Annotated in this window: 32 protein-coding genes; 10 read left to right on the forward strand and 22 right to left on the reverse strand. The window is 39.8% G+C overall.

Annotation, left to right across the window (positions count from 1 at the left end; translation table 11 throughout):
* Nucleotides 1-421 precede the first annotated feature (421 nt).
* Complete coding sequence (locus ACFILO_RS03790; protein ID WP_375653784.1) at nt 422-2,410, forward strand: M23 family metallopeptidase; 1,989 nt, start codon at nt 422-424, stop codon at nt 2,408-2,410.
* A gap of 898 nt (nt 2,411-3,308) precedes the next feature.
* Here ACFILO_RS03790 and ACFILO_RS03795 read toward each other — a convergent pair.
* The 3 genes from ACFILO_RS03795 to ACFILO_RS03805 form a co-directional block, all read right to left on the reverse strand.
* On the reverse strand, nt 3,309-4,739 hold the full coding sequence (locus ACFILO_RS03795) for a sensor histidine kinase (protein ID WP_375613648.1): 1,431 nt from the start codon (nt 4,737-4,739) through the stop codon (nt 3,309-3,311).
* Nucleotides 4,740-4,963: 224 nt separating this feature from the next.
* Nucleotides 4,964-5,518: an RNA polymerase sigma factor gene (locus tag ACFILO_RS03800; protein ID WP_375611691.1), complete on the reverse strand. Its 555-nt coding sequence runs from the start codon at nt 5,516-5,518 to the stop codon at nt 4,964-4,966.
* A 7-nt stretch (nt 5,519-5,525) separates the two neighbouring features.
* Nucleotides 5,526-5,729, reverse strand: coding sequence for a NepR family anti-sigma factor (locus ACFILO_RS03805; RefSeq protein WP_375610684.1), 204 nt, complete (start codon nt 5,727-5,729; stop codon nt 5,526-5,528).
* Between the two features lie 168 nt (nt 5,730-5,897).
* Between ACFILO_RS03805 and ACFILO_RS03810 the strand changes: the two genes are divergently transcribed.
* From ACFILO_RS03810 to ACFILO_RS03825, 4 genes are all read left to right on the forward strand, one after another.
* A complete protein-coding gene (locus ACFILO_RS03810; protein WP_375607013.1) occupies nt 5,898-6,692 on the forward strand; it encodes a response regulator in 795 nt (264 codons plus the stop codon).
* A 22-nt stretch (nt 6,693-6,714) separates the two neighbouring features.
* The gene (locus tag ACFILO_RS03815; RefSeq protein WP_375618002.1) at nt 6,715-7,728 is read left to right on the forward strand and encodes a sensor histidine kinase; all 1,014 of its coding nucleotides are present in this window, start codon (nt 6,715-6,717) and stop codon (nt 7,726-7,728) included.
* Nucleotides 7,729-8,744: 1,016 nt separating this feature from the next.
* On the forward strand, nt 8,745-9,110 hold the full coding sequence (locus ACFILO_RS03820; RefSeq protein WP_375621452.1) for a hypothetical protein: 366 nt from the start codon (nt 8,745-8,747) through the stop codon (nt 9,108-9,110).
* A 45-nt stretch (nt 9,111-9,155) separates the two neighbouring features.
* Nucleotides 9,156-9,605, forward strand: a complete 450-nt coding sequence (locus tag ACFILO_RS03825) for a hypothetical protein (protein WP_375611689.1) — start codon at nt 9,156-9,158, stop codon at nt 9,603-9,605.
* A gap of 1,307 nt (nt 9,606-10,912) precedes the next feature.
* On the opposite strand, the gene ACFILO_RS03830 is transcribed toward ACFILO_RS03825, so the two are convergent.
* Together ACFILO_RS03830 and ACFILO_RS03835 are read right to left on the reverse strand one after the other, a co-directional pair.
* A complete protein-coding gene (locus ACFILO_RS03830) occupies nt 10,913-11,686 on the reverse strand; it encodes a DUF4167 domain-containing protein (RefSeq protein WP_375677859.1) in 774 nt (257 codons plus the stop codon).
* 1,677 nt (nt 11,687-13,363) lie between these two features.
* Nucleotides 13,364-13,807 carry a hypothetical protein gene (locus tag ACFILO_RS03835; protein WP_375610680.1) on the reverse strand — a complete coding sequence of 148 codons (444 nt, stop codon included), beginning with the start codon at nt 13,805-13,807 and terminating at the stop codon, nt 13,364-13,366.
* Between the two features lie 772 nt (nt 13,808-14,579).
* Between ACFILO_RS03835 and ACFILO_RS03840 the strand changes: the two genes are divergently transcribed.
* Nucleotides 14,580-14,891, forward strand: coding sequence for a hypothetical protein (locus tag ACFILO_RS03840; protein ID WP_375677860.1), 312 nt, complete (start codon nt 14,580-14,582; stop codon nt 14,889-14,891).
* 1,142 nt (nt 14,892-16,033) lie between these two features.
* Here ACFILO_RS03840 and ACFILO_RS03845 read toward each other — a convergent pair.
* From ACFILO_RS03845 to ACFILO_RS03905, 13 genes are all read right to left on the reverse strand, one after another.
* Nucleotides 16,034-16,519, reverse strand: coding sequence for a hypothetical protein (locus ACFILO_RS03845; RefSeq protein ID WP_375631825.1), 486 nt, complete (start codon nt 16,517-16,519; stop codon nt 16,034-16,036).
* A 1,364-nt stretch (nt 16,520-17,883) separates the two neighbouring features.
* Nucleotides 17,884-18,888 carry a phage tail protein gene (locus tag ACFILO_RS03850; RefSeq protein ID WP_375677861.1) on the reverse strand — a complete coding sequence of 335 codons (1,005 nt, stop codon included), beginning with the start codon at nt 18,886-18,888 and terminating at the stop codon, nt 17,884-17,886.
* A complete protein-coding gene (locus ACFILO_RS03855; RefSeq protein ID WP_375613652.1) occupies nt 18,885-20,024 on the reverse strand; it encodes a tail fiber domain-containing protein in 1,140 nt (379 codons plus the stop codon). Before ACFILO_RS03855 ends, ACFILO_RS03850 begins: the two co-directional genes overlap by 4 nt.
* A complete protein-coding gene (locus ACFILO_RS03860; RefSeq protein WP_375677862.1) occupies nt 20,021-20,473 on the reverse strand; it encodes a hypothetical protein in 453 nt (150 codons plus the stop codon). The genes ACFILO_RS03855 and ACFILO_RS03860 overlap by 4 nt, the downstream gene beginning before the upstream one ends.
* Before the next feature lie 348 nt (nt 20,474-20,821).
* Nucleotides 20,822-22,285: a hypothetical protein gene (locus ACFILO_RS03865; RefSeq protein ID WP_375621458.1), complete on the reverse strand. Its 1,464-nt coding sequence runs from the start codon at nt 22,283-22,285 to the stop codon at nt 20,822-20,824.
* 301 nt (nt 22,286-22,586) lie between these two features.
* Nucleotides 22,587-22,808 (reverse strand): hypothetical protein, encoded by a 222-nt coding sequence (locus ACFILO_RS03870; RefSeq protein WP_375677863.1) that lies wholly within the window; start codon nt 22,806-22,808, stop codon nt 22,587-22,589.
* A gap of 22 nt (nt 22,809-22,830) precedes the next feature.
* Entirely contained in the window at nt 22,831-23,526 is a 696-nt protein-coding gene (locus ACFILO_RS03875) for a hypothetical protein (RefSeq protein ID WP_375613655.1), read from the reverse strand.
* An 83-nt stretch (nt 23,527-23,609) separates the two neighbouring features.
* Complete coding sequence (locus ACFILO_RS03880) at nt 23,610-24,728, reverse strand: N4-gp56 family major capsid protein (RefSeq protein ID WP_273791303.1); 1,119 nt, start codon at nt 24,726-24,728, stop codon at nt 23,610-23,612.
* Between the two features lie 287 nt (nt 24,729-25,015).
* Entirely contained in the window at nt 25,016-25,789 is a 774-nt protein-coding gene (locus ACFILO_RS03885; protein WP_375677864.1) for a hypothetical protein, read from the reverse strand.
* 350 nt (nt 25,790-26,139) lie between these two features.
* A complete protein-coding gene (locus tag ACFILO_RS03890; protein ID WP_375631844.1) occupies nt 26,140-27,990 on the reverse strand; it encodes a portal protein in 1,851 nt (616 codons plus the stop codon).
* A complete protein-coding gene (locus ACFILO_RS03895) occupies nt 27,975-29,336 on the reverse strand; it encodes a PBSX family phage terminase large subunit (RefSeq protein WP_375613658.1) in 1,362 nt (453 codons plus the stop codon). The genes ACFILO_RS03890 and ACFILO_RS03895 overlap by 16 nt, the downstream gene beginning before the upstream one ends.
* Nucleotides 29,337-29,998: 662 nt before the next feature.
* On the reverse strand, nt 29,999-30,280 hold the full coding sequence (locus ACFILO_RS03900; RefSeq protein ID WP_375677865.1) for a hypothetical protein: 282 nt from the start codon (nt 30,278-30,280) through the stop codon (nt 29,999-30,001).
* Nucleotides 30,281-30,486: 206 nt separating this feature from the next.
* Nucleotides 30,487-30,810, reverse strand: coding sequence for a hypothetical protein (locus tag ACFILO_RS03905; protein ID WP_375632089.1), 324 nt, complete (start codon nt 30,808-30,810; stop codon nt 30,487-30,489).
* Between the two features lie 793 nt (nt 30,811-31,603).
* On the opposite strand from ACFILO_RS03905, the gene ACFILO_RS03910 reads away from it, so the two are divergent.
* Nucleotides 31,604-31,972: a helix-turn-helix domain-containing protein gene (locus ACFILO_RS03910; RefSeq protein ID WP_375677866.1), complete on the forward strand. Its 369-nt coding sequence runs from the start codon at nt 31,604-31,606 to the stop codon at nt 31,970-31,972.
* A gap of 1,723 nt (nt 31,973-33,695) precedes the next feature.
* A complete protein-coding gene (locus tag ACFILO_RS03915) occupies nt 33,696-34,064 on the forward strand; it encodes a helix-turn-helix domain-containing protein (protein ID WP_375677867.1) in 369 nt (122 codons plus the stop codon).
* A 1,721-nt stretch (nt 34,065-35,785) separates the two neighbouring features.
* On the opposite strand, the gene ACFILO_RS03920 is transcribed toward ACFILO_RS03915, so the two are convergent.
* The 3 genes from ACFILO_RS03920 to ACFILO_RS03930 all read right to left on the reverse strand — a co-directional run bounded on the left by ACFILO_RS03920 (nt 35,786) and on the right by ACFILO_RS03930 (nt 38,719).
* On the reverse strand, nt 35,786-36,181 hold the full coding sequence (locus ACFILO_RS03920) for a hypothetical protein (RefSeq protein WP_375613814.1): 396 nt from the start codon (nt 36,179-36,181) through the stop codon (nt 35,786-35,788).
* Nucleotides 36,182-36,822: 641 nt separating this feature from the next.
* The gene (locus ACFILO_RS03925; RefSeq protein ID WP_375677905.1) at nt 36,823-38,058 is read right to left on the reverse strand and encodes an MFS transporter; all 1,236 of its coding nucleotides are present in this window, start codon (nt 38,056-38,058) and stop codon (nt 36,823-36,825) included.
* Nucleotides 38,059-38,593: 535 nt separating this feature from the next.
* On the reverse strand, nt 38,594-38,719 hold the full coding sequence (locus tag ACFILO_RS03930; RefSeq protein ID WP_375631859.1) for a hypothetical protein: 126 nt from the start codon (nt 38,717-38,719) through the stop codon (nt 38,594-38,596).
* Between the two features lie 918 nt (nt 38,720-39,637).
* Here ACFILO_RS03930 and ACFILO_RS03935 point away from each other — a divergent pair.
* The gene (locus ACFILO_RS03935) at nt 39,638-40,009 is read left to right on the forward strand and encodes a helix-turn-helix domain-containing protein (protein ID WP_375677868.1); all 372 of its coding nucleotides are present in this window, start codon (nt 39,638-39,640) and stop codon (nt 40,007-40,009) included.
* Nucleotides 40,010-40,413: 404 nt separating this feature from the next.
* Here ACFILO_RS03935 and clpB read toward each other — a convergent pair whose 3' ends face one another.
* Complete coding sequence (gene clpB / locus ACFILO_RS03940) at nt 40,414-42,993, reverse strand: ATP-dependent chaperone ClpB (protein ID WP_375621470.1); 2,580 nt, start codon at nt 42,991-42,993, stop codon at nt 40,414-40,416.
* 457 nt (nt 42,994-43,450) lie between these two features.
* Between clpB and ACFILO_RS03945 the strand changes: the two genes are divergently transcribed.
* Complete coding sequence (locus ACFILO_RS03945) at nt 43,451-44,482, forward strand: DUF3472 domain-containing protein (protein WP_375677869.1); 1,032 nt, start codon at nt 43,451-43,453, stop codon at nt 44,480-44,482.
* Nucleotides 44,483-44,840 lie beyond the last annotated feature (358 nt).

The following is a 44,840-nucleotide window of genomic DNA, read 5'->3' on the forward strand; positions in this document are numbered from 1 at the left end:
TATTTTTTTTTAAATAAAATAACCCAAACTTTACCAATAAAATATTGAACAAAAAATCCTATTTCAAGACATTATTGCCAACAAGCAATTATAGGCAAAATCTGCCTTCATAAAAATAAAACATGAAAACAGCAAGGAGTTCAAAGAGAGCATGGCGCCTTTAAAGTAAAATATAGCACCCCATTGCAATGCATAAAAATAGGAAGTTGCCTAGGAATGAGTTAATCACAATAACGCTTGTTTTATGCTACTTTAATAGAGAAAATTTTCCGCGCAGATACGATTTATAAAGACATTGCTGTATAAAGAGAATCGCATGATCTGTAATTTGTAAAAAGAATCAAATTCCTGTAGAAGCATTCTAAGCTATCTATCTATCTAGCTTTCTTTATTTAATATTGAAAAGTACTCTTATAAATCTATGTGGGATAACGAACAACAAAAAAACGATCCTGGACAAGACCCTGCTCTTGTCGTCAAGCGCTTGCGGCCTGCGCGCCGACAGGTCTCTGCTCGTTGGCTTACGGGAACCATTCTGACAGGAATCACTTCCTGCATTCTTATGGGGATTGCACTTTTTACGGCTCTTGATGAACAACAGCGATTGGTAACACCGCCACAATGGTTTACGCAAGAAAACCTATCAGAATCACAAGACCCTGAGGCCAATGGCTATAAAGGTGATCGTATTTCTCCCACCCATGCAAGGCAAAGCTTTGACAGAAAACGTCAATTTGAACTATCGATTCTACAAAAAAAAGGCGATGAAAAAGTCATTCAAACACAACATTTTGAATGGATTCGTATGGCTTTAGCCGAAAATCGCCCCCAGAAATATAGCTATCCAAAATTTGATTCTTTAAGCATTCTTGCTAGTGATACGAAAAATCAAAATATCGCACCACAAGAAGATTCTGGGCAGATTTATGGAGCAAAGGTTGAAACAAAACTCACCTTACGCAGCTATGATTTTAAGGTAAATCAATTCGATTTTGATGACAGCGACACATTGACAGATGAAGAGGCACAACAAGAAGTACAAAAAGCTGGATTTACTTTAGAAAAGAGCTCCGAACTTCTTTCAGTTCTCACATTGATTGATCCTTTAAAATTAGAAGATGTATCCTCCCCTTCCCAAGGCACAGAATCCCCTGAAGTTCGAATCGTTCAAGAAAATGTAACCGTTTCTCCTCAAAGTCACCGTATCGATCTGACGAAAAACTATGTTGAAGATATTATTCCTATTCGTAAAAAACAAACGATAGCCGATGCTTTCAAAAAAACCAGTTATACAAAAAAGCAAATTGACCAGGTTGTAAAAACGCTAGAAAAAATAAGCCTTTCCGATTCCCTTAAAGAGGGAAGCCTTTTACGCATTGGTATTGTGACACAAGCTGGTGAAGAAGACCATCTCGTACGCGCAAGTATCTATCAAGGGATGCATCATGTTCTCACCATTGCCCTGAATGATAAAGGCCAATTCATTGAAAGCACAGAGCCTAAAATGTCTAAAGCACTTAAAACGGCTTTTCAAAATGGTATTCCACATTCTTATATCAATAGCGCGCAATTACCAACGGCTTATGATGCACTCTATAGTGCTTTGCTAAGCCATAATATATCACAATCTCTCTCTCATCGTCTTATTCGTCTGCTGGCCACCAATGTTGATATGAAAAGTCCGATAACACCCAATGATCAGATCGAAATATTTTATGCTGTACCACAAAGCGATAAAGAAAACAAAAACGGCAAAAAGAATTTGAAAGCAAAGGAATCATCCAAGAACGCTGATCCAGAAATTCGTTATATTAGTGCAACTTTTGGGAATACAACTTATAAATATTACCGTTATCAATTAAAAGATGGAAGCGTTGATTATTATGATTCTGAAGGGAAAAGTTCAAAGCCTTTCTTGCTGCGCAAACCCACACCAAATGGCATTTTTGGCTCTCCCTTTGGTCCACGCAAACATCCTATTTTAGGCTATGTCCGCATGCATACGGGTGTTGATTGGATTGCTCCTAAAGGATCACCCATTATTGCTGTAGGAGATGGTATTGTCACAAGAGTAGGCGTAACAGGCGGCTATGGAAACCATACGGAAATTCAACATGCCAATGGATATGTCAGCAGTTATTCACACCAAAGTCGTTATGCACCAGACATCAAACCAGGCGTGAAAGTACGACAAGGACAAATTATTGGGTATGTTGGATCAACAGGAATGGCAACCGGACCCCATTGTCATTTTGAAATCATTGTCAATGGCGTCAAAGTTGATCCCATGCGCATTCGTATACCGGATAGCAAAGCCTTAACCAATCAAGACCTACAAACATTCCTACAAGAAAAAAACAACATTGATGCCTTGATCAACAGCCCAATAGCACCCTCCGAAGAGACTTAAAGCATGAAAGCATCTGCATTTTTACGACTCAAAACATCTAAAAAATATGCTTGAGCGCTTACTTTTCTCAAAGAGATTTCCGCATTTTAAATATCTATTAAAGAATACGCCGAAAGATGCCACCACCCAAGGTCGCATCACAATGATTAAAAATAAAACGCCCTCCCCTTTTCAGGTTTACGCACAATAGAAAAGTGAAAAATATGAAACCCCAAAAGGCTAACTCTTCTTGTTTATTTTATCAAAACGATAGCCCGTCCTTATTTGCCATGCAATAAAATCTCAAATCAAAGAGGTGCCCGCTAAAGGATGAAGATTCTAAAATCCATATCATTCTATAAACAACCCGACTTTTTGTTGAATAGATTCCACTTGTTGAATGTATGCTGTTCATAGCCCTAAAGGACAGTGTTTCATGAACTTTCTAAGCAAGTTATCCTTGAGAATATTTGTTACACACTTTTACAAAAACACCCCATATTTAAAGTTTCACATGCCTTACAAAAAATAACAAAACTTGAAAAAACAATCTTTTTGCAAAGCAATAGAGCTTACGAATATAAGTATTATTGGCTTAAAGGAGCACTTATTCAAAATAAATTTAAAGGCTAACTTAAGCACTTCAAAGCTCTCAGACAAGGAGAACTTTGAAAGCCTATCATCGGAGTCAACAAAGCAAAAAAACAACAAGAGAGAAAATCAAACATTACACCAAAAGATAAAGAAGCAAAGTTGTTTCTCTTGAAGGCAATTGACAATCTGATATGAATGGTGCTGTGTTCGCGCTACTGAAGCCGTATTTTTCCTTCTTCTTGTGAAAAGATGCCCTCCCCATACATTCACGATGAATGAAAGGCAGCTTACCACGAGAAAAGAAAAAATTTACCCTTTTAAAAAATCAGTCAGAGCTTTTTTTTGAACTATTCATGCTAAGTTTTGGCAAAGGAATGACAATCTTTGTGCCTCCTAAAGCAGAAGTTTCAAACAGAGGTTTTTCACCAAATTGCATACAGAGCTGTTCCACGACCACACGACCAAGTCCTGTTTTTTGTTTTAAAGTTTGGCTTTTCATTCCCACGCCATCATCTTCTACAATGAGCATCAATTGTCCATCTTTCTGGGGACCAAAGGAGATATAAATATGACCAGACCGTTGATCAGGAAAGGCATGTTTTAAGGAATTTGTCAGCAGTTCACCAAGGATAATTCCAAGTGTTGTCGCATCTCTTGAAGACAGGCGACAATCTTTAAAGTTGGTGTGAATGGTGATGTTTTCACGCAATTCAAAAGGGACTGCCAATTCGACATCATGCACAACAGAGCTGAGAAACTCTGCCAATAAAGTCGTTTCCATATCATCACTTAAGCGCAAACGACGATGTGCTGTAGAAATTGTCTGAATACGATCACGTGCAGCCCCTAGAACAGCACGTACCTCTTCATTTTTGCTCCGGTTTAACTGGAGCCCCAACAAAGAAGACACCGTCCCAAGAGAATTGCCAATGCGATGGCTTGCATCCTGCAACAATATTTCAACCCGTTGGCGTTCTTTTTCAGCGTGATTACGTGCTCTTTCTAATTCTTGTGTTCGTTCTTTCACGCGGGCTTCCAGAGCGATATTTTCACTATGAAGCAGCAATTGATACAATTTTAAAGAGCGCATATCACGATGAAAACGATTAATAACAAAATAGGCAGAAATAAAGGTACTCACAACGGAAACAATAGCCGCCAATGTCAAAGCCGCCCGCATCAATGCGATACCCTCACGCTGTTTTTGTCGCACCACATCATCCCCATTAATAAAGCTTGTCATCAATTGAGCTAAACGTGCTACAGGAATCTTTGATACTTCCAAAGAGTCCGCATGAGAAGGTTGAGAAGGTTGTTCAGGAATCGCATCAAGAGCACGCATATGGGCATTCATAAAGGCTTTTCGTGCTTCAACCTCTTCTTTAAAAGCCGTAAACCATTTATACCACTGCGGATGCGCATAAATAATAAGTGCGATATAGTCGAGAATATTCCCCAACTCCCGCTCTGCATTTTCAAAACGTATTTTATCTTCCGCCTTGCGCGTTTTTGCATAGCTGCGATCAGCAACAGCCATATCAATCAGGCTAATAAGGACCAAATCAGCCTGTTCGCGCAATTCTGAACTTGTATTCAACTGTGCGACTTCTCGATCAACGGCATTTGAAAGCAACATAATAAAAACCGATGCCAAAAGAGCCATAACAAGAGAAACAACAATCGCACCCCACCGCCAGCGTGATATCGTTGCATCAGAAGAAGGCATTTGAGGCATCAAATTTGTTTTTGTTGTCATAGAATGTCCATTGGCGAACTTGAAAGTCGTCATTTTTCAGCACAAAGGAAGGCAACCTTATGGAACATAAAACCTAAAGCCCGTGAGAAAGTTTTATACAGGCTTTTCTTGTGTTCCTAAGGATACACGCCAAACTTCTGAATTCCCTCAGATACTGACTTTACTGTAATAGCTATAACGGGAATAAAAAAAACAAGGCTATCAATCATAATTATTATGCTTTTTTAGCCGTTAAATGAACACAATGTACTTCCAGCTGAGTAAGAATCAGGACCATAATCAGACTCACCATTGACTTTAAGAAGTTCTTGTAATCGATTACGCGCCCTGCTCACACGGCTTTTAATGGTTCCAACAGCACAACCACAAATAGCCGCAGCATCTTCATAAGAAAATCCCGATGCGCCAATGAGAATAATGGCTTCTCTTTGATCGGCAGAAAGCAAATTTAAGGCTTTTTTGAAATCTTGCAAATCAAGCGATCCATATTGAGCAGGATGAACAGCGACATTTTGAGTAAACACGCCATCGGTATCTTGAACTTCTCTTCCCTTTTTACGCATTTGACTATAAAATTCATTGCGCAAAATGGTAAAAAGCCAAGCTTTAAGATTAGTTCCCATCTCAAAACTATCTTGCTTAGCCCATGCCTTCATAACAGTATCTTGGACCAAATCTTCGGCTTTATCGTGCTTGCCACTTAAAGAAACAGCAAAAGCTCGTAAAGCCGGCAACACAGAAAGGAGTTCTTGTTTAAAGTTTTTCGCGCACTTTGACATAAAGGATTCAAACCTTTTCCACATTGTTTAAGCCAAATTGCTCTGCGCGCTCCAACTTCTCTAAAAGCTCAAGCAAACACCGTGGCAGTGCTTCTTCTTGAATTTCCATGTAAAATTGACGTAACTTCCGTGCTATTTCGCTATTGACCCCGAGAAGATCATCTCCAACTCTAAATTGTGTGGTGAGATTTTTTTCATCACGGTCGTTCATTTTTCATCCCCCTAATCCATATATTACTGGTAGCACCGCGAAGAATTTTTCGCCTTATGGTTGTAAATATAGCTGCCGGTAAAAAGTTCCATACAAATCAAGGAACTTTTTTATCGGTTGAGAATTTCAACCAACAAAATGCTTGAAAGGTCAAAGGAGTTATAAATTATGTCATTATCAACGCGCATTGCCCCGCATCTTCCCTATCTTCGGCGTTTTGCCCGCTCTGTCACCGGTAGCCAATCCTCTGGCGATGCCTATGTTTCAGCGATGTTGGAAGCACTCATTGCCGACATCTCCATTTTTCCCAAAGCCTCCACTGACCGAATTGGTACCTATTGGCTTTTTTGCCATCTTTTTGACCAAACCACACCAAACATCCCTGAACCCCTGCCCCAATTTGGTCTTGAACAAAAAACCAGTGCCAAATTATCCTATCTCACGCCCCGTGCACGCCAAGCATTTTTGCTCATTGCCGTTGAAGGGTTTCATGAACAAGACGCCAGCGAAATCATGAATCTGGATACGAAAGAATTTCGCAAGCTTCTCAACCAAGCATCCATTGATATTTCTCAACAAATTGCCACTGAAGTAATGATTATTGAAGATGAACCTCTTATTGCACTTGATATTGAGCAAATGGTAGAAAGCCTAGGTCATCATGTTGTAGGAATAGCGCGCACGCGTGATGAAGCTGTCATCATGTATCATAAGAAAAAACCACGGTTGATTTTGGCTGATATTCAATTAGCCGATAACAGTTCAGGGATTGATGCGGTCAACGAGATTTTGAAAAATGACCGTATACCGGTGATTTTCATCACAGCTTTTCCCGAAAGGCTTCTCACTGGCGAGCGTCCAGAACCAACTTTTTTAGTGACCAAACCTTTTAACCCTGATATGGTGAAAGCGCTTATTTCGCAAGCTTTATTTTTTCAAGAGAATGCTTCTAAAGCGGCTTAGAACAGGGTAACATCTTAAAATTATGATCGTTACGCCTCTTTCAAAGCCTCCCATGGATAGATCTCATATGAGTGCGCTCATGCAAGCGATTCGTGGTGCTGATATTTGCGTTCTCTATCAGGCAACAAATCTGGTTTATTTATGGGCTGAAAACTTGCCACACCATTTGCACAATAAATGGCGGGTTGGGTGTCGTGACAGCGACTTTTTTTCGCTTGACCTTGCAGACAATATGGAAACCATCAAACTGCAAGTTTTAGCCAGTGGCAAAATGCAAACTGTTGAAGCACGTTTTGAAGATACAAATAAACAAGAGATTTGGTACAAATTTTCTATTGATTGCCACCGCAATGATAACGAAGACATTATTGGTATTATCACCACCGGTGTCAATATTTCCGGCTTACGCCGCCGTGAACAAGTGCTTAAAATCCTTCTTCGCGAAGTCAGTCACCGTTCTAAAAACCTTCTAGCGATCATTCAAAGTATTGCCAGCCAAACCGCCCGCTACACTGAATCTCTTCAAGTTTTTTTACGAAAATTTCAAGGTCGTCTTCATTCTCTTTCTCATTCTCAAGATCTGATCACTGATTCCGATTGGCGCGGTGCTCAATTTCGCGAATTGGTCCAAACGCAGGCTTTAGGTTATTTTATGAAAGAAACAGAACGTTTTTCACTTGAAGGCGTCGATCCTTATCTTTTTCCCAATGCCGCTTTGCATATCGGTTTGGCTTTTCATGAACTGATTGTCAATTCTCTTTCTTTTGGAGCCCTTTCCCAAGAAAAGGGGAGCATCTGTGTACGCTGTGAAATTGAAACAAAACTGAATGGCAAAACGCAACTTATCATCACTTGGCATGAAAATTTTGAATCCGGCATCCCTCCCACAAACAATAAAAAAGCCTGTTTTGGTAGTGCCGTTCTCGAAAAAATCGTTCCCATTTCCGTGAATGGTTCAGCTTCCCTCAAATTGACACAAGAAGGAATTGTCTATTGCCTCTCTGTTCCTGATACTTATTTTGATATTTTTTCTTAAAAGAGCATTTTAAACAATGAACAAGAGAAGTTTCCCCTTTTTTAGCAAAATGTCTCATCTGTTTATTAAGCACAAAGATATTTTCCAACCTCTTTAAACCAACCTCTATAGTCCCCCAATAGTTCCGCAAAACCTTAACGATGAGAACTGAAAGCCACATAAAATCCATTCCCGCTGTCAATCAACTTCCATCCCTCATATAACCGGCATATTTTAAAACAGAAACCAAAACGATAAAGAGCAAACCGTTTCAGCTTTTATATGCAAAATAAAAGCGAGCCTGTTACCCATCTCTTTTTGTGTAATTTTCGCAATGCGTATATAATTTTATTTTGGCAGAATATGAAATTTCAAGGAGTAAAGCTAATATCCATCATCACTCTTCAGCTTTACGGGCTTAAAGCATCCACGACAACGACAATTAATTGATGTAAATTACACATTTTATGCTTTTATTTATCGCATTCTTTAATGGAGATATCCTCTTCAGTTACAATAGGGCATCCTAAAACAGAATACACTTATGTCTTTCATTCACGCACTTTTTTAATATTTCCCAGCGCATCCACGCTCATTTCAAAACAGTATGTGTAAATAAGATATAATAGCCCCCGTAAAGTGAACCATCAAAACCGCCCCTTGTTACGCCACGTCCTTCTTTACCTTCATGCCCCTTTTCACTTCATAAAAGTAGTAGCTGAGTATCATCATACCATTTGTCTCTCATGTTACAACAGCCATTGACCTTTGAGAGCGTCCATAAGAGGCATTTCAGTCTTTTTTCAAATATTACTCACCGACATAGAGCCCCCACACACACCCTTTTATGACGTGCAAGCCAATGACTTTGATTAATTCACTATAGAACCCGCATCTCAAAGGGGAAAACCCATCTCAAAGGGGAAAACCCATCTCAAAGGGGAACTAAAAAACTTTGAAAGCGTTTAACAGTGAAGAAGCCCCTAGGCTGACAAATTGGAGTCCGCTCTGTCAACCTGTCATTTGGAAAATAATTGATGAATCCCCTTGTTTTTATCCTCTTATTAGTTTCATGTACAGATGATTTTAATAGTTGCTATTCGAACAATACAATGGTTAAAATCTATCCCACGGCTCAAGCTTGTGAACAGGCCATGGTCCCGTCCACAAAAAAGTTTGCACTTTATGGACAACAAATTTTTGCCCAATGTATAAACGTACATGCAAATTTACATCAACAAGAAGTAAACTTGATCTGGTCTGTAACAAACCATGGAAATTTCCTGCTTAAAAGCCAAAACGTAAAGGACAAGCTGTCTACAGTACACAAAGAAGATATTTTACCAACATCGCTTCCTCTTTTACATTCTTCTTCCACAAACCTCTTGCACAAAAAACTTTAAAAGCATAAACCCATCAGATCTCAAAAAAAATAATCAATGAAAGACATGATGGATAATAAGCGAATGCACCCTTCAAAAGACCATCACACAGAGCAAAATTCTCTGCCTCAAGATCTCCCTTTAGACCCTGCCGTAGAACGAGTGAGAAAAAAACTTATGGGTTTAATGATTATTTCCGTTTTAATAACGCTTTTCCTTATTCTAACCGTACTGTTTTTAATTGTTTATAAAGTGATAAAAACCGGATCAGCGCCAAAACAAACAGAGCTATCTTCCTCTCTCAGCAAAAACCCACACGTTATCCATCATACGCTCTCTCTACCGGAAAAAACACAGATTTTGTCGCAAAGCCTCTCAGAACACAATATTGTACTGAAAGTTTTAACCCCTGATGGACAAACAAAATTTATGATTTACAATTATCATACCGGTGCACTTGTCTCCATTCTTTCTGTTGAAACAACAAAAGAGAGAGCGAAGATAATGCCTCATTAAGAAAACTAACATCAATAAGCGCTGACATAGCATTCTGAAGGTTTAAACATTTTCTGCAAGCTGGCATTATCACACGCTTTACCAGCGCGTGGGTGTTGCCGACAATCCTTGGCGCTAGAGAGAGTTCATAAGAGCCATTTTATTCCTTTATTATAAAATTTATCCACACGGGCTCTCCCCGTTTGCAACGTGCAAGCGAATGGTTTTTGTTGATCCAACATGGAACAAATTTGGAAATGAGAGAATTCTAGGGGTTTAGGAGCTCTCACCTAACATTCAAAACAATGAATTATTATTATAAATTAATGTGATAAGTCTTAAATATCCACCACACGGGCGACGGCGCGTTTTTTACTGTATCCCCTCACTTAAATCTTGGAAAAGAAGAAACCTTTCTGTCAACGCATTCCCATTTTAAGAAAATGACATCACTTGGGAAAAGCTAATAAACGTGCAAGAAATACCTCTTCTTGAGTGCAAAAATTCAACATATTAATTTATAGTGATGATTTATTTTGCATGTCAAACGAGAATCTCAAATACTGTAAGATTCTCCCTTTCAAATCTGTTCGTAAGAAACTGAATCAAAATCATTTCTTTACATATCCCAGCAAGGAAATGGATGAATAAAAATACCTCTTATGAATGATCCGGTATCAAAAGAAGAACTGTTGCAACATTGAAAATTAAAGCAATAACGCCCAGTTTACCTCTTTTATTAAGCAAAGATAACCGATGGATTTCACATGATAGAATTCATGAACACCAGTGCGAAATGGGCATGAATACATTGAATAATATTAAATATAAGTGTGAATTAAATAAAACAACGACATTGCGTTCTTCATAAAAGAACTGCCTCTTAAAATACACGGATGCGGTTTTCTCTGTATTTCCTCACTTAAATCCCAGCAAAGAGGCAATCTTTTCTGTCAACACCCTTTGTTAAGTCTCAATACTGCCCGTGAAAATCCAAAGAAAGCGCAAGAGGCTTCTTGAGTATATACAATTTACTATCATGATACCAATAACATCACCACAAGCGCTTATACAGCACCTTTCAGGTTTAAACATTTCCCTCTGCTTCAAGATTGACCACTTGAGCGACGGCGTGGTTTTCTCTGTATCCGCTTACTTAAATCTCAGCAAAGAGGCAATCTTTTCTGTCAACAGCCTTCGTTAAGTCTCAATACAGCCCCGTGAAAACTCAAAGAAAGCGCAAGAATCTTCTCGAGCATATTATAATTTATTATCATGATACCAATAACATCACCACACAAGCGCGCTTACACAGCACCCTTCAAGGTTTAAATATTTTCCTCTGCCTCAAGATTGACCACTCGGCGACGGCGTGGTTTTCTCTGTATCCCCTCACCTAATCCAGGCAAAGAAGAATCCTCTTTTGTTGCTGTTTTTGTTGCTGTTGATGCATCTCCATTGCTAGAGCTTTCTGCTGTTGTAAGTGAAAGCTCAAGAGATGATTCATCTTGAGTCCGTACAGTACGTCGACGGGGAGAACGACGTATTTTTTTGACAGGTTCAACATTTTTCTCAGAGAGGCAGTGCTCTTGATCTGTTTTTTCATCCGATAGAGCCTCTAAAGCGTTTTCACGCGCATCCCCATTTTGCGCTTTATCATATTGGCCATTGCCATTTTTTTGCGACGACATTTGTAATACATCTGTATCACCCTCGACAGCATCCTTTTTTTCACCGTCAAGATTTATTTCACCGCATTCTTGCCCATTGTTTTCATCACGATTTTCGTTTTCATCACCACGATTTTCATCACGCCGAACCGATTGAGACATTTGCCCAGCTGCTGCTAAAATAATACGCAAATAGTGCTCGGCATGTTGTAAATAATTTTCCGACATAACACGATCACCTGCACCTTGTGCATCACGCGCAAGGCTTATGTATTTATCGGCAATTTGCTGAGCATTCCCGCGAATTTTAACATCCGGACCGCTACTTTCATAATTGCGAGACAACGGATTAGGACCGCGACGATTATTATTGTTATTACCATTATTGTTATTATTGCGACCGCGTACCCGTCTATTTTGTTGTGGCCTCATCTTTATCCCTTTTTGGAGTGTTTGTCTTATGTGTGTCTTAATTGACGCTTCCTCATTACATTATCTTTTGATAATGCTGATCATGTTTAACATACGATTATCAAGCTATCCGCGTTTATTTCACTCAAACGAACCCTACTGATATTGATAAAAGCATATATTTTCTTGAAAATCACAAAACAGCAGGGAAATCGTAAATCAAAAATTCCCTTTTTCTCTGTCAAACAGCAGAAACCTAATGATGTTCACGTAAAATGCCAAGTGTTTTTTTTAAAATAAACCATATTTCACTAAAAAAAATAATTATCTTGTGGAAAACAAAAAGGAAAACACACATATAACACACCTGACAAAGAAAAAATTCCTGCCAGAGAATAGTAGAAGCTTCCTTTTTTGCTCTAAAACCACCGCTCCTAAAAACGCCGATATTCTCTACCCCCTCGTGCATTTAACTCACAAGCACTTCCATCCCAACGAGTCACTGCGCGAACCTCTTTATTTTATAAATATAGCCTCTCTTCATCGCTAAAGCAACCCCTTGCGAGCGATAATCCACGATCGCCTCACAAAACCTCTTAACTTTTATAGATAGATTAACACGAAGTATTATTCAAGCCCTATAATCACCAAGAGATCAATCTTCTTTCCCAAACAAGTCAATGATACTATCAATTTTTATTTTAACCCATAGAGTTTTTAAGTTAATCACAGTTTTTATTTATAACAAATTGAGCTTAAAAACAAAATATTTAAATACAAAAAAATATCAAATTATGAAAAAAACGACCAATATGTCACACTTTTTTAAAAATCAGCTTCTTCTCAAAAAAATACCCTCCTCAAAGCCTATCAATAAGAATGGCCTAACGTATTTCCTTACTTATCTTTTCTGATAAAGAAAACTAGAATTATAAAACAAGCACATTTTTAAACCCAGCACAGCGCTTTACGCATGAAGAAGCCGTAAATGTTTATAAAAGGAATGTTTTTTACTCATTTTTGTCATGTCTATTGACTTACACCCTCAAAGAATGAAGATTCTCAAATCACACTGGTCTGTCAACAATGAAAATACTTATAAAATTCATACACTGAATTGATTTGTAATGGTAATTCATATTTTTTGTGTTGAGTAAGAAAATTAATATCGTAGGATTTTTCATCCTCAATCTGTTTGCTGTTGAATCAATCTCTTTTTCTTGCATGTTACATGTGGGAAAACCTGCGTGGAGTAAAAACGATAAAAAGACTAAAAGTGCCTCTTATGAACCGTCTCTAAGGCTAAAGGGCTGTCGACAGGCACCATTGGGAGCGAGCAAAATGTGAGATAGTACTGGCTTACTCTTTTTCAAACCATAAAGATGAACATGCTCTATAAATTTTATACATTCATGAGGGTTTTACCATTATACCATTCACCAAAACCATTACGAAATGGATTTCCCACACTCGTTATTTCCCTTAAAAAAGCGCAACAAACCCTCCTGAAACTCCACCACGCCCCCTTAAACATTTCAAGGAGGCCATCCATACCTTATGTCGCCATACCTTAAATAAGAAGTGCGATATAACAAGATAAATAAATCAAGCTGCTATTGGTCATGAGGCAGATAGTCATTTAAGAGGCTTTTATCTTTTTGTCAAAATTCGCATCCTTTTAACTTTCCATATAAAAACTTAAAAGTAATTGCGCCTTTTGCCTGTTTTATTTTCTCTTTCATTCAGAAAACAGTCTCGTAAGAGAAAATAATTTCCATCCCCAGGACGGACCCTCGTCAAACATTGTTTTTTAGCACTATCAGAAAGCTTATCCCACATTTCACGAATAGCAAAATAGGCCTCACTTTCCAAATTAAGACAATGCTGATAAACCTCTCTTTTCATATCGGGCATAACGGAGGCAGAAATTTCCTTGCAATATACGCGTAGATCAAAAACAGGAATAACCAATTCAACGGGTGCTTGTTGTGTTACTTTTTTATGAGAAGAAAAATAACTAACCACCTTTGCAACAACAAAACACAAAAACACTATACAAAAAAGTATTATGCAAACAAAAGCAATCTTGCGATATAATCTTTTGAAATAAGCCTTTTGTCTTGCTCGGATTCTTTTTTCCATAAAGATTGTACCCTTTAATATCCCAAGAGAAGCTTTTACAGCAAAAAATGATAGAAGTATCTGTGTACACAATACAGGTTATAGCCGCAAACGATCAAGACTCTTATGTCAAAAGACTCTCTTTTTTACCGTATAATTCTTATCGTATAAAATTCTTATGAAACACTTTTCTCATGCCCTTTATGAAAAAATAGGGCTGATGATTTTCTCTCACCACTTTTAAAGACGAAGATTCTTCATCCATGCGGATCTATAAACAATTCGTCTTTGTTAAGACATGTCATATTGATTTATAAAGAATATTTATTGTTTTACATGTTGAATGAGAAACCCGAACACCATAGGATTCTCTCATCCGAAGTTTGTTTTCTATTGAAACAATCAAAACCATGTTGCTTACAAGTTACAAGCGGAGCTAGCATGTGGATTAAAAACTGTATAAGAAAGGCATATGCCTCTTATGAATCGTCTTAAGTGTCAAAGACCGTAGCAAAATTGGGAGCTAGAAAATACAATGATGGTGCGGACTTGCCTCTACATAAGCGTGAAGATGGGAGTGCTCAATGGATTTACCGTTATTCACCACACAAACACTTCATATATAAAATCTTATACGCCTTCTATTACCGCCCCCTCAAAAAGCAGTCGCTAAAACAAGATAAGAGATTATAGATGTAAAACTCCTAACAAAAAAGAATGGACTTTCTAATCGAGATCAACAAACACTGTTAAAGACACATTTGCATTTTTGACCATGCTGGCATGTATGATAATGGCCCTTCAAATGCGCCACCATTTTATGCTTCACCTCATATCATTCTCCGTCAAACAATCACAAAGATTCTTTAACTATTCAACGCCCCCCAACCAAAGCAAAGAAACCAAACCCAGACGCCTGCATTTTTATTTGAATCTTCCCTATTGGGATAAAACACACAAGAATTTAAAGATTTCACTGCAAAATGAAATCACAAAATACAATAATGAGAAAAATATCCAAAGCCATCTCAATAACAAATATATAGCGCCCCTGTTATTAGAAAGTAAAAAAGCCGCACCATTTAAAGGCGCGGCTTATGAATAGAGATATAACTAAATAAAATACAAAAGAAATCAATAATAAATACTTATACACAAAACGTATAGTATTGCAAGCTTTTTAATTATATTTATAAAAATATCCAAAAAGAGTATAAATAATGATACATTCGTATTGAGGAGAACTGTTTATAACAATACACTTTCTAAAATAAAAACGTATCCAATAAATCAAAATACTTTGTAGCTTTATCTCAATATAATCCATGAAAAAACACACATGATTTAAGTCCATAATTATAATAAGACCCGTTCTTTTACGCTTGTAAAAGCTGGTTTTTCTTAACTTACATTCACCACTTCAAAAGATGAAGATTCTTCACCCAATCTGATTTATCAACAGCCCAGATTGCAGTGGGGTCCATTTGGCTTTTTCGTATGTGATTGATTTAAACTTAAAGCTCAACAAATAAGCCTGCCTTAAATATTTGCCACGCCCTTTAAAAAACACTTTTTGTATCATGGAAGCTCTTACAAAGAGACTTGCCTTATATCATCACACCTGAAAGGACAGTCTTTACAGCATAAACAGGATAAGACAAATCAACAACCGCTTGTACAATCTTGTCTGATAAGAAAACAAGTGAAACGTTAGCCTTCAAGCCTGCTCCAACAGTACAGCATTTCTCTTCTTTATAAGAAAAGACACAACGATACGCATGATTTTTTTATAGGCATTTTTCTGCTTTTGTCCTTTTGGCAATTAACATTTTCTTTTTATGGGATTTTTAACAAATTAAAATTGCGAGGATCTGCACTTTTTCTCTTTTAAAAAAGCGTAAAAATGGCAATTTTTTATAGAGTTAAAATCATCAAACGCTCTATCCAAAAGCTTTTTAAAATGATTGCACGATTTTTTATCTTTTTAAAGCTTCTTTTGCCATGCGTTTCTATTTGGGCATGGCTCCTTGCTCTGTAGGCTTTAAAAACTTACCCTTAGATTTCAATATGCGCCCTACTCTCCCCAACAACGCATGATCAACTTATCCAGCAACAACGCTTCTCTATCAATTTTTACCCTTTTTTAACATCTCAAACAGAGTGCAATTCCAATCCCCACCGAAGATATAAATTAGGTTTATCTCATCTATAGCTTCACCCCATACATATTGTTATGATCACTCTTTTCTATTTTTCCTTATCTAACAAAGAAGAAATCTCTCTAGAATGCTCAACACTGATGTTTTGAGTAACACTACTGTGTATTTCTAGCGGTTTATGTGCTGTAAATTTTGAAATAAAAGAGCTGTAGTCTATTTTTGGCGCCTCGTATATTGGAGAAAAAAATATGTCTCCAGCGGACGATGATTCTGTTTTAATTTCTGGTGCGCTCACAAAACTGTTTGGTGTCGTTATTCCACCACTCACAACACTATTAATACTGTCTTGCTTCTCTTCTTTCTCATTTTTTTTCTGTTCGACATTGGTAAGATCTAGAGCATTTAATTTTTTTTCTAAAGCATCCATGCGCTTTGCAATTTTTGTAATATCTTCATATGCTTTCTTCAACAATGCGTTTAAAGGAGCATGTCCCATTCTTCCGCTAGCATAAAGAACCACACGAATACATTCCGGATCATCAATATCAGCAATAGAAAATGGAAAAAGTGCCATTATATCCCCCTTTTTGATAAGCTAAACGCGCATTAAGCATTTGCATATCTTTTTTCGTTGTACGGCTCTTGTATTTCTCAGAAAACCTCAGAAAACCATATGAAAAGCTTTTGAAAAAAAATTCCTCATCGAAAATTTTTACAAGGTATTTTTTTAGATTATACTCTGTTTTCCACCTAAAATGATGATTTTACCACCTAAAACCAAAGAGAAATGCATGTCACCTTGCATGCTGTATCAACCTTTCCCAAAAGGACAAAGCCCACACCGGTCTTTAAATAATGGCAATCAATAAACAATGGTTTGTAAACAATCTGGCTTCTTATCTAACAGATTTGACTTGGCTTCCCCCTTCAAACGCATCCTTGTAATGTATCCCCTGTCCAGAGTTACTCTACAAAAAAATGCTGCGTTAGGAATACGCACAGACGAAAAACACCCCATGCATAAAATTTTAACCGCATCTCAAACAATGGTATTTTACAACACAACGGGATAAACTATTGTCTTATAGATTTTCTCGTATCACTCTCATCCTGTTTCAAGAAGTTGCCTGATAAGCACAAAATGCCATCTCAGAGGGTTCAATGCCTCACCATGTACTACAACGCATCGCCAACCTGCTGCTCTTGCCAACAGTGCACCCATTTTGAAAACAAAGAGGGGCTTTTTTCCTACACGCTTTGCCAAAAAAGGGAGCGCTCCATTTTGCTTTTTCTCGCTTTAAATAAACATATCCGTTAACCTCTTTCCACCACCCTCAAAGGACAAAGGTTTTAGCCCCACATCGGTTTGTAAACAATCCAACTCCTCTGAAGGGGCTCCATATCTGCTCATTATTTATATGATTCACTTGCATAATACTTAACCAAGAAAATCCTCACCATAACATTTGCTAATGTATTAAATACTTTAAGCTATCTTACTGATATCACCACCTTCAATAATAGTGTTTTAATGACGGTATTTTACGCTATAATAGGATAAAATTATCTAGGGGCTTTTTGTCATCGCACAGCAGCGCTTTAACCCCAGCACTTGAAATAATGGATCACGATATCACAAAAGAGAGGCATTTGAGCTAAAATATTGATTCCTCAGCAAAAAACGCCATGAATAAAGAAAGTTTTTTTGTTCTCCCCCTACCTTCAATAATCACCGTCTTGATCCTCTAAAGAACAATAGGCAAACTTACCTTTAGACATCCAACAAAGGCAGCACAAAAAATAAAGAGAGTTGAGTTTTTTCTAAAGCGCCTCAAAACTTTCTACACAATATATTCTATAAGACTTTATATTCAATAAGACTTTTTTTCATAACAAACATTTTAGCATTTTTATCTTTCTCTCACACAGCTTTCATTCTCAGGCTTTGACAGCATAAACCACCGCCATATTGACGGGGCGTGTTTCATCCCCCCCTGTTTTTTGCAACAAGACCTTATGTTCATGCTCTCCCGCAGCCTTCGTTAACCGATCTTTATTGTAGACTTGAGCCAGATGTCTATAATATTCACCGTGATTCATATCCCAAACTACTTCGTCAATCATTGGATAACTATGCTGGTGGTTACCTGTTGAATCTGTTTTTCCCTCATGGGTATGGGATTGAAAAGACTCTTCTTGTCGGCTTCCCAAGCGACGTCCTTTATCAATTTCTTTTCCACTATCGAGCCCCCGTAAAAACATTCCACGCAAATCGGGAACATTGAATGTTGTTCTCCCGTCTCCTTTTCCCCATGTTTCTCCCAGAACAGCAAAGAGATTAGCATAGTTCCTTCGCGAATATTCTTTACCATTACACAGTAACCATCCAGAGGGTATTTTTTCTGTAGCAAAAGTCCCGATAAATCCAGAAGAAAAAGTTTCAGGCAAAGGAGGAAAGGGCGGAATTTCAGGAAGTTTTATAGTAGGATTGGTTAAAAACCAGCCATCAGCATTTTTTCCGGCAATATCACGCGTATAGACGATCTCATAAAGCCCCCCTTTTTGAATTTCCCCGCCCTTTAAAGGCACAATACCCTCTGGCGTTGCCATATAAGTTGGTCGTGGTAGCAATTGATTTAAAGAAATATTTGTTATTCCTCTGTTGACGCCTTGTGCTTTAAAGCGCACAACAATGCCATCCATATAAGTCTCAAAAAAAGACTTTGTTGCCAAACGAAGTGACGTTCTCTCATTTTTCACATCGACAGTAAACTGTGTTTCAATCCCGCCCCCATTATCCAACAAATATTCTTTGATGCGTTGCATCATAGCGCGAGCACTATCATTGACTGTGCTTGGCGGTTGCCCTTCTGCCCAGTTTATATTCTCGTCGACATAAGCATTTTCTGATGCAACAATTGACCAATCATAAATCGAGCTCATAGAAGATACTCTTTTTTCAAAAAGGGAAAACGAGCAAAAAATGAAGAAAAGAAAGCCGCAATTTTATTTTTAGATGCCGGCATTTTCTCCATTTTCATTTTTTCCATTTTCAGGCCTATTTTGTCATAATCAACATGCAATAACTTTGTTTTCGCATTGACATAAACAGCTTCAGGGTTCACACGCAACACGTCTTGCGCCATAACGCCCTGATAACGTTGTGGATTTCCCTTATAATTAAAGGTATAAAGTGGATATCCCTTTTTCTGCCCCACAGGGATAATATTTTCTTTTGCTCTCACATCACAAAGCCCTAAAATTCCTCCGACCAATCCAAGCACTTGCTGCGCATCACGCAATGGATCTTTTGTCACAGAAGGCATTGTCGTGGATTTTCCTGAAGTCGTTCCGTAATTTCCAGCAGCCTGTGTTCCTACCTGTAACAAACTTTGCAATCGGTTCCAATCTTGATTATCTTTTTCTGACCATTTTTGGCGTTCAGCATCTAAGACATTTTGGCGGTTTATATCTTGAATCATGCCCCCTTTCAAAGCATTGCTTTGCACGTTACTCTGTCCTTGATAATAGCTATTTGCCGCATTAACTTGATCATTCTGAGAGCGATCAATCATCTGGTTTGCATTCATCATATTGTTAATATCTTGATTATATTGCTGTGCTGCAGCATTTGTTGCCAAGGCGCCTAACTCATCGGCCAGCACACCAGTATGAGCCCCAGAGCCATAACGTCCTGCTCCCGACATCGATTGATTAATTGCATCGGACGTTTTATTCAGAGCATTTTGCAATGCAGTATTAAATTTACTATTGCTTCCAATCCAGCTTCCCTTAGCCATACCGGAAAGATTTGTAGCGCTGTTGGTTGGTGCACTCAACCATTGCGTTACCGTTGGATTGTTATAGAGCCCTGCTGCTTGTTGTAAACCGGTCAGCGCATTTTTTGTCATATTGCTAAGACCAGCGACTCTGTCTCCCTGATAAACGTTTCCGCCAATTCCTTTATTATAAAGTCCAAGTGCATCAGCACTGGCTTGTTTAAGAATATCAGCCGCCCAAGCAGGTGGAGCATTTGTTTGTGTTGTTGTCTGCACTTGAGGTGTGGTTTTTCTACTCATGGGTTCAGAACCTTTCTATATTGAATAAGATTACGAGAATATCCGTGATGAGCGAGCTTTTTCGCCCATCCAGTTCTTCCAAACATGTGCATTTCTTCAGCATTAATTGTTCGCGCCCATTTTTCGACTTCATCAATCAACTTGACCAATTTCAGCCCTCCCTCTCCAGCAAGATCAGAGAGAACGACGCATTTTTTTCCCGTATGGGTTATTTCAACTTTGGTAATTGCAAAAGCACTAAATTGGATTTTATTTTTTAAGACCAGCCACAATTGTGCTTGTCCTGTAGCGATTTCTTCAGCAATTTTTTCCAGACAAACATCATCCGGAAAGCGCTGAACATATTTTTTCAATGCAGCATTGAGAGCCTCTTGATAGGGAGCTATTTTTTCCCATAGCCACTGCTCTGTCAGATGAGCAGAATATAAATCTTGACTCTCTTGCATCATAATTTTAGCTCTTTTAGCTTTGTCATTTCCCTCATTTGAGCAATACGCATCCCCATGCATACTTCACGCATTCCATGCCCCCCGCACAATAAAAGAAAAAAAGCCCCATCATCCCTTTGTCACAACAAAGAGGGAACTTTTTTCTTTATAAAAATAAACCATGGTGCAGCCTATTTTCCTTTATCGCAGAAAAGCATGAAACATAACGCACCACCTTGTTCTTCATATTATAAAGACACAGCTTATCGCATTGTGCCTTTGTTTATAAAGGCTTGGGAAGTCTATGGGGCATTTGTTCTTTAATAATAGAGGTTTGAGCCTATCGCATGGTATTACAAAAGGGCATGCCTATCGCATGCCGGCCCGCGTCAATTCCACATCAAATCCAGTGACATGAGTCCAATTCACCCCTTCAGGAATACGCAATTTAAAGCGATAAAACCGTGCCCTTGCACGACAATGAATTTGTCCAGTATTATAAGAGGGCTGTTTTTCTGGCAACCAAACAGTTTCCTCTTCAAGAGATTGTCGAAAGCGCATTCCCACAGACAAATAAAACTTTCCACTATTGACTTGAGGCATAATATTTTTCACCCGTGTTATCCTGCCATTTGTCTGCCCCATTTCTTGTGATGTCACGACACAAGCCATAGGACACCCAGAAAACGAACCCAGTCTCCCCTGTTGATCAAATGCCCCCAGAATAGGCGATTCATTTTTCCAAGCCTTACTATCAAGAGAAAAGGACAAGTCATCAATATTCTTAGTCACAAAATCAAGACCTTCTAGGGTTGTTCCGGCTAAGAAAATAGGCAATATCATTTTGATATCGACGAGAGCTTTTGTCCATTTTTGCAATCCCCAATCATAAATGAGCAAGATACGTTTATGAAGATTCTCATCAGAATCAACCATCCAATAAACACGATTATACACCCCATCGATAGCAGCAGATAGAGTGTACAGATTATCCTTCCTTGATTTTGCGGTCATCGTTCGATCGACTTTTTCGAACCCAATGGGTATAATCTGTCCCTCATTTGTTATTTGATAAAACCCGCCCTCATCGGCAAAGAATGCTAAATCGCCTCTACAAACAATTGATTCAGCATTTTTTGCGCCTCGTTTATCGTGGATTTTTTGGAAACTAAAAATAATCTTAGAGCCAGGGATAAAAGAACCGGCATAGATTGCAGAACGCATAAAGATAATTGGATTTGTTGTCTCCGTTGCCCCTTGGACGAATCCGCCATCAGGAAAATCTTGATAATCACAACTTTTTTTCCCCACGGTCCAAAATTCAGCATCATTTAATCCAGACCAATGAACCCTTCTTGGATACTCGGTTAATTTCATCAAACAAACGAAATCTCCCCAGACACGAACAATCCCTGCCTGTGGTGGATTTCCTCCTAAATTTCTAAATGTTTTATCATGGTTAATATCAATCACTTGTGGTTTATCATTGGCATTCACCGCAATGATCAAATCACCAAACAAAGCAAAAGACCACGGAGCATCAACATTAGCCAGATAAGGTTTTCCTTTTTGGCTAATATCTTTCCAGTTCATTGTTGTATTATCAAGCAAGAAGATTTTTTCTCTTGTCCCGACAATAATAGAAACCCCATTTTTTGTTTTAACCGCAAGAGTGCCTAAAATTGGCTCCGGACAAGGCTCTGATAAAGGCTCAAAACTTGGCATAGGGATATAGGAGCCATCAGCCGGGAGCACATTAACAAGTTCATCGGTAAAAATTCCATTGATATCCGCCACATCGGGTCGATAATCAGCGATTGGGAAAAAAGCCATCAAGACCCCCATAAAATCTTTGAAGAGCCCAGTGCCATTCAAAACACCAAGGCTTATTGATAAAAAACCACAAAAGCCCTTAAAACTCTAAAGGCATAAAATTCAACAAAATAAACAACCTTAAGTTGTCTAACGCACCAAAAAAACGATACCATCAATAATAGCCACCCCAACGCCATCCACCAGCGCCAAACCAAAATCAACTGCCCGCAAATCAACCCCCACAATGACGGGGGAAAGAGCCATCAAAAGCCCCCCATAAAACCTTTGAAAAGCTCAGTGCCATTCAAAACACCAAGGCTTATGGATAAAAAACCACAAAAGCCCTTAAAACTCTAAAGGCATAAAATTCAACAAAATAAACAACCTTAGGTTGTTTAACGCACCAAAAAAAAACGATACCATAAATAATGGCCACCCCAACGCCATCCACCAGCCCTTCACCATCAACACCCAACGCGTGTAGCCAGCCATAAGTGACAAACCAGCCACCAGTGCCAAACCAACCTTCAACGCCAGCCATAAACGATTTGGAAAAAAGTCTTTTAAAAACGCATTGGGCGAATCTTTGAAGAACCTTTTCGGCGCGATGTTTCAATGCGCAAAGCTTGAAGCTGTTCTTGAAAATCTCTGAAAGAAACGGCGGCATATTCAGGATCTTTAAGAATATTTTTATAAAGTTCATATTTTGCTCGTGCTTTAATAAGATCAAAAGCATAAATCAACCAAGGGTTATCATCCTCTTTCAGCTGTTCATCGGCAAAATGAACAGGAGCATAAGAAAGCTGTACAGCTTCCACATGTTCTGGTGTTGGAAAGAGTCCTATTTTTTGATCAAGGTAGGTATAAAAGAATGGCGTTCCTAGCGCAGGATGCATACCATATTGTTGATGCAACACTTCCAAGGGCTTAAAGAACAACTTTGTTGGTGTTGCACTCTTTGTTACTAAAAAGACGCCCTCCAAACTCTTTTCTGCTTCAATAAAAACCCCTTCTTCTTGCCCATACCATGTTTTACCACTTTGTGTTTTAAACGTCCTTTCTCTTTTTTCATTAAAGAAAAAGGGTTCGCGTTCACACAAACGCAAAGCCGTAAAAATTGAATCTTGAATTTGCAGGGAATATTCCGCTGTTGTATCGTCAATTTCATCTTGAATAAGCGCGACCATATAAGCAAAAGTTTTAGAATGGTCTGAATGTGTAAGGTTTAGATTTTGGGGATCAGAGGATAAAGTGGTCATAAGCCTGTCCTTGTTTCTGGAAGCATTTTAAATTTTTCCCCCAACAGATCCCTCTTGTTGGGGGAAGAGAGCAAAAATTTGCTTTAAGCGGGTGCTCCATAAGTTGGAATGACAATAGTGCCAAAATCCTGAGCCCCTTGCGTACTGCCTGGCAAGGTAAAGCAAGTTTTTTTCATCCCAATAATGGTTTTTGCCGCAACCCCGAATTCTCTTTCATAGTCGAAGAGTTCTTCCACCAATTTATAGCGTGTCGCCCCTCGATCTTTACCAAAAGCAATCACAGCACTCTGTGCACCAAGCAGAACAGCCCGCCGCACATTTGGTACAGCTTTGTTAGCGGTTCCAGCTTCGACCCCTTCGGTAATATGTTCAGCTTCGCGCAAAACCACACCATTATACATGCCCAAAGACCCATCATAGAGCGGATTTTTGATACGACTTCCACTATAGATTGCCTTAGTAATGTCGAGCCATTGCCCCGCATCAGTATTGGTTCGCAATTGTGTCACTTGGGTTGGATGTAGATAAAGCACATAGACATTTTCGCCATCAATCCGCACAGGTCTAATTTTAGGATTTGCCAATTTAGCCCGTTCAACTGCTTTATCAATCAAGCTGAGATCAAAAACATCGTCTTCTTTTAAGTCCTCATCTTTTGCTTTATCATTAGGACGTACCACACGTTTATTGGTTGGTGCCGTTGGCGCATTAAACCCATAATGAACTGGTTTAAGGGTAATCGTGCGTCCTTCAAAGTTAATTGTTTTTGCGGTATACCCGCAAACTTGAATGAAGAACATCATACTCAGACGATCTGCATACCAATCAACCAAACCATTTTTTGCCTCGGTGCGCAAATCATGGAGAATTCGTTGTTGATCAATCGTTCCCTCATTTTTGACACGCACAGCATGAACGAGTTCATTAATTGCCAAGCGATCATTGAGAAACTGTAAAGCTTCTTCATTGCCTTCCAATGTCTGCCCTTCGCTCACCCCATCGCCTAGCAACTGCACACGCAAATTAAAGCTAATAGCATCCCCACTTGCTTTCGTGGTTTCATCTTTTAATTGTACGATACTGTTTGAATCATTTCCAATCAACGGTGCAATTGGAAGTGCTTTTGAGACTTCTTGGTTTAGTAATTTAGACCATGTGCGCACTGCCATTGGGTCATTAAGTCCGATATAAGTTACAGTCATTTTGTCCTCTAAAAGTTTTATTGACATAAAAAACCCGGCAAAGCGCCGGTTGTTAAAACACCACATTTCATTTCAAATGGTGAATAGGTTGTTTGTGAGTTTTATCTAATTTCTGTTAGCGTCTGCCTCCCCCTTATAAGAGCTCTCCTCTCCACATCCGTGTTTAAGAAATCCCCCCGCATTCTCCTGCGCCAAAAGCCTCTTAACGTTCCCGCAAAAAACACTCCCCCGCATTCTCCTGCGCTAAAAGCCTCTTAACTTTCCCGCCCCCCCTCTCATTCTTGTTTTTAAAATTCTCTTCCCCCCATTAAACGATTAAAAGCAGCTTTATTTTTAGGTTCAGCAACCCAAGCGCTAAACTCTGCTTCTGACATTTTATCAAGCATATCCAAAGAAATCGGCCCATTTGGCGTCAAGCCGTTATAAGCAGCAAGAGTACGTGCAGAATTGTGTCTTTCCTGTAAATTTTCACCCATGTTATTGGGAACATTTGTGTAGCCAATTTTTTGTGCAATAGAGTAAATCACTTCAGCCGGATTTTGATTTTTTTGCGCACAATCGCGCAAGATCTGCTTCAACTCATCACCAATCAACGCATCAATATTTTTGGGGTCTGCCATCTCAGGATAGAGCGAAGCACAAGCTGCCAACTGTTTAGCCCGAGTTTCATAAATAAAATCAGCTGCTTGATCAAAATCATGATGCTTTTGTTTAACACTAGCAACAGACTGCTGAAAAAACGCATGCAACTGTTCTGCTTCCAAAGCAAGAGAAGGCTGTTGTTTTTCATGTAAAAGCCCTTGTTTTTGGAGTGTTTTTCCCAACCATTGCATATAGCCCATAAAGTCTTTTTGTGGATCTGGTGGAGCATCTTCTCCCCCTTGAACCTCTTTTCCAGCCTTTTGCGAAGAGTCCTGTTGTTGATGCATTTGCCCTTGAAAATTATCTTCAAGAGTTTTTTCTTCTCTTCCAATTTCACCATTTTCTCTCTCTTGTGTTGAGACCAGAAAATCTTGTTTCAATTGGTTTTGTTCTGCCGGCGTTAAGTGTTCTTGATCCATGACATTAGCCTTCTCTTTTTTTAAACAATAAAATAAAATTTTTCAGATAAAACAGCCCCATAAGCATTTATCGCTTAATGCTTACCCATCATCACTTAGGCTCCAGCATTCTCCTCACATGGCTCCCCCACCATGACAGCAAAACACCTCCCACCATATCCCCGCCGTGACAGCAAGACTCTATTAAAGATGTTTCCCAACACCAACACTACGACTCAACACAACAGCTCTTCTGAGATAAAGAGAGGCGACATTGCACGACATAAGCAACATGGGTAACTATGGACATTGTTTAGATAAGCAACTTCTGATAGATGAAATTCATCCAAGAGAGCGCATCATAAAGCATCCTATTGTTGAGCCTTTACTGTCTGCAACATCTGCATTATCTGGTCTGCCCCCACATTATTCCCCATCTGCGCTGAGGCATTTTGCTCTTCTTGAAGAGAATTTTGCGCCTTTATCGCAATTTTATGAATGAGTGAGGCTGGTAAAGGTGAATAGCGTAAGAGATCAAGCATAATCTCAGGCGTTGCAAAATTTTGCATCAAAGGAAGCAGTTGCATGATCAGTGCAAAAGTACGCTCTTTTTCATTAAGACTTGTTGGTGCATCATCCACGACAATATCATATTCCAAACTTGTCACCATTTCGCGTGTCAGCGGCACATACTGGGCATTTTCATCACCAGCAATACGAACCAGCCGCCCATCGGACAGATAATTTTGAATAAGATAGAGAATAATTTTTCCCTGTCGTTGCCGATATCGACGCAACCCATCAAAAAAGGAAGCCAAAAGATTAAGTGACGATTGTCGCCGTTGTTGCTCAAGAATGCCAGGCTGATTGACAGCTCGCGTCCCAATAAATTCAGAAGACAACCCCGTCACCTGTTCAAGTGCGCTCTTTGCTTCATTAAACAATTGGAAAAACCCTTGCGGAAATTGTGCCACGGGTTTAGGCTGAATTCTTCCCCCAGACACAGCACCACTTTTCAACCAAGTAATACTATCAGCTCTAGCCCAACTCTCGACGGCTTGTCGATCATCATCAAAAGCATCGCGTTCTGCCATAATGCCGCCTTTTGATTGGCTATTGAGCAAATGCATTACTTGACTAAAATATTTGTTTGCCCACCGTTGCGGATCTTTTGTAGGGCGCACAATTCCATAAAATTGCCGGCTTAACTTATCAAAAGTACCGGTAATACACTCCCATCCCAATTGATTGGGTGGAACCAAGGGCTTATCAGGCGCTTCAAGCAGCTTTCTACCTAAAAATGCCCGTTTGACAATTTTTCTGTTCAACCTTGTTGCTTGAACATGAGGAAAGGTTTTGCTTAAATTTTGGAAATCCTGCTCTGAATAATCGACAAACTTTCCACTTAGAGGCTCGAGAACTTTATAAACCACCTCGCGTTCAAACCAGCGACATTCTACCAATGTCACCATTTTAGGACGTTGATAGCCGCTCCCCTCTTCTCCTTGATACCCCCTCTCGGACTGATAATTTTGTGTCATCCCATCGCTGGTTGAATGTAAAAAACTCTGATGTTTAACCCAATCAGCATTAAGGTCACTCCAATGAACATTGGGAAACATTTCCTGCGCCACAGCAAGGGGTTTTTCATCAATATACCATAAGCGTTGAGCATCAATAAGATTAGACTTGACAGCACTTGCATCCCACACCATTTTCATCGGGTCTAAGCGTGCAATAATTGGTTTTCCTTGCGGATCTTGTTCATAATCAAGGCGTGTATCTGTCCAGCCCATACCGCAAATAATTGCATCTTGAAAGGCATCGGAATCTTCGTATTCCCCATCGGCTTCATCGCGAAACCATTCGGCTGCTCCTGTCAAAATCTGGTTCGCAAAGGCAGCTCCTTCTTGTCGTGGAATAAATTGCACTTGCCTTTTATTATTGCGCTCAGCCCCAATCACGGCATTAATTAAAGGCGCAATACGGTTAAAAGTCATCACGGGTCTGTTTTGTTCGTGCAAGACAGCCAAGTCTTGCTCATTCCATTGCCGCCCATTATAAAAATCGTAATCTTCCTGGGCATTTTTTCGCCATTTTTCGACATGATCAATATCATCCTGATACCAACCCACGAGTTTTTTAAAGAGAGCTTGATTTTCAAGCGTTTCGATTTGATTAAAAGAAGAATCTGTAGAACTATTCATTAAAAAGCCATCCATGAAGTTTGAGAATGGTGAAACGAGCGATAAGGTTTTTTTCGCGCTTTAGCATTTGGTTGTTCATAAGCCACACACATCAGTCCAAAGGCATCGGCGCCATGGCTAGCCCAATCATGTTCAGCTCCTAGTCCGATATTGCGCTGTTCGTCGCGCTTTTCATGATACCAAGCAAGCGCTTTTCTGCCCGCACATGTCGTTTCACGATTAAACCATAGTGCAGGAAACAACCGCCGTACGGCTTCGATACGCATTTTCACAGCGCCTGTTCCTTGGTTAGGAATTATTTTGGTTTGAAAACCGGCTTGTTGAAGGGCACTTTCAAAACTCACATTATAGACACGATCTTTTGTTGCGCCATCATGAGGCAAGACCATAAGAGCCTTTTCATATCCCCTTTGAAAGACCCACCCCACATGTTCTGAGAGAGGTTGACCTTGGGCTTCATAATAATCGAGCACTCGGATTTCCCGTCCAACAAACTGCGCGACCCACAATGCGGTAGCATCAGCCTTTGCGCCTGTTCCCCCGATATCCCAAAAGATTCTCACCTGCATCAAAGGATCCCGTGGAACAGTGGTAATCCGCCCTTCCATTTCGGCTTCGAGAAGACATTTCTGATAATAAGCCCCTTGGACAGCTTGGAGATATTCGCCTTCCCAAATATGGTTATACTGCTCTGGTCTTTGCTGCAAATCGTCCATTCGATCACGATTGAGTTTTTCAGGAAATTGCGGATTATCACGCCAATTAATTTCCACCCCTTTGATATGAGGATTATCGACATTTCGGAAACGTTTTTCCACGGCTGCATTTTCATGGCATGGGTTCCATGTGACCCATAATTCTGCATTCCAATCTTTTCCTTCTTCGCGCAAAGTTGGAATAAGTGTTTGCCAAGCAGTTTCTGTCACGGGTTCGGCTTCATCGACCCAACAAAGGAAAACGCGACCCATTGATTTAATACTTGCGATATTGCGATCAAGCCCAGCAAACACATAGACAATCCGTCCATCTTTTGACTTAATATATTTATCGCCAATGTCATAATAATCTTGTAAAAAAGGGTAAGATTCGATAGCGCGTTTAATTTCCTCCAAAGAACTTTCATTAAGAGAATTTTGAAATTGCCGTGCACAAAGAATAATCCCGCGTTCTCCAGCCATTCCATGGCGATATCCCACCACAGCAGACATCAAAGCAAAAGAACGTGTTTTTCCAGAACCGCGTCCTCCCCAAGCGGCTCGCACATCGGCATTTCCAGTAAAGACAGGAATAAGCTTTGGAATAAGAGCCACTTGAGCCGTTTTCTGCTCAATTTTTTGAGAAATTTTCTGAACAGTTGTCATTATAAATTTTCATACTTTAGCAATAATTGCGCTGCACCCTTTTGCTTATCCCAAGTTTAATGATCCCAGAGCAATTGAACGAAAAGAGCAATTGAACGAAAAACGCCCTTCTCAAAAGCAGCGCTTTATCTTTTCTTCATCCTAATATTCAATAAATTTCACTTTTTTGCATGAGATCCCCTTGACCCCACCTATGCGCCCCAAGCCCCCAAGGCACAAAAGCCCCACCCCCTCAAACACCGCGCCTGTCATCCCCCAACCACAAGCAAGGTATCCTCCCCAACCAAATCATAGCCTCAGCACATGGCTCTCAGGCATATCCAAAGCCCAACATCCTCCAATATCATGCCTCTCAAGCATCACCAATCCTCACACTTTATCCCCCAAGATACCCCCACCAAAACACATGCATCAGGCAAGCATAACACTTCTCTCAAGTTTCATGCCCCTCACCCATCAAAACACTGTTCCATATCCACCACACAAATACCCTGCACCAAATCCCCTCCAGCACACGGGCCCTTACGGCATCATTCACCAAAGCCCCTTCCCAATATCACAAGCGCCCACAAACACGATAGCCTCCGCTTCAATCCCCTCAAGATAGGCAATCACCAAAGCAGCCCCCTTGCAAGACATCACCCCACATCACCCACCTCAGCCTAACATTTTTCAATATCACAAGCCTCAGTTATCGAGGTATCAAGCTTCTCCGGTTCGCTACTTTTTGCATTCACTGGCACAATCTCAATACGCGAAACTGTTTTTGATATCTCCACACCTTCAATAACGAGAAAAGCCCAAATCTTCACCAAATGTCCAAAACAGCAAATATCATCAAGCACTCCCCAACATCTTTCAGGTATCGCGCCCCTCATGCATCGCCATAAAAGCATCTTGCCGCCCCCTTCACACAAACCACCCCAGACGCCATGTACCCCCAAAAAACACCATATGCACCGAAGTCTCCTCCAGTCCACGTCCTCATGCTTCCCCCACCAAAGCTTAACAACGTCACAGCTCACACGCCTAAAGCACACGCCCCTCACCGCAATTTCAATCATAAGCTTTCAGACAAACATCTAGCATCCCCGTTCAAAGACAATATCCCTTAAACATCATGTGCCCAACCCAACATTTTCTCGTAGCTTCAAGCCTCAGTTGCCGAGGGATCATGCTTCTCCGGTTCGCTATTTTTTGCATTCACTGGTACAATCTCGATACGCGAAACTGTTTTAACCTCCCCCTCTCCAGCCCCCTGAAGAGGCAACACTTTTGCCAGCAGCGAAAAAAAAGGTACGGGATTATTGAGAGCATGATACTGAAGATAAGACACCAGCCCATCTTCACCATAGTGATATCCAGCCTGCTCCGCCGCTGTCAAAAGAGCTTCATTAAATCGCTTTGTTGTTTTATTTAAAGCCCCTTTTTTCCGCCCTCTTCGACGTAAGGGAAGACAATGTTCATCTACCATCATCATGTTCCTTCCAACTAAAGAGAAACCAAAACCTCAAACACAAAAAATGACATAAAAATCAGCAACAAAATTTGACAAGCATTCAACAATTAAAAAAAATGGGACACACCCAAAAAGATAAGAGCCCACATAAAGCCCAAACCCTCCGCATAATTTTACAGATTCACATTTTTACGCTTTTACATCATTACAGAAAAAAGCCAAACGAAACGCTCAAATCACTACCCCGCACCGTTCTGTAAACACGGGTCTGTCAACAAGCTGATTTCTCGTCTATCAGATTTCCCTGCTGATTATTTCATATGGCTATCCCACACTTCAAAGAATGGTGTTTCATCAAACACGCCAGATAAGCTCTGATCTACAATTCGACTTCAAAAAGCAAATTTTCCTCTGCTGAATAAAGCTTCCACCCCGCACCGGTTTTAAACTATCATCCAACCTCTTCCCCAGTAAATTCCCCTACTAACATCAGATTACCACCCCCAAACATCCCTATTTTACACTATAACCGTATAGCAAACATTTTAATTTTTCTTGCCAATCCCTTGAAATTACTTTATCACTCAAAGGATATTTTGATCGTCCACGCAACGATCAATAAGGGATAGTAAAGCCCTAAGCTCTAGCGTAAGAATGAACCCACTTTGTGGGTGTCCCGGGATTCCGGGAGTTTTTGCTATGTCCAGGTGTGATAAGCACTAAAAGCAAAAATGCTGACTAGAGCTCAGTACTTTACTACTCCCGGAATACTCATGCGAGGGCGCTCGCAACCGGAGGGGAGCTTGAAGTGCGAACTAAAAATTCACATTTCAACGACATTTCAATAGGTAAAAAGATCCGTCATAGAAGAATTTCAATGGGACTTTCTCAAAAGGAATTAGGAAGCCATTTAGGTGTCAGTTTCCAACAAATCCAGAAATACGAAAAAGGTTTAAATCGTGTAAGCGCGGGGTGTTTGCTCGAAATTGCTAAAAAACTAGCAGTTCCTATGAACTTTTTTTATGCGGACCTTTTAACAGCAGATATTCCCACAAAAGAACATGCCTTACACCACAATCAAGACACATACAGCGAAAAAGAATACGCCCTTTTAAAAAACTTTAGAGAGCTCCAGCCGAAAAAACAAAAAGCAATTTTGTGGTTAATTTCTGATTAGACAAAAGCACACCCATCAACATCCCTCGCCAATATATCAACATCCTTAAAATATAAGCTTCAGATCACGACACTTCAAAGAAGGCAATTTTATCAGACAAGACAGATAAGCCCTGCCCTAAAATATTCCCTCACACACTTTTCTCCAGTCAACGCGATTTATACCCCTCTTCATCCCAGCTTTCCCCTCTCCATTCACAAATGCGTCCCCTAGTTCTCCGACCACATTCCATGTCAAGACAAAAGCATACAATGCATAAATTCTTCACTTCACTTTTACGGATTCACGTTTTTACGCTTTTACATCTCTACAGAAAGCAGTCAAACGAAATTTTTCCCCCAGCATCTTACACTGCGTTGTCAAGAATCCGACATCTTGTAGCAATTTCCTCCTACCAAGCACTTAGACAGATCAGCACACCATACCCCTCAAACAACGGATTCAACAAGCAAGCCTTTTCTAAATATTCTTACACCCATCCCTCTCCAACACAAAGAGCGAAAGCTCCCACAAATACCGATCAATTCCGCTTCGAAGCAAAGACCCCACCCAAAAGACAAAGCTTCACACACACACACCAAAAAGCTTCTCCCACAGTGCCAATTTTCACATGCTTCATCCTAGCTTTCCAATTCATTTGCAGACTCGTTCCCCAGTCCTTTCCCCCCATTCCATGTCAAGACAAAAGCATACAACGCATAAATTCTTCACTTCACTTTTACGGATTCACGTTTTTACGCTCTTCTATCTTTACAGAAAGCAGCCAAACGAAATTTCCAAACTAACCCACCACTCAATAAACAAGAGTCTGTTAACAATCCCACTTTTATCGCGTATATTGCATTTGGGCAACCACCTCTCACCACCCCTCAAAGAATACTGTTTCACCAGACACGGACAGATAACCCCTACCCTCCAATATCCAGACACTCTCACAAAAAGCACCTTATTGATATACCCGAATTATTGATATGCTTGAAGGTCCCTCGACGGCATATCCTTGCCTCTAATGCCTCCATCTCACCCTACCTCAAATGACAATATTTTACAGCATAAGGCATAAGGCATAAGAATATAATGAGATAATTTTTAAGATACAAAAAAATGCTCTCATTTTCCAAACCTTTTAATTGTTCTTGCCAATCTCCTGAAACTACTTTATTGATAGTTCTGTGTTTTTGATCGTCCACGCAACGGTCAAATAGGGAGTTGAAGCCCGAAAACTCAAACGGTAATTTACCCCACTTTGTGGGTATCCCGGAGTTCCGGGAGTTTTTGCTATGTCCAAGTGCTTGTCAGCACTAAAAGCAAAAAGCTGATTTGAGTTCAGTGCTTTCAACCTCCCAGAATACTCATGCGAGGGCGCTCGCAACTGGAGGGGAGCTTGAAGTGCAAACTAAAAATCCAGATTTCGCACTTTTTTTAAAAAGTACCCAATCTTATAGTCTTTGAAATTATTTTGATTTTTCTTGCCAATCTTCTGAAATTGCCTTATGAATTGATCTGTGTTTTTGATCGTCCACGCAACGGTCAAATAGGGATTTGAAAGCCCGAACGCTCAGTACATAAATTTATCCCGCTTTGCGGGTATCCCGGAATTCCGGGAGCTTTTGCTATGTCCAAGTGCTTGTCAGCACTAAAAGCAAAAGGCTGGCTGAGCTCAGTGCTTTCAAACTCCCGGAATACTCATGCGAGGGCGCTCGCAACCGGAGGGGAGCTTGAAGTGCAAACTAAAAATTCACATTTCAATGATATTTCAATAGGTAAAAGAATCCGCCATAGACGCATTTCAATGGGACTTTCTCAAAAGGAATTAGGAAGCTATTTAGGTGTCAGTTTTCAACAAATCCAGAAATACGAAAAAGGATCTAATCGTGTAAGCGCGGGGTGTTTACTAGAAATTGCTAAAAAACTAGAGGTTCCTATGAACTTTTTTTATGCGGACCTTTTAACAGCAGATATTCCCACAAAAGAACATGCCTCACACCACGATCAAGACACATACAGCGAAAAAGAACACGCCCTTTTAAAAAACTTTAGAGAACTCGAAGCGAAAAAACAAAAAGCAATCTTGTGGTTGATTTCTGATTAGACAAAAGCCCATCAATCGACATCCGTTGCCAATATTCCCCTCAGCCTAAAGCCTTGCCGCCTGATATCACCACATCTCAAAAAAACGGTTTACGGCACCGGTTTACGACATCATAGGATAACAAACTTCAAAATAGGATAAAAACACCAAAACCTTGGAAAAACATCCCCACCCCTCTCACAGAATCTTATCAAAAGATCTCTTCTGATTTAAACGCACAATTCCGATTGTATCATTATGATACCTTTTTACATTTACCTTGTCAAGTTTTTATATTTTTCTTTTGATATTTTTGTATTTTTCTTTAAGGGAGCCACATCCCTCAAAACACCTTTCCTGCAAAATGCCCCTCATACAAAACACAATGTCTAAAACAACAAGAGCTAAAATAGGATTTTTCCTAAATAGGCATCCCTCTAAATGGGCTTCTGCCTAAATAGAATTCCCTCTAAATAGGATTTCCTCTAAATAGGATTTCCCCTCTAAATAGGCTTTCATTGTATTGCTCATTCACCCACTTATTAAAAAAACACCTCTCAATGCTTCTCACACCCATTTCACGGATATCCCCCATACAAATATAGACGCAAATATAATTGTTAAGCTCCGCATAGAATATAAACGCCCACCACGAGATTTTTCTCTTCACATCTCTTTACACATCAACTCTGCAATCTGTTCACAGCCATTCCCCACACACTCTTCTCCAGAAAACGCACTTAACACCCCTCTTCATCCCAACTTTCTCCTCCATTCACAAACGCGTCCCCCAATCCTCGCACCACATTCCATGCCATAATAAAAGCTCTCACAAAGCACAAATCCTCCGCTTCATTTTACAGATTCACATTTCTACGCTTTTACATCTTTACAGAACGCAGCCAAGGAAAGGTTCACCGCCCCGCACCACTCTATAAACAATAGTCTATAAACGAACCCAGCTTTTTGCCTAGTACCCCTTACAGTCTTCAGACGCCCTCCTCAAACGACAGCACTTCGTCAAGCTTGACAAATCAAACCCTATCTCCTTAAAAACTGCCATCCTTCACGCATCTCTTTGCACCAACGCCTTACCCACACTCTCCCCCCTATCCATGCGCACACTCTCTTCATCCTCCATTCCCCCTTTTTCCCTCCCATCACACACTCACAACTTAACAGCACTCTTCATCCCAGCGTTCCCCGCTCCATTCACAAATACATCCCCCAATCCTCGCACCACATTCCATGCCATAATAAAAGCTCTCACAAAGCACAAATCCTCCGCTTCATTTTACAGATTCACATTTCTACGCTTCTCCACATTTACAAAACGCAGCCAAAGGAAACTCCCAAACCACCACGCGACAATTTGATAAAAACAAAACACCTTTCCAACAATCTCAAACAACAGATTTCTGTAAAGAGTTCATATGAATTTGATTGTTTAGATCTGACTATTAGATTGGCATATAGAGCCGTAGAACAGAAAGTAATTTTCTATAAGACAGAAACGATAAAAGCGCTATATAACTGAGACAGAACATGAAAGATTGCAAACAGATAAAACGACATCTTTCTTCGTTACAACACTGAAATTGTAACCGAGACGACGAATAATTGTCATCTGAATATGCAATTTTCATATCTGCAAATTTTTATTGATTAATTCAATCCCAACACTTCCCCTGAAACACATTTCTTCATTATCTACTTTTTTGAGACAAACCGGCAAAGGGGTTTCATCGATTATAAGTGCGGATATAATAACGCGTTACTCCAACCTCATCATAAGAAACCATAGACAAGATACCTGTCTTTATTGGCGTTATTTGATAAGTCAAGATTACACCATTTTGCTGTTTGTTTGGTTGATCTGTATAGATCACGTTATATCCATTCCGTCGCAAGAGATCAATAAATACAGGAGTAAAGTTGTCTTCTGTTTTATTTTTTTTCACAATAAGTGTTGTTGTAGCGGGCGGTAAAGGTTTTTTAAGATTACGAACAAAATCGTTAGCAATTAATTTTACATCATCTTTCGTAATATTTGGACTGACATAACTTGATGAATAATTACTGATAGATGCACAACCAGCCACCAATACAAGCGGTAACGGAAATAAATATTTTGACATCTTAACTCCCCTATTAATTGCATTCTCTTCTGAGAAGCTCCTACACCAGAAATAAGAGCCTCCTTTCAAAGAATAGCCTTAACAACATACTGCTTTACTATCAAGCATTAGTTAATCACTTTCTCGCTTGTTAAAAAAACGACCACCATCTCTCATAGTACTCAAAGCTTATGTTTAAGACACAAAATATATATGTTAAAAGTACGAAAAAACACATGTAAAGCATATAGTATATGTATACTTACTTTCATGGTGTGTTGCATTACATAAACCAACGCACAGCACCCTTCATTTCCCCTCCATTCACGAAGACACTTTCCCCCAATCCTTCTCACCCCTCCATATCATGACAAAAAACACGCACAATATATAAACCACAAATCCCCACTTCACTTTTACAGATTCATATTTTTACGCTTCTCCACATTTACAGAACAAAACCAAGGAAAGGTTCACCCCCCCCATACCACTCTATAAACAACGGTCTGTAAAGAGTTCAAATGCTTGCCTAGCAAGTTTCCACCACTGACCACTCATCGTTTCAGATCACCCCCTTCAAAAAGCGGTGTTTTTACCTCATGAATAAGATAATGAGCGAACCGTCTTTAAAAAAAAGAAACGGCATGGAGATATCAAATATATCAATGGTCGTCATCGACTGTCGTGTTAAGAGGTGTTAACTCTTTATTTTTCTTAATTTTTACAACGCCAAGAATTCCCGTGGAAATAATGAAGGCAGACATCGCTAAAAAAGAGCTTAACAATCCCACGAGAGCCAAAAGTCCAGCAATAAAGCCAGACATTGCTTCCGCAGAGTTTGCTAAAGTTGAAAAGGTTCCAAAACTCTTACCAAAATCTTCACGACGAGAATATAATTGAATAGCTGAGACTAAACCAATATCCACAAAGGCACCAATAAATCCTAGAACAAATGCTAACACGAGAAGGAGTTTTAAATAAATTTCTGCAGCTAAGGGCATAACAAACAGGATAACCCCATAAAGAAGCCAAAATATCATGAGCTTCAACGATGTAATATTTAATATAATTTTACTATAGAACAAACCACCAACAATAGTTCCAACAGCCATGAGAGAAAAAATATAACTCACAAGGCTTTCCTCTCCCCCCACAAAAAGAACAAAAGCTGGAATTAAAAATCTTAAAATAGCACCCGTAAAGAGAATAGCAAACGATGAGCCAACGAGCGTAATAAATAAATTATTATTTTCTGTAGAAATATATTTAAGATATGAAGCTGTTTCTCGATAAATTTTTATAAAATTGAATGATTTATTCTCGCTTGAATTTAAATTCATGAGATTAAATAACACGATAATAGATATAAAATAGGTAAAAAAATCAAAAATGAGTACTGCCGATTTATTTGCAAAAAAAAGCAGTATAGAACAAACCAAAGGGCCAATGACGGCTGCCGTTTCCATGATAATTTGAGCAATGCTATTGGCCTTTGTAAGATCTTTTATTGAAAACATTCTGGGAATAGCAGCTTGAAAACTTGGTTGGAAAATACTTCTTCCTATCGTTGTACATATTGCTGCAAAAATAAGAACAATGATATGTGCCGTACCTGTTATATAAGTTATAAAAACAAACAATGAAGCTAATAATCTCACAACTTCACTTAAGATCATATTTTTCTTCAAAGAAAAATTATCCGCTAACCAACCTCCTATAGGGCCCAAAAAGAGAAAAGGGATAAATCGAAAAAAATACACAAGACCTGTAAAAAAGGTGTTATCTGTTAATTCTAAGACCAGTAAAATAAAAACAACTTCATAAGCATAATCACCAACTTTGGAAATAAAGAGAGAGCAAAAAAGAGCTAATGGACTCTTTTTTAAAAACAAATTCATATCAACCATCCGATATTAAACTTTTCTACACTTAAAGTTACACTTCCTTCGATACAATTGGTGATATGAACTTCAGAAGAGTCTTTTATTCTAATAAATCACTTAATAAGTTAAGTGAAAATTTTTAAAGAAATACTCTTCTTGATATAAGCATTTAGACCAATATCAAGTAATATATTAATTTTTCTTTCTTATTTGCTTTAAAAAAAAAGAAAGAATGTAAAAATTATGAGATCAAAATCTGCTATATTAGTACATTGACCTCCGCCCCACGTTTCAAAGAATGAAAATTCCCAACCAGCACTAGTCTACAATCCCACAACAAAAAGCAGCTTTCCCCACAAAATAAAGCTTACACCCAACCACTCCTCAAACGACAGCACTTCGTCAGGCTCAACAAATCAAGCCCTCTCTCCTTAAACCACCATCCTTCATCCCTTCGCACCACCACCTCTTATCCACACTCTCCTCCTATCCATGCGCACTCTCTTCATCCTCCATTCCCCCTTTTTTCTCCCATCACACACTTAACAACTTAACACCCCTCTTCCCTCCAGCTTCCCCCTCCATTTATGAAAACACTTCCCTCCAATCCTCGCACCACATTCCACGCCCCCAAAAGCCCAAAGTGACCAAAAACACGCACAATATATAAATCCATAAGTCCTTCGTTTCACTTTTACAGATTCACATTTTTACGTTTTTACATCTTTACAGAACAAAGCCAACGAAAAGTTCACCACCCCGCACAGCTCTATAAACAATAGTCTATAAACGAATCCAGCTTTTTGCCTAGTACCCCTTACAGTCTTCAGACGCCCCCCTCAAACGACAACACTTCATCAAGCTCAACAAATCAAGCCCTGCCCTCAAATATTCTAGCTCTTCACTCCCCCTAAAAGAGCAGTGTTTTACGGCATAATAGAATAGAAAATTTTTGATTTTTCTTGCTAATCTTCTGAAATTACTTTATCACTTAAAGTGTGATTTTGATCGTCCACGCACCGATCAATAGGGAAGACGAGCCCTAAGCTCTAGCGTAAAAACGAACCCGCTTTACGGATATCTTCAAATTCCGGGAGATTTTGCTATGTCCAGGTGCTTTAAGCACTAAAAGCAAAAAGCTGAGTCAAGTCAGTGTTTTTAACTCCCGGAATACCAATACGAGGGCGGCTCGCCCCCAGCGGGGGGCTTGAAGTGCAAATCAAAAATCCACATTTTATCGACATTTCTGATTAAGCAAAAAACGCGATTTATAATCCATATTTCGCACTTTTTTAAAAAGTACCCAATTTTATAGTCTTTGAGATTATTTTGATTTTTCTTGCCAATTTTCTGAAACTACTTTATTACTTAAAGGGTGAGTTTGGTCGTATACGCGACGATCAATAGGGAACTGAAAGCCCGAAACCTCGATACATAAGAATGAACCCACTTTTGTGGGTGTCCCGGGATTCCGGGAGATTTTGCTATGTCCAGGTGCGATGAGCACTAAAAGCAAAATGCTGATTCGAGGTCAGTGCTTTCAGGCTCCCGGAATACCAATGCGAGGGCGCTCGCAACCGGAGGGGGGCTTGAAGTGCCAACTAAAAATCCACATTTTATCGACATTTTAATAGGCAAAAGAATCCGTCATAGACGCATTTCCATGGGACTTTCCCAAAAAGAATTAGGAAACTATTTAGGTGTCAGTTTCCAACAAATCCAAAAATACGAAAAAGGCTTCAATCGTGTAAGTGCCAAATGTTTACTGGAAATCGCCCAAAAACTAGAAGTTCCTATGAACTTTTTTTATGCAGACATTGCCACAAAAGAAGATCTTTCAACAAAAGAAACCCTCTTACACCACAATCAAGAAACCTATAGCGAAAAAGAACACACCCTTTTGAAAAATTTTAGAGAGCTCCAGCCGAAAAAACAAAAAGCAATCTTGTGGCTAATCTCTGATTAAGCAAAAGCGCAACGATCAACGTTATTTGCTAATATATCAAACAACAAAACATCCTTAAGTCAAATTCAGATCAGCTCCCCACACCCCTTCAAAGAGCAATGTTTTACGGCGGATAAACGGCATTTCTCTTTAACGCTTTTACGCACAAAGCAATAAAGCAATCCCGCTTGTGACTTCACTTATAACATTGCAAGAAAATAGTTTTCACGACAATCAGAAGTAAAAGAATCCTACGATATTCGAAAACGCTGATTTAACATGCAAAAACACCAGCCACTCCCTTTGCTTTGCAATAAAATACCGCTGTCTCATCGTGAATTTTTCTAAATCAGCACGCTTCAAAGAGCGGTGTTTATCACATAATAGGATTATCACCGCCCTTTATACCATGAATTTTTCCAAACTTAATCTTCAGGCAAAAATTCCAACCGATCTCCTTGTTTTGTAATTTTCACCGTTGTCTCATCATGAATTTTTCCAAATAAGATATTTTCCGCCAGTGGATCTTGAATTTCTTTTTGGATAATCCGTTTAAGCGGACGCGCACCATAGAGCGGATCATAGCCTTTATCGGCAAGAAATTTTCTCACCTCTGGCTCGATTTGCAAAGTTATTTTGCGTTCATTGAGCAAATTTTGCAAATGCTCTATCTGAATATCGACGATAGCTTCCATATCGTGACGTTGCAGCCTTTGAAAGAGAATAATCTCATCAATACGGTTTAAAAATTCAGGACGGAAAGCCGCTTTAACGACATTCATAACATCATTTTTTGCCTGATCGGTTGTTTGCCCTTCAGGCAAAGCAGTTAAAAACTCAGCACCAAGATTAGAAGTCATAATCAGCAAGGTATTGCGAAAATCAACGGTACGTCCTTGACTATCAGTCAAGCGTCCCTCATCCAACACTTGCAACAAGAGATTAAAAATATCAGGGTGTGCTTTTTCAATTTCGTCAAACAGAATGACCTGGTAAGGTCTTCTACGTACAGCTTCGGTCAGCACCCCCCCCTCTTCATATCCAACATATCCAGGAGGTGCCCCAATCAGCCGCGCCCCAGCATGCTTTTCCATATATTCCGACATATCGATGCGCAACATGGCATTGGAGTCTTGGAAAAGAAAAGCGGCAAGAGCTTTGGTTAATTCGGTTTTCCCCACACCAGTAGGACCCAAAAACATGAAAGAGCCAAGGGGACGATTGGGATCTTGCAACCCTGCACGCGCGCGGCGTACAGCACGAGAAACAGCTTGAACAGCCTCTCCCTGACCAATCACACGTTTGCTAATTTCATCTTCCATCCGCAACAGCGCCTCCCGTTCTGCCTCCAGCATTCGATCAACAGGAATACCGGTCCAGCGTGAAACAATCCGCGCCACATGTTCAGCAGTAACCGTCTCTTCAACGAGATGATTTTGTTGGTCATCATTTTCCGCAATACTCAATTGTTTTTCGAGTTCAGGGATAACGCTATAAGCGAGCTCTCCAGCGCGTTGGAATTGTCCATCACGTTGTGCAATAGCCAAAGCATTACGAGCTTCTTCGAGTTGTTTTTTCAAATCAGCAGCATGCCCTAATTTTTGTTTCTCAGCCTGCCAAGCACTTGTCATCTCAGCGGACTGTTGTTCCAATGTTTTGAGTTCCTCCTGCACATTTTCCAAACGTTCTTTTGCTGTTGGCTCGACATCTGTTTTCAAAGCTTCCCGTTCGATCTTCAACTGTAAAATACGCCGATCAACAGCATCGAGTTCTTCCGGCTTTGAATCGACCTGCATGCGCAACCGCGCCGCCGCTTCATCGATAAGGTCAATAGCTTTATCCGGCAAGAAGCGATCCGTAATATAGCGGTTAGACAAACGCGCCGCCGCAATCAAAGCACTATCAGCCAAGCGCACTTTGTGATGTTGTTCATATTTTTCCTTAATACCGCGCAAGATAGAAATAGTATCTTCCAAAGAGGGTTCAGGTACAAAGACAGGTTGGAAGCGGCGTGCAAGAGCAGCATCTTTTTCGACATATTTTCGATATTCATCGAGCGTAGTAGCGCCCACACAATGGAGTTCTCCGCGCGCAAGAGCAGGTTTTAACAAGTTAGAAGCATCCATAGGACCATCAGATTTTCCAGCGCCAACAAGATTATGCAATTCATCGATAAACAAAATGATCTGACCATTTTCAGCTTGCACCTCTGCCAGCACCGCTTTAAGGCGCTCTTCGAATTCCCCACGATATTTTGCACCAGCGATAAGCGCTCCCATATCCAACGCATGAAGCTGTTTATCCCGCAAAGTTTCAGGTACATCGCCATTAACAATGCGCAATGCCAACCCTTCCACAATAGCTGTTTTCCCCACCCCAGGCTCACCGATAAGCACAGGATTATTTTTGGTCCGCCGTGAAAGCACCTGAATAGTGCGGCGGATTTCCTCTTCCCGCCCAATCACAGGGTCGAGTTTTCCTTCACGGGCATCTTTTGTGAGATCCCGGGCATATTTTTGCAAGGCATCATATTGTCCTTCGGCATGGGGGCTTGAGGCTGTTTTTCCTTTCCGCAGCGCATTAATTGCCCGATTAAGCGCTTGCGGGGTCAATCCTCCACTTGTTAAAATATCGGCTGTTTTTGCGGTCTTTTCCATGATCAGCGCTTGCAACATGCGCTCCACGGTCACAAACTGATCACCGGCTTTTTTCGCAATATCCTCAGCCAGCGCGAAAACTTTTGCCAATGGCTGCGAAAGATAGAGCTGTCCATTTCCCCCCTGCACTTTAGGCAAAGCATCAAGTGCTTCTTTTAGCGCCTTTTGAATAAGAGTAAGATCACCACCAGCGTTTTGGATAAGCGATGCAGCCAATCCTTGAGAATCGTCTAACAACACTTTCAGGAAATGCTCCGGCATAAACTGCTGATGATCAGAAGCAAGAGCGCTATTTTGTGCTGATTGTAAAAAACCCTGCACGCGTTCGCTATATTTTTCCAAGTTCATTTTTTTTCCTTAAATCTCAAGCCATCACCACACTTTAACCTCTCCAATATTCCACAAAAGAAACATCCAGAAAGGATTTTCCAGCCTCTAAAAAACACCGCGAAAAAAGCAGCATGAAGAAGAACCATAGTGCTAAAAAGAATATGGGTTTCTACAAGCCTCATAGCAAGAGGGAGAAAAAAAATACGCTATCATTTTAAATAAAAACCGCAACTTTTCTTATACCCCCCATCATCACTCCCCTTTTTAAACCATCACCCCTAAATTCCACCATTAAACTTAAATTTGAACAGCAGAAAAGGAGCATGCAAAAACACTTTAAACAAAGTAGTCTTTACAGCATATAGTTTAGAGTAAACATTAAAGTATTTTCTCTAATTTTACTTAACAAAACATTGAATATATGCTTTAATACTTATAAAGTTACACTATTTTTATTAAGATAGAGGATTTGAGTATGTACCATACTGTAAAAAAGGTTATTTTAATACTTTTATTCCTTCTGATAAGTAAACCAAGCTATGCCGTTTTTGCCGGCAAAGTTATTACAATAGAGCATGAATGGCTTAAAAATGCATCATTTGATCTATTTGTTTTCACCCAGCAAGTAAATTACGATGGTGGGCCTAACTCCATCTATTTCTGGGGAAATAAATTTGAATTCCAAAATGGAAAAAGTGGACAAATTGGTTTTTTCAACAGGAGCGGCCGTACCATTCATTTTTCTATCTGGAATGCAACGGGATGGAAGGGTAATACATGTAAGCATTTTACTCAGGAAGGTTCAGGAGTACGATGTGAAATCAAGTTTCCATGGGAGATGGGACGCAGATATCGATTATATGTTGAAAAAAATGGAAATCTAGTTACAGCGACAGTAGTCGATTTTATAACGGGTAAAAAAGTGAATATTGGGACCATAGAAGTACCAAATACATTTGGACAACTCCGTAAATCTTCAAGTTTTGTTGAAGACCATTCTCGTTGGAAGAGACATCTCTCCTCCTGTTATGATTTAAGTCCGCAAAGTTCGATTTTTTTTGAGCCTCAAGGCATAAAACAAAACAAGCTACACGAAGGGAGTCTGAAAGCTTCTAATCAAGGAAAGTGTCAAGATTCTAACTTCATCCAAACATCATGTACATCCAACTTTTGCATGACAAGTATAAGCGACTTTGGAGGTTTAGCCTCGCCTACTACTAAACCAGAAATACAAATTTCCAATGAGAAAGATCTGTCTGCAGAAACAATTTCTAACGTTTTGAAACAAAAAGAGCTTGTCGTTATTCGTTCAAAAAATCGTTCTTGGGCACCCAATATCTTTTTGCCATCTCCTGATTCATTTAAGTGGAAATCAATCTTTATAGATCATCTAGCGGCTTTCAGTTCTACGCTTCACACCACTCACGGCACACAAAAGATAACCACAGGTCAAAAGATTATGTATATGTCTGATGGAAAAACTTGGAAGATTATGAAAAGAAACTAGCTTTTTTCTTCTTGATAAGCCCCTCACTCCCCTTTGAAAACAACTGGGGGTGAGAAAGTTTTTTTCATTTCCCCACCACGGCTCCCTTTCCCAGTTATTTTTTCGAGCCCTGCTCTCATCCCTTTTAACTTCCCTCGTCACCAGACTTTCCAGGGCATTTTCTCCATTCTCACCCCCTTTCAAAACCACAACACCCTTTAATAAAATCCTCACCTCCCTCTTCTATCACCCTCACACCATCCCTTCACGCATCCCTTTGCACTACCCCGCCTCTTATCCACACCCTCCCCCTTGTCCATAGGCACTCTCCCATTCCACGCACTCCTTTTTCTCTCCCATCACACATTCACGACTTACA

This window comes from Bartonella sp. AP72JLCBS (assembly GCF_042195705.1).
Classification (GTDB): Bacteria; Pseudomonadota; Alphaproteobacteria; order Rhizobiales; family Rhizobiaceae; genus Bartonella.

Coding starts and splice junctions, on each gene's coding strand:
- ACFILO_RS03860 (WP_375677862.1), bottom strand. CDS start 20,473: ATGATGCAAGAGAGTCAAGATTTATATTCTGCTCATCTGACAGAGCAG.
- ACFILO_RS03890 (WP_375631844.1), bottom strand. CDS start 27,990: ATGGATGGCTTTTTAATGAATAGTTCTACAGATTCTTCTTTTAATCAA.
- ACFILO_RS03835 (WP_375610680.1), bottom strand. CDS start 13,807: ATGGAAAAAAGAATCCGAGCAAGACAAAAGGCTTATTTCAAAAGATTA.
- clpB (WP_375621470.1), bottom strand. CDS start 42,993: ATGAACTTGGAAAAATATAGCGAACGCGTGCAGGGTTTTTTACAATCA.
- ACFILO_RS03875 (WP_375613655.1), bottom strand. CDS start 23,526: ATGACCACTTTATCCTCTGATCCCCAAAATCTAAACCTTACACATTCA.
- ACFILO_RS03830 (WP_375677859.1), bottom strand. CDS start 11,686: ATGAGGCCACAACAAAATAGACGGGTACGCGGTCGCAATAATAACAAT.
- ACFILO_RS03920 (WP_375613814.1), bottom strand. CDS start 36,181: ATGTCAAAATATTTATTTCCGTTACCGCTTGTATTGGTGGCTGGTTGT.
- ACFILO_RS03815 (WP_375618002.1), top strand. CDS start 6,715: ATGATCGTTACGCCTCTTTCAAAGCCTCCCATGGATAGATCTCATATG.
- ACFILO_RS03810 (WP_375607013.1), top strand. CDS start 5,898: ATGTCATTATCAACGCGCATTGCCCCGCATCTTCCCTATCTTCGGCGT.
- ACFILO_RS03840 (WP_375677860.1), top strand. CDS start 14,580: ATGGCCCTTCAAATGCGCCACCATTTTATGCTTCACCTCATATCATTC.
- ACFILO_RS03870 (WP_375677863.1), bottom strand. CDS start 22,808: ATGGCTGGCGTTGAAGGTTGGTTTGGCACTGGTGGCTGGTTTGTCACT.
- ACFILO_RS03865 (WP_375621458.1), bottom strand. CDS start 22,285: ATGGCTTTTTTCCCAATCGCTGATTATCGACCCGATGTGGCGGATATC.
- ACFILO_RS03805 (WP_375610684.1), bottom strand. CDS start 5,729: ATGAACGACCGTGATGAAAAAAATCTCACCACACAATTTAGAGTTGGA.
- ACFILO_RS03845 (WP_375631825.1), bottom strand. CDS start 16,519: ATGGCACTTTTTCCATTTTCTATTGCTGATATTGATGATCCGGAATGT.
- ACFILO_RS03925 (WP_375677905.1), bottom strand. CDS start 38,058: ATGAATTTGTTTTTAAAAAAGAGTCCATTAGCTCTTTTTTGCTCTCTC.
- ACFILO_RS03855 (WP_375613652.1), bottom strand. CDS start 20,024: ATGAGTAGAAAAACCACACCTCAAGTGCAGACAACAACACAAACAAAT.
- ACFILO_RS03800 (WP_375611691.1), bottom strand. CDS start 5,518: ATGTCAAAGTGCGCGAAAAACTTTAAACAAGAACTCCTTTCTGTGTTG.
- ACFILO_RS03905 (WP_375632089.1), bottom strand. CDS start 30,810: ATGGTAGATGAACATTGTCTTCCCTTACGTCGAAGAGGGCGGAAAAAA.
- ACFILO_RS03880 (WP_273791303.1), bottom strand. CDS start 24,728: ATGACTGTAACTTATATCGGACTTAATGACCCAATGGCAGTGCGCACA.
- ACFILO_RS03895 (WP_375613658.1), bottom strand. CDS start 29,336: ATGACAACTGTTCAGAAAATTTCTCAAAAAATTGAGCAGAAAACGGCT.
- ACFILO_RS03885 (WP_375677864.1), bottom strand. CDS start 25,789: ATGGATCAAGAACACTTAACGCCGGCAGAACAAAACCAATTGAAACAA.
- ACFILO_RS03930 (WP_375631859.1), bottom strand. CDS start 38,719: ATGGATTTATATATTGTGCGTGTTTTTGGTCACTTTGGGCTTTTGGGG.
- ACFILO_RS03795 (WP_375613648.1), bottom strand. CDS start 4,739: ATGACAACAAAAACAAATTTGATGCCTCAAATGCCTTCTTCTGATGCA.
- ACFILO_RS03850 (WP_375677861.1), bottom strand. CDS start 18,888: ATGAGCTCGATTTATGATTGGTCAATTGTTGCATCAGAAAATGCTTAT.
- ACFILO_RS03820 (WP_375621452.1), top strand. CDS start 8,745: ATGAATCCCCTTGTTTTTATCCTCTTATTAGTTTCATGTACAGATGAT.
- ACFILO_RS03825 (WP_375611689.1), top strand. CDS start 9,156: ATGATGGATAATAAGCGAATGCACCCTTCAAAAGACCATCACACAGAG.
- ACFILO_RS03945 (WP_375677869.1), top strand. CDS start 43,451: ATGTACCATACTGTAAAAAAGGTTATTTTAATACTTTTATTCCTTCTG.
- ACFILO_RS03790 (WP_375653784.1), top strand. CDS start 422: ATGTGGGATAACGAACAACAAAAAAACGATCCTGGACAAGACCCTGCT.